A 57,671-nucleotide genomic window follows, 5' to 3' on the forward strand; every position below is an offset into this window, starting at 1 on the left:
TGAGATTTCAATTAATTCTCTAACTTCTTTGCTTTACACACCTCTAGCAGATGTTAATGGTAATGGTGGTAATTTTGTTTATACTGTGAGTGATGGTAAAGGAGGTAGTAGTAGCCAAAAAATTAGTTTTGTCATTAATCCTAGTAACTTAATTGTTTCTGCTGTTCCCTCGAATAATGCTCCTGAATTTACGACTAATCCTGAGTTAGAGATTATTGTCGGGAATGATTATAGTTATAATGCAAATGCCGTTGATGCGGATAATGATACCTTATTCTACTCCCTCTCCCTTGCCCCTGATGGTTTAACCATTGACAATAAGACTGGTGTTTTGAGTTGGAAAGCCCCAACAATCGGCAATTATAACATCTCTATTTCAGTGGAAGATGGTAAAGGGGGAAGGGATACCCAAACTTATAATTTAGGGGTAGTAACCAACGTTATTGATTCTCAACCAAATCGTCCTCCAGTATTCGTTTCCAATCCCGTCGTTTCTGGTAATCTCAACAATGAATATCGTTACGATGCTAATGCGACTGATGCTGATAATGACAATTTAACCTATTCTGTCATCAATGCCCCTAATGGTTTGGTAATCAATCAAAATACAGGTCTTGTTACATTCACTCCCACCGTCTCAGGAGAAATCGAGATAACCTTACAAGTTGATGATGGTAAGGGGGGTATTGCGACTCAGGTTTATGCTTTATTGGTATTAGAAGAAGAAACGGATAATTATGCACCTGTCATCATCTCTGAACCTATTCTTAAAGCTAGTACCAGTCAAAATTATGTTTATGATGTTAATGCGATTGATCCTGATGAGGATAATTTAACCTATTCTTTAGTTGATGCTCCTCAAGGAATGAGCATTGATAATTTAACAGGAGAAATTCTCTGGAATACAGCAGGTAAAACTGTTGGTAACTATGATATTTCTGTTAAGGTTACGGATAATCGTGGGGGTGTGGATACCCAAGAGTTTGTTATTGCTTTAAATAATGCTTTATTAGGAACAATTGAAGGGGTTAAATGGGAAGATACCAACGGTAATGGTTTTCGTGATACATCTTTAGTTCAAGGTGCCAGTCCTGATGTGGTTTTTGTCTTAGATGTTTCTGGTAGTGCGGATGATCCTTTTGTCGGGACATCAGTAGGGGATTTAAACGGCGATAATAGAAGTAATACTATTTTAGATGCAGAAATAGCTAGTTTTATTGCTCTCAATAAACAGTTAATTACTCAAGGATTAGGTGATAGAGCCAGAGTTAGTATTGTAACTTTTACCAGTTATGCCATGCAAGCCGACATGAATTCATCCATGTCTGGTGTTCAGTTATTTACCAGTCCAACTGCGGACAATAATAATAATGGTATATTAGATGTAGAAGATGTTTTGCGAACATTTCGATCTATTCTAGGAACTAACTTTGAAGCGGCTTTACAGACAGTTGAAAATACTTTTAATACTATTCAAACCCAACAAGGAAATGGAAATATGATCTTTCTTTCGGATGGTTTTGGTAGTGGTCAGTTTAACGATGAAGTTGATCGCTTAAAGGCTAAAAAATTTAATTTATCTGCTTTTGGAGTAGGAAAGGGCGCATCGTTAACTCAACTAAAAATTATTGATCCCGATACTCGAATTTTTACCTCGACCGATGAATTGTTAGGGTTTTTTGATAATTTAGAAGGAGACAAAGGGTTTATCGAATCAGGATTGGCGGGTATCACCGTTTATCTTGACTTAAATAATAACGGCATTCTTGATATCAACGAGCCTTCTCAAATAACAGCCACTAATGATCCCAAAACTCCTAATGTAGATGAAAACGGAAAATATCAATTCACTGGGTTAGAAGCAGGTACTTATATTGTCAGGGAAATTATACCCACAGATTATAAACAAACTTATCCTGGTGGACAACCTACAGATTCTCTAGGAGATGGTTTTGCTGATGTTATTCTTGACTACTTTAACAGTGGAGCAGGAACGTTTAATGAACCTTATGGAGCAGATAATGATGGCAATGGCCCTGTTTTAGTCAGTGTTGATATTATTTTAGGAAGTGATACTTTAGGAGCATTATCACTTCCTACAGGCTCTTATGTAACTGTTGGTTTTACTGACGAAATTATTATTGATAAACCGGGTAACGATATTTTTATTCCAGAAATCGGATTTGCTGGAGAACAAGCAGAAGTTTACGTTAGTTCTAACTTAGAAGATTTTGTCTTACTTGGAATTGGAGATGGCGGAACAACTTCAATTTTTGATCTTGCTTCAATCAATTTTAACCAACCAGTCCGAGCTATAAAAATTGTTGGACTTGACAATAATGGACTAAGCCCAGGTTTTGATGTTATTAATGTACAAGGATTACCGGATAGTATTGCTAGTCCAGATTTTTATACTGTAAAACTCAAAGCAGGAGAAACTGTTAGTAACATCAACTTTGGCAACCAAAAAATTGATCAACCTATCCCCAATCAAGCTCCCGTATTCACTAGCACAGCGCCTAAAACTGCCCAAATAGGACAATTATTAACCTATCGAGCCACTGCTACCGATGCCAATAATGACAGGTTAACCTATAGCTTACTCAATCAACCTGAAGGCATGGCAGTTGATGCAGAAACTGGTAGCTTAATTTGGCAACCGAAACAAAATCAAATCGGTAATAATCGAGTAGTTTTGCGAGTGTCTGACGGTAAAGGAGGCATTGCTACTCAAGAATTTTTCCTCAATACTAAAGGTATTAACACCCCACCGCAAATCATCTCCTCTCCTAACACCGTTACCCTGATTAATAATACCTACAGCTATGAAGTAAGAGCCACTGATTTTGATAATGATACCCTAACCTATAGCCTAATTAATCCCCCGGAAGGGATGACCATTAATGCCAATACTGGCTTAATAGCCTATACCCCTACTAAGTTAGGAAAACAAACCGTTGAAATCAAAGTTAGCGATGGTTTTGGTGGGACTAATACCCAATCCTATCAATTACAAGTTTTAGCTACATTAGACAACAACTTACCTAGTATTACCAGCACACCTAAAATCATCATTGGTGCTGGGGGATTATATCAATATGATGTCGAGGCTAATGATCCCGAAAATACCGCTATTAGCTACAATTTAACGGTTAAACCCAATGGGATGACTATTGATACAAATACAGGTTTAATTACTTGGCAAACTCAAAACACCACTAACGGTGATTTTCAAGTTACAGTCACAGCGACGGATGCAGATGGTGGGATTGCCTATCAAAATTACTATATCCGAGTTACTCCTAATCAGGCACCGATTATTAATTCTCAGCCGTTAGAATTAGCTCAATTAGGCGTTACTTACAAATATGATGTTATTGCCAAAGATGCAGATAACGACACTTTAACCTATAATCTTTTACAAGCGCCTCAAGGTTTAACAATTGATCAATTTGGCCGTATTCGTTGGCAATCTGCATCCCAAAATCAAGGTATTTATCCTGTGAAGATTCAAGTCAGCGATGGACGCGGGGGAATCACCACTCAAACCTATAATTTAACCCTTAGCAATGATGATATTACTAATCCGGTAGTGGAATTAGGCTTTAATAGTAATTTGATTAATATTGGTCAAAGTATTAATTTCCAAGTTCGAGCAACGGATAATATCGAAGTTAAAACCCTCACTTTGACGGCTAATACAACTCCGCTAACTCTTAATCCTAATAGTCCCAATGGACAAATTAATACTGCTACTTTTGTCGGTCAAAAAGCAGGAGTTTATCAAATTATTGCTACTGCTACCGATGCAGCCGGTAATCAGGATACAGAAACAATTGAAGTGCGGGTACTTGATCCCAGTGATACCAAAGCACCTGTTGTTGAAATTAACAAGACTAACTTAGAAGCCACCCAAGGCATTATCAAGTCACCTACAGATATTATTGCTACCATCACAGATGATAACCTCGAATTTTATCGAGTGGAAATTGCCCCGATTGAAGCAGTTGATTTAAGCAATATCGGGGAAAATGATCCAGATTATACTTTATTGACAAAAGGCACTCAAAATGTTACTAATCAGCAGGTAGCTAATCTAGATCCTCGTTTGTTGGCAAATGGAAGTTATCTAATAAAAATTACCGCTTTTGATTTTAGTGGTAATGGTAATGTTCAAGGCGTTATTTTAAATGTGACAGGACAAAATAAACCGGGTGACTTTTCTTTAGAATATACCGACCTATCTATTCCTTTAACTGGTATTCCCATTGAAATTGTCCGTCGTTATAATAGCTTAGAAAGTGCAAGCCAAGGAGATTTTGGCTATGGTTGGGATTTAGGTTTACAAGATGCCAAAATTGTCGAGTCTTCCCCTGATGGACGAGATTTAAGTGAGGCTAATTCCGATTTATTTGGAACTTCTAATACCTTCTCCGTCGGGACACGAGTAACTTTAAATACTCCCGATGGCCGCCGCGTTGGATTTACTTTTAATCCTGTACCAGTCTCTGCTAGTTTCTTCGGTGCAATTTATGCTCCTAAATTTACTCCCGATGCTGGTGTATTTGATAAATTGGAAGTAGAAAACACTCCGTTAACTATTCGTAGTAATGGTACAGTAGGAGCCTTTCTCTTTAGTTTCTTGGGTTATAATCCCTCGCAATATAAATTAACCACCAAAGACGGCACGGTTTATAACTATGATCAAAAATTTGGTTTAATTGATGTCACCGACAGAAATGGTAATAAATTAACCTTCTCCGATGAGGGTATTACTAGCTCAACGGGTGCTGAAATTGACTTTGTTCGAGATGGTCAAGGTCGCATTACTGAAATTATTGATCCGGATGGTAAGTCTATTAAATACAGCTATGATGCTAAAGGGGATTTAGTAGCAGTGGCTGATCGCACAAACAACATCACTAAGTTAGCATATAATGACCCCAATCGTCAACACTTATTAACAGAAATTATCGATCCCTTGGGACGCAGTGCAACTCGTACTGAATATGACGAAAAGGGCCAGATTAGCAAAATTATTGACGCTAATGGCAATGAATTAAATATCACCTTTGATAATGCTACTAATAGCCAAACTGTCAAAGATCCTTTTGGCAATAAAATTACCCGGGTTTTTGATGCTCAAGGTAACGTTATTCAAGAAGTCGATCAATTAGGGGGTATTACACTCAGAACTTATGATGTCAATAATAACTTAATTAGCGAAACCGATCCCGAAGGCAATATTACCAGTTATACCTATGATAGTCGAGGTAATAAACTGAGTGAGACTGATGGCGAAGGTAACACAAAAACCTTTACTTACAATGCGAATAATGATATTTTGCTGGAAACCGACGCTTTAGGGAATCAAACCGTTTATACCTACGATGGGAAGGGAAATCTGACAAAGCGGGAAGACGCTGAGGACAATATTACCACTTATAACTACAGTCTCAATGGTTTATTAACCTCTGTCACCGATGCTAATGGTAAAATTAGTAACTTTAAGTATGATAATCGTGGTAACTTAACTGAATTAACCGATCCTACGGGAGCAAAAACCACCTTTACCTATGATAGTAATGGACGAGTAGCGAGTGTTACTGATGCTTTGGGTGCTATTACTAATTATATCTATGATGCTCAAGGACGCTTGATTGAAAAAGCTGATCCTGAAGGGAGTAGTTGTGGTTGTGCAAGGGGTATTACGAAAACCGAATATAACGCCGCTGGGGAGAAAATCGCCGAAATTGACGCATTAGGAAGACGTACAGAATACCGTTATAATGATCGTGGTTTATTGATTGAAACCATCTTACCTGATAGCACTCCTGATAATTTAAGCAATAACCCTCGTACCCAAAATCAATACGACGATTTAGATCGTTTAACGGGTTTTATTGATGAATTAGGACGTAAAACTATCTATATTTATGACGCATTAGGGCGAGAAATCGAAGTAATTTATCCTGATAGTACCCCTGACAATTTAACAGATAATCCCCGCACGAAAAAAGAATACGATAAAGCTGGGCGAAAAATTGCCGAAATTGACGAATTGGGTAATCGTACCGAATATGACTATGATAAGAGCGATCGCCTCTTAACCGTTACTAATGCCCTGAATCAAGTTACTAGCTATACTTATGATAAAGAGGGGCGACGAATTGCCATGACAGATGCGTTAGGGCGCATCACTGGGTATGATTATGACGCGCTTGATCGTCTTCTTACCACAACTTACGCTAATAAAACTGTAATGACTACCACTTATGATCCTTTAGGACGAGTGATAGCAGAAACAGATTTAGCAGGAAATACCACTAATTATGAATATGACGCTTTAGGAAGACTAACGGCGGTAATTGATGCTTTAAATCAACGTACTGAGTATAAATATGACTTAGTGGGTAATTTAATCGAGCAAAAAGACGCAAATGGTAATATAACTAAGTTTGAATATGACAGTTTACGCCGTCTAAAAGCTACCATCTTACCTGGTGGACAACGTAACGAGACAATTCACGATAAAATCGGTAATTTAATCAAAGTAACTGACTTTAATGGAGCAGTCACCACCTATAAATATAATGAGCGTAATTGGTTAACCGAAAAATCCTTCTCTGATGGTACAGCTACGGAAACCTTTACCTATACCTTGACGGGGGAATTAGCTACCGTTATCGATAACCGAGGGATGACAAATTATGTTTATGATGAGCGTGACAGATTAATTAGTCGTACCGAACCCGATAACCGTACTATTAGCTATACTTACGACAAGGCTAGTAATATTCTTACCTTAACCGTACCTTCAGGCACAACTACTTATACTTATGATGTGTTGAATCGCCTTGATACTGTTAAAGATGCCGATAATGGAGTAACAGACTACGATTATGATACGGTGGGTAATTTGATTAAAACAGTCTTCCCCAATGGGGTGATTGAAAATCAACAATATGACTTATTAAATCGCTTAACCTATCTCGAAAACCGCAACTCTACGGGTATTATTTCTAGTTATGCTTATACCCTAGATGCAATGGGTAATCGGGTGAAAGTGGTAGAAAATGATGGTCGTACAGTGGAGTACAATTATGACAATCTCTATCGTTTAACTCAAGAGAAAATTACTGACAGTGTAGCAGGTAACAAAACGATTACTTATAGTTTTGATGCAGTAGGAAATCGTTTAGAAAAAGTCGATTCAGTGGCAGGTAAAACCACCTATAACTATGATAAAAACGACAGATTATTAAAAGAAATCCTTGGCGGAAATATTACCCAATATCAATACGATGATGAAGGTAATCTCCTTGCTAAGGTAGAAAATGGCGCAACTACCACTAATTATGAGTGGAATGCTAAGGGTGAATTAACCGCAGTAGAAGTCACGGAAAACGGCGAAACCGGACGCATTGAGTTTGAATATGACCACAATGGTATCCGAGTGGCGATTGATGTGGATGGTGAGGTGACTCGCTTCTTAATCGACAATAATCAACAGCAATACGCCCAAGTGATTGAGGAATATCAAACTAATGGTACAGTTAATAATACCTATACTCACGGTTGGGATTTAATCTCTCAAGAGGACGGTGCAAATCGGATTTACTATCAAGTGGATGGTTTAGGTAGCACTCGTTTGATGACGGGTAATAATGGTTCTGGCATTGTAGAATATGATTATGATGCTTATGGTAATTTAACCCGTAAAGTAGGGGATGCGGATAATAATTATCTGTTTGCGGGTGAGCAGTTTGATGATGCGGTAGATGGTTATTATTTACGAGCAAGGTATTATGATCCTAATACAGGGCGTTTTGCTTCCGTTGATCCCTTTGAGGGTTACAATAATCAGCCGATAACCTTGCATGATTATTTATACGCTGGGGTTAATCCGGTAAATGCGATCGATCCTAGTGGGGAAGTGGCTTTAATTGAGTATGTTAAAATATTTACTTTGACAAGAGTAATTCCATTTTTATTACGTCCATCAAGTCCTTTTAGTCCATTGTATTTACCTTATTTCCCTGTAAGATTAGAAAAGCTTGGAGCAATTTTGAATGGACTAAATTTGCTTGAGTTTTTAAGTATGTTGTTTTAGTGCGATCGCCTGATCTTGTAGGGTGCGTTAGGCGGCGATAATCTCTGATAAAAAACCTAAATTAACAATCCGCCGTAACGCACCAACTTTATTATTAAATTGGTGCGTTACGCTTTCGCTGTAGAATTGCGATCATTTGTTAACCCAAATTAGAGATCATCGGGAGTTAATCCTGTTAATTTAGCAATTCTTGCTAACATTTTAGGTCCAATTTCATCGCCATCATGGAAAGCAAAAACGACATCATTCCAGCCAGATATTTCTAAAGTTTTATGAGAGCCTGTCTGTCGTTTAATTTTCCAACCTATGCTTTTTAATGCTTTTAAAACTTGTTTAGCTTTCGTTGCTGACCATTGACTCATAGAGCAACAAATGATAAATTTAGGTGATTTTCTGGAAGTTCTCCCTGTTCAAGTTGATCGGCTAAGACACGCAAAGCAAGGGCTTGAACTTTAGAAATAGCTTCCTGTTGACTATTGCCATAAACTAAAACTCCCGGAAGTTCGACGATTTCAGCAATATATCGTCCATCTTCTTCTTGTTCTATTTCAATCTTATAATTCATTTGATAATTACCTATTTGATGAACTTCTGTCTTGATTATGGTATTATAGTAAGTAGCTGGTTATAATTAAATTAAAAATGGATTTTAGGTTCGATCCCCCCTGCCCCCCTTGATAAGGGGGGTGCCGATCCCCCCTTAGTCCCCCCTTTAATCCCCCCTTAATAAGGGGGGCATCTGACAACTTTTAACGCCTACCTACTTATCGAATAATTCATAAATTATCAAAGGAGATTGTCATGAAAGGAGAATTCACCGCCATCATTGAAGCAGCAACAGAAGGGGGATACTGGGCGATTTGTCCTGAAGTCCTAGGTGCAAATGGTCAAGGAGAAACCATTGAAGAAGCCAAAGAAAGCTTAAAAAGTGCTATTCAACTAATTTTTGAAGATCGTTTAGCTGATATTCGTCGAGGACTACCGAAAGAGGCGATCGAGGAGACAATTTCCATTCCATGAAACGTCAAGAATTAGAAAAAAAGTTGCGGAAAGCTGGTTGTTATCTTAAGCGAGAGGGTGCATCTCATTCTCTTTGGATTAACCCTCAAACTGGGGTGATTGAAGCTGTACCACGACATACAGAAATCAAAGAATTTTTAGCACAAAAAATTCTCAGAAACCTGAATGCCCAATAGTGCGATGCCGAAGGTACTGCCTAGCAGTACGCCGATCTTGTAGGGTGAGTGTTTGTGGCGATAATCTCTGTTAAAAAAACAAAATCAACAATCCGCGCCCCGCGCACCAACTTTATTATTCTGTGTTACCGAATAAGATATAATTGGGAAGGTGAAAATAGCGCAATCACCGATCTGGTAGGGTGCGTTCCCTGAAACCTTTGCGACTGCGACATGATTTGATATTGGGGAACGCACCACCCTTAAGGTTATGGTTACGGTGTTGGGGGTTTGGGAAGGAGAATTTAGATTAAAATAGATAACAGATAATTAGCAAAGTCTGCTCATAATGCCGAATATTATCTGGTCGGATTACTTACAATATCGAGCCAAACTGAGAGGATTTGAACTTGCTAAAATAGAAGAGATTCTCAAATACTCTGGAGAAAGGTACTACGATACTGAAACGGGTCGTCTTATTGCCGTAGGTAAGCATGATAATCGTTTAGTAATTATTCCTTATGAATACGATGATAATTTTATAACTCCTGTCACGATTCATGCGACAACACGCCAACAAATTTGATTTCGCCTAACAACTGGGAGATCTACTATCCATGAGTAACCCTAAAATGAGATACTTTGAACAAGAAGACATTCTTTATTTAACTATTTCTGATGAACCAGAAGCTAACAGTGTAGAAATTAATCCAAATATTACGGCTGAACTTAATGATTTAGGAGAATTAATTGGCCTAGAGATTACCAATGCTAGTTCTTTTATCCGAGATTCAATTTTAGAGTCAACCCAAGGAAAAATATTAAATTTGTCCGCCCAATGACTTATTGAGTGAGATCACCGATCTTTTAGGGTGCGTTAGACGGCGATAATCTTTGATAAAAAACTCAAATTAACAATCCGCCGTAACACATCAACTTCATTATTAAATTGGTGCGTTACGCTATCGAATGGCGCACCCTACGATTTATGTTTTTGTTTGAGCGTGATCGTTTATAATCAAAATATCATTATTTTAGAGTAAAAGAAAAATGCGTAAACAGACCATTCAATATACATCATCTTTAGATGCTTTGATTGCTGTTGCCAAGCGACTTAGCGTCTATGAGAACCAACATAAAATGGATTCTGAAGATTTTTATAACGAATACAATCAGGGAATATTGTCAGATGATATAATATTTATAGAATGGGCAAACGATTATCGTCATTACCTTGCTTTGCGTCAAGAATTAGAACAAAGATTAAATCATGCTGCTTAAACTTTTATCTGATTACCTCAATCAAGTAGAGCAAGCAATTGTGCAGTGTGAAAATGCTTATGTAGAACGTTATCAAGAAGAAATACTGACATCACAAAGAGCTAATTTAAGAATTAGGCTGCGTTTCAAGCAGACCCATTTATTAGAAATAAACGAAGCTATAGTAATCACAGACAATTACTTAGAATTCCTAGATTATCGTTACCATTTCCAAGATGAAAAAAACAACCTAGTTTTTCGCTATGATAGTACCCCTCACTTTCCCAATATTTCTACTTTTCCCCATCACAAGCATTTACCAAACGATGTAATTAGTTGTCACAAACCTGAAATTACTCAAGTCTTAAAAGAAGCAACAGAGTTATTGAGGTAAATAAAACGTATTTAATGCGATCGCTGATCGGGTAGATTGCGTTAGGCGGCAATCCCAAAAGTAGGGGCGCAAAGAACTTGCACCCTCTGGATATCACGGTAATTCCCCTGACGGTGGCTTCTAGCGGAACATTGCCCGCAGGGAACTAGAGAGTTGATTGGCTACCCGTGCGGCCACCAATCCCGAAAGGGCAGCAACCACCACTGTAGCAAGGCAGGTTAGCTGCGCTGCCCCCGGCCCCCCCACCCCCAGCACCATCGCCACGGCGGTCAGAGGTAGGCGATAGCCGCCAGCAATACCGGCCGCTGCCCCCGCCGCACCGGCCAGATCCCCCGAAATCTCAAAGGTGGTGGCGAACACCCGGCCACTGAGGTCGCCGATCGCCAGAAAAGGGACAAACACGCCGCCACAGCCCCCGGCTAAAACCGCAGCGGTGGTAGCCGCAGCCCGGAGCAGAGCCACTGCCAACAGGTGATAAGGAGTTGTTTCAATGTTTTCGGCCCAGACGATAGCGGCTCCCCCTGGTCCAAAAGCCGCTGCGGGGGTCGCCACCTGTCCGATCACGATCGCCAAGAACAGCATCATCAGGCTACCAATGAGGAGACGAGTGGCGGGCCTGTCCCGCAAGCCTCTGGCCCAGTAGATCGCCTCACCGGTGAGGGCTGTAATCGTGCCAGCGATCGCTCCGATCAACAAAGTGGCAGCCACCGCATCCCCGAAGTCAGTCGGGGCAACCTGCGGCACCACCAGCCGGATCAGTTGCAGCTTAAAGGCAGCGTTGACTCCCCATCCCACCAGTCCCCCGGCTAACATCGCCGCCACTCGCTCCGGGGTGATCGGAACCTGGCGTCGCTGACTCAACTCAAACATAAAGAAGCTGCCCACCAGAGGGATTCCCATCAGGGCAGAAACACTTGCCGCACCGCCACCGATGGCCAGGGGCCGCACCAGTTGACGCAGGGCTGGATTTATGCTACCCAACCAGGTTCCCGTTGCCACGCCAATATGAGCCGCCGGTGATTCCGTTCCCATGGGCGCACCCAGTCCAACAGTGGAGAGGATGGCTAGGGCCCGCAACGGTGCTAGATTCCAGGGGAACCGCTCTTCGGTCCCAGATGCGTTCACCACGTCACCGGTCAGATCGGCCCGAGCAATGTCATGGGGGAAGGAGTACCAGGCCATGAGAGAACCCCAGCGGCCAGAGGCAGTGGCCTCGCGGGGAGCTAAGGTCTGCACGGGTTGGCCTCTACCCAGTCCAAACAGGACTAGCACTGCTAAGGTAACGCCCACCAGAGGCAGCAGCAGTAGCCAGACGTTGCCTAGGCCAGAGGCAATCCTGAGGGTTTGCTTAATTGCTTCAGTCAGCAGTACCGCGGCCAGAGAACCGATCAAACCGCCGAGCAGACCAGCAACGGCCCATGGGCCTACCCTGGTTAAGAGAAGTTGTAGTTTGTTATTTAGCATCGCGCAAGGAAAGTTAAGTTTTTATTGTTCTGATAGCCAGTCCATTTGAGTAGTCATGCAAAACACCCTGAAAGTTTTTACTATATACTAGGTCGTTTCGATGCGGCGGTTCTCTCTCGGCAGACTCCCACTCCCCCTCAACAGGAGAATTAATTGCCGGATTCTCTTGTCTCGTGCCAAGGTTCCATCTTGCAATGAGAAAAGTGAGCGCCTCCCTTCCTTCCCCGCGTTACAAGGGAAATCCTTGCAACGCAGTACACTACCTCTTGCCTCTTGCCTTTTGCCTATTGCCTATCCCAACCAAGAAATTAATTTTACACGACTACTTAATAGTGACGTGGAGTATAAACCCATTGCTTGGTTTTACCTTGCTCAATCAGGCGAGTTTTGCTCGATCCGATCAAAATTATGGTTCGCATATCCGCATCGTTAATAGTCATATCCTCTAGGAATTTCACCGTCACTGTTTCTCCTTTTCGCCCTAAATTACGCGCTAATACCACGGGAGTTTGCGGCGATCGCCATTGTAATAAAATCTCTTTTGCCTTCTCCAATTGCCAAGTGCGCTCTTGAGACACAGGATTATAAAATGCGATCGCTAAATCAGCTCGGGCCGCTAACTCAATGCGCTGAGAAATCACCTGCCAAGATTTGAGAATATCCGATAGGGAAATCGCACAAAAATCATGGCCTAAAGGTGCGCCAACCCTGGCGGCCGCCGCTTGCATGGCCGAAATCCCCGGACAGATCTGAATGGCGATCGCATCCCATGCCGGTTTTGCTTTTTTTTCTAATACCTCAAACACGGCCGCGGCCATGGCATAAATTCCCGGATCTCCAGAGGAAACTAAGACAACCGATCGCCCCTTAGCCGCTAAATCTAAGGCCATTTCTGCGCGATCGAGTTCCACCCGATTATCCGATTCATGGCGGACAATTTCTGGTGTTCGCAGGGATTCTACCAAATCCAAATAGGTTTTATAACCCAGCCAATCCGTGGCTTTTTCCAACACTTCTCGAACTTCCGGCGACATCCAATTTAGCGCCCCCGGTCCAGTTCCAACTATGGCTAATTTACCTTGACTTTCCTGGTCCAAATCCCCCAGAGGTAAACTGGATTTTTCCTTAATTTGCTGGCTTTCCTCCCACAGATAAACTAAACAGTCACTGCTAGGTTTTGCCAAGTTTAAGTTATTTTTATCGGTAATCTCAATGCTCAATTTTGCATCTGATGAAATTGGTAAATTACTATTTTTTAACCAGTCCGCTTCACCGATTAATTTTACTTTTTCACCCGCCAATAAATCGGCAAGAAACTTCTTAGCATCATCGGGATTAACTAACTGATAACCCGGTGGTGGCGATAATAAGGTCGTTTTAAATCTAATATCACCAGTCGTAGTAATTGCGGGGGAAATTTGCCAAACCGAGGCAATTTGACGAGCGAGATCATTAACCCCTTGTAAACCCCCCAACAAAGGCACTACGGCGCTACCATCTTCTGCGATTGCTAATACAGGCGGTTCTTGCCATTTATTAGTTAATAAAGGTGCTAAGGTGCGAATTAAAATACCCGCCGCACAAATGCCAATAATTGGCGTTCCCATCTGGAAAAATTCTCGCACCGTTTCACCAAAATTAGTATAGGTAAAATCAGCCGAATGGGTACGATCTATTAACCCATAAACCACTGCTTCCGGTAGGGCTATTTGCACTTGACGAGCCACGGGGATACTGGTTTCTCCTAAAATCAGAATAGCTGGAGGTTTCATTTAGCTTCCCCCGACTGCGCTGCAGTTAACTTTTGGACAAATTCTTGATGTTCTACCGAGTTAATTCCAGCTTTTAAGATGTCTAACACCCGTGACATATTGCCGTTGAGCATGGCTGAAATATCTAACCACAAACCCGGAAATACTAGAGAGCAAATCACTCCTTCTTGGTTGGGTAACAAAGAAATATAATCGCCATTTTCTAAATTAAACCAATCAATTTTTTGGTCAAATACTTGCCAAACAAGGTATTCTTGAATACCACTGCGTCGATAAGCACGTTTTTTATCCCCTAAATCTATGGCGGCACTACTAGCGGCAATTTCTACCACTAATTCCGGCGCTCCTTCTAGGTATCCCTCTACAGTTAGGGTTGATTTTCCCCCGCTTTCTTGACTAATTAATAACACCCCATCCGGCTGTAGTTCGTTGTCGATATCCAAGCGAACGGTTGGCTCAATACCCATTTGTACTTGGGGGGTAGCAGCTTGATAAACTCCCAACCAAGTGATTAAACGTCCGTGGGGTTCAGCATGAAATTTAAACCTTAATGGGGATGCCATATACACAACTCCTTCGATCAGTTCGGCTTTTTTTAATCCTGGCATAGCTTGATAACGGCGCTCGAATTCGGGACGAATTAAGCGATCCCCATTTTCTAACGGGGGTAAATGTTGAGTGGTTACAGCCTGAGAATTTAAGGATTTAGCCAGGGAAGAAGTCATGGTGGCAGTCTTTGGGAACAAAACAGCATTGATTTTATTATAGATTGTTTTATTGGACTTCTTGAGGGATTTAATTTTTAACTGAAATTTTCCCAGAAGTCCTGCGCTTTTAGCAATGGTATGAATGGCGACCAACAGATAGACAATTACCCAAAACTATAGCATTTATCTTAGTGGTGAGGTACAAAATTTTCCTTTTGGGAAGTCGGTAGTCGATACCAAATTAGGTTACACTTCATCTAGTTATGAGAAACGCTGTCATAACTGATATAGCGCACCTAAATGAAATGTAAACGTCCTCTTCTAGAGCCTACCCATTCACGAATAACCGATAACTGATAATGTTGGTTCCCCTTACCCGTCAATCGATCGAGCAAATTGTCCCGATTATCGCCACCGGCCCCCAGTACGCTCACTATTGGGGTAAATGGTCTGATTTTCTGCGCCGTTTATTCATTTCTATCATCGCTCTCACCGCAGCTTGGTTAATCGGTAATTTATTCGGCCCTGGTGGATTAACGATTAAACTGATTTTCGACATTATCGCCGGTTTATATTGGCTCTGGGGTCCGGTTTATTGGGCCAGTGTTCGCAATAATACCTATCGTCGTCTTCCCTACGGGGGGTTTTGGCGCGGTCGCGTTTTCGATGCTTTTGTTACCGAGGAATTAATCGGGGAAGAAGAAAGGGTCAATAAACGCGGGGAATTAGAGATTATCGAAAATCGCCAACGCTGTATTAATCTAGAAATCGGTGATCAAACTGGCTTTTCGGCGATCGTTCGCGCTCCCCTCAAACGCATCCATAAATCGATCCGTCCCGGGATGGTGGCCGAAGCTTTGTTAATGTCTCGAGAACCCGATTTAGGGGATATCAATCAGCTTTCTGATGTCCATCTTCCCCAACTCGACCAGTGGATAGGGGAATATCCTGTGCTGCGACGGGATATTTTTCAGCAAGTTAGTCGAGAATTAGGAGGAGGAAAAGAACCCCGGCCAAAACCTTCTCGTTATTCTAATAATGTCATCCGAAGACGCAAAACCCGTTAATTTGTCGGCGATCTTTGAAAAGATACCAGTTTCTCAGTCATCAATGAATCATAATTTACAGATTTTGGCTAATTTAATCCTTGTTTTTGCTGTTTTTGAACCATCAAAAATTAATTATGCAAGAGGTTTAATATAATGTTAATTGAGCTTAGAAGGAGATAAATTGATGACGGCATCCTATGAGCAAGACTTTGGACTTTGGGCCGAACAAATGGCCGATTTATTAGCTTCCGGTCGGTTTTCCGAGTTGGATATTGAGAATTTAGTCGAAGAGGTGCGGGATTTGTCGAAACGGGAGCGCGATCGCTTACTCGCTAGTCTCAGATTAATTTTGCATCATTTATTAAAGTGGGACTATCAACCTCAACGGCGATCCAGGGGTTGGTTGGGAACTATTCAGGGAGAAAGAGCTAATATTAGGCTTTATTTGGACGATAGCCCCAGTTTAAAGCGATATTTAACCGATGAAAGCCTATTTAAACTCTATGCTGTTGCTTGTTCCGATGCCTTTAGAGAGACGGGATTAGAGTTTCCCCCCGTTTGTCCCTACGGTATTGAGGATATTTTAAATCGTTCTCTTCATTTGTCGGAACGATAGACGAATCCCCTCACCTAACGACTGTATCTTAGAATACATTTTGCCTACCAAAACCAGCCGAAACCCCTAGTGATTTTCTTCTTCTCTATTTTCAATATTTATTGCTGACATTTCTGAAGGCAAAGGAGTTGCTAACGAATATTGACATCAATCATCAATTGATTTTTTTCAATCTTTATATTCGCTCTTTTCACAACAATGAAAGCAGAAATAGAATCACTGGCATCGTATTCAAGAGAAAAATCTCTTTTATAACTAGCGTCCTCTAACCATTCAGCAATATTACGCCAATTCTCTACCTTGCCATTATTATTACCCACCAGTTCTTTAACGTATTGATAGAGTGTAGTACATAAATCTACCTCAACTCCTTTACGACTCTTCTTGAGTTTTTCAGCAATTTCTGTGGGACTATAACCGCAGAGTAATCCTTGTAAATGTTTTTTTTCAGTAGGAGTCAGTCGCTTTCCCTTAACAGAAGCAAGATCAAGATAAAGAGTTTCTAAGTCCCATTGACTCATAGCTCGGAAAAAAGGGTCATTATTGGTATCCATAAATTTTTGCCTAAAAATTTCCTAGTCAGATTCTAGCATAATTCCTAGTGTTGACTAATTGAATGATGTAGAACTATAACTTATTGTAAATGATTAGTAAACAACCACTTTTTAATTGAGGTAATTAAATATGTTTAGTTATACTCCTCCTACCAGTTATACTGGTACTAAAAATGGCGATATAATCTACGGATCTGCTCAAAATGATTATATTTTTGGGGCTGATGGGGGTGATCATTTATATGGCGGTCGTGGAAATGATACTCTTGCGGGAGGTGAAGGAAATGACTATCTTGATGGAGGCGATGGTGACGATATTTTGCAAGGATCGGACACTCTTAATTATTACTACGGCATCCCCGGTCTAACTGTCCCAGAATATGATACTTTAGTTGGAGGTGCGGGTCGTGATACATTTGTAATTGGGAATAATCGAGGTAATCTTAATATGGGGCCTGGTTATGCAGTAATAGCTGATTTTACCTCTTTTGTTGATCGCATTCAAGTTAAAGTAAGTGGAGTATCTGCAGTAACTGGTATTACTCTTAAAAAACAAAATATGGTTGGAGGAGGTGCTTCAGATACACTTATTTATAATGGTACAGATTTGATAGCAGTTGTTCAAGATAATAGTAGTTTACAATTAAATAGTAGTTATTTTAACTTTGTTTAATGCAACTATCAGATTTTGTAGGGTGCGTGTTTGCGGCTACCAATTCTGATCAAAAACCAAAATCAATAATCCGCGCCCGACGCAGCAAATTTATTATTAAATTGGTGCGTTACGCTTTCGCACTTCACACCCTAAGAGTGGTACGAAGTTGAAGGGTGATCGTTCTTGTCGGTGGGACGGAGTGCGATCTCTGTCATCGAATAAGATATAATTGGGAAGGTAAAAATAGTTAAAGCATTATGAGTTACCAAAACATTATTACCATTGAACCTGGAAAACGCAGCGGAAAACCCTGCATTCGAGGAATGCGTATAACTGTGTACGATATTCTAGAATATTTAGCAGCAGGAATGACAGAAGCAGAAATTCTTGAGGATTTTTCAGAATTAACTTCCGAGGATATCAAAGCTTGTTTGGCTTTTGCTGCTGATCGAGAGAAAAAATTATTTATCACCTCCTTATGAAACTGTTATTAGATGAAAATTTGTCAGATCGTATTATTGATAAAATAATTGATTTATATTCTAATTCTCAGCACGTCAAGACTTTAGGACTGATCAATACTGATGATGCACTTATCTGGGAATTTGCCAAATTCAACGATTTTGTAATTGTCTCTAAAGATGCCGATTTTCATCAGCGCAGTCTATTATATGGTCATCCACCCAAATTTATCTATCTTCGTATTGGTAATAGTCCCACTGCAAAAATTATCGAAATTTTAAGGGATAATTTTTTAATCGTTATTAAATTTTACAATAGTGAAACAGAAAGTATGCTGATATTAAGTTGAGTGTGATCGCTGATCTGGTAGGCTGCGTGTTTGCGGCTACCAATTCTGTTAAAAAATCAAAATCAATAATCTGCACCCCACGCACCAACTTTGTCATTAAATTGGTGCGTTACTACGATTAATTTTCTCACTGGATTGACCGAAGGAAACGCAACACACATTAGATAGGGTTTGCCGAAAAAGCTTTTCGTGGGGTTAGGAGTCAGTCCCAACGAAAAAATTTTCACCACCACAGATGAAAGAGGTTTCTTTCCCTACACCCCACACCCTACACCCCACACCCTCTTTCCAGTCAGTCCCAACGAAAAAATTTTCACCACCACAGATGAAAGAGGTTTCTTTCCCTACACCCCACACCCGTTCTGACCTCGGCCATCTATATATATAGGGTTTGCCGAAAAAGCTTGTTGGTGGGGTTAGGAGTCGGTCTTCAGTATTCAGTGATCAGATGCGGGTTTTCAGTTCACTGTTTACTGTTCACAGCCAAAAACTCCCTACTCCCCAATTCATAATTCATAATTTCCTATCCCTTTTAAACAGGATTTAGTATTAGCCTGTATCAGTATTTCTGATTCTATAGTTAAGTTTGGCTAATAACAGCTTATTTTTAGTTCTTTATCAAGCCCCTATTATAATTTTTAATCTCTGACCCTTAGTCCCATTTAACATTGATATTAAAAATCTGGTTTTTTGTAGCGAAGAAAACAGATTTATTAACCATTATCTGCTGCTATAGAGGGAAATCGGGGAGGGCTGATAATCCTTGAAAGCCTTGTCAATACTAGCATTATTACCTCTCAAAATTTCACTAATTCCCTAAGTTTTCCTAACCTTGATCCCCTCTAGGAGACAAAAAATTAAAAATCTTTCATCTTAACTTGGTTTTTGGTGCAGGTCAACCCTTTATTTAAATTTTTGATTCTCTTGCCCGATAACGATATAAATTCTCGTAATGACCAACCAATTTTCCGTGATACGGTTGAACAGAACGCAACCAAGTTAGCTCTGCAAACACAAAGGAATGTTAGCAAATTCCTTCAGCTTTGCATTGGGAACTTGCTAACGCACAATTAAGAAAGTCTATGAATAAACAACTGATCAACAAACTACAAGCTGTAACCGCCCTCACCGTAGTGGGGACTACAGCCTCGATAATTTGTTCCCAGACAGCAGGGCACAGCAACAGCCTGACGGACATTACCCTAGATCGTCAAACTGTGGTCGAGTCAACTACTCAAACCGTTCTGTCCGCTTTTTCTAAAAGTCGAACAACTGATTCAAGTATTAAGATATCACGTTCGGTTCAAGACAATGCTAACGAAATTCTGAAAACTTTGGAGTCCCTAGTGGACAAAGAAAATACCGTCCCTGCAAGCGTTACACCCCGAACCCAAGAGGCCATTCCTTCGACGGTACAACCTCAATCACAACCCAATCAAGTCAAGCCGGCTTCGGCTAATGCCCCAGCTACCAATCCTGCCTCAGTGACACCAGCAGAGAAGCCGAAAACAAGCCAAGCGGTAAAAACCAGCAGTCGCCCCCGTAAAAAGGGAATGGCCTCTTGGTATGGTCCTGGTTTCCACGGTCGTCGCACCGCTAGTGGTGAGACTTTTAACTCTAGTAGTTTAACCGCAGCCCATCGCTATCTACCTTTCGGCACCAAGGTTAGGGTAACTAATCTGCGTAACGGGCGCTCGGTGGTGGTGCGAATTAACGATCGCGGTCCGTTTAGCGGTGGTCGCCTCATCGATCTCTCCAGAGGTGCGGCAGCGATTATCGGTGTCTTCCAATCGGGAGTTGCCCCAGTTGTCTTGGAAGTTTTAGGCAGATAATCAGTAAACAGTTATCAGTAAACAGTTATCAGTAAACAGTAAGCAGTGAAAAGACAGCACTGTTAATGCTACTCAATACCCCTCACTCAATAATGCGTCTTGGAAAATTTAGTACAAATGCTCGGAATTCCTGCTTATCCCTGACTAAAAACTCACATCTGATCAGTGATCACTGGTAACTGGTAACTGATCACTGATAACTGATAACTGATAACTGATAACTGATAACTGATAACTGCTATAGTGATCCTATTGGGATTTGACGGGGTTTATGTTAGAAATTAACGATTTATCGGTTAATTATGGCGGAATAAAGGCATTACAGCAGGTTAGTTTAAGGGTAGAAACGGGGGAAATTGTCACCCTGATTGGAGCGAACGGAGCAGGAAAAACGACGACTCTAAAGACTATATCTCGGCTTTTAACAGCAAAGACGGGGCGAATAATCTATCAGGGTCAAGATATTACTCATTTACCGCCCCATGAAATCGTTAAACGCGGAATTGCCCATAGTCCGGAAGGTAGAAGAATCTTAGCTCGTCAAACAGTCTTGACAAATTTGCAGTTAGGTGCTTATACGAGAAGCGATCGCCTAGGAGTAAAAAGCGATATCGAAGAGCAGTGGCAAATGTTTCCCCGACTATCGGAGCGCCGAGAGCAGTTAGCGGGAACCCTAAGCGGTGGGGAACAGCAGATGCTGGCGATTGCCAGAGCTTTAATGAGTCGTCCCAAGTTATTGTTACTAGACGAACCTAGTTTAGGACTAGCGCCGCAGATAGTGCGAGAAATCTTCAGTATTATCCGTCAATTAAACGAATCGGGAGTAACTATCCTGTTAGTGGAACAAAACGCCCATTTAGCCCTAGAAACTGCCAATCGCGGCTATGTTTTGGCAGCGGGACGCTTGACTATCGCAGGAGAAGCCGGGGATTTACTCAGGGATGAGCGGGTCAAACAAGCTTATTTGGGTTAATCGATGATGATGCGCCAATTATAGATAAAAGCCTATGGTAAAGGTAGGCCAAAAAATATTCACAAAATTTTACAAAGTCGCATAAAATGAACACATAACGAAATAGGTATTTTTTCTTACTGCCATGCTAACGGCTAACTTCCCCTGGCTCACTGCCATCATTTTGCTCCCCTTGCTTGCCTCCTTCCTAATCCCTGTAATCCCCGACAAGGAAGGAAAAACCGTTCGTTGGTTTGCTCTTGGAGTCGGACTAGCAGACTTTATATTAATGTGCTACGTCTTTTTACAAAAATATGATTTAAGCAACCCCAACCTACAATTAGTAGAAAAAATCGATTGGGTTCCCCAAATTGGTTTAAGTTGGGCGGTGTCGGTGGATGGTATCTCGGCACCGTTAGTTTTATTAGCAGGATTGGTGACAACCCTTTCTATCCTGGCCGCGTGGCAAGTAGACCGCAAACCCCGTTTATTCTACTTCCTGATGCTGTTGCTCTACGCCGCTCAGATTGGTGTTTTCGTCGCCCAAGATTTATTATTATTCTTTTTAATGTGGGAAATCGAGTTAATTCCCGTTTATCTACTCGTTTCCATCTGGGGTGGTCAAAAACGTCGTTATGCCGCCACTAAATTCTTACTCTACACCGCCGCCGCTTCTATCTTCATCCTCGTTGCCGGTCTAGCCATGGCCCTTTACGGTGGTGGCGCGATGACCTTTGATATGGCGGAATTAGGATTTAAAGATTATCCCCTCGCTTTAGAATTAGTCCTTTACGCCGGTTTATTAGTCGCTTTCGGAGTCAAACTCGCCATCTTCCCCCTCCATACTTGGCTCCCCGATGCTCACGGTGAAGCTTCTGCACCTGTATCGATGATTCTCGCTGGTGTTCTCCTTAAAATGGGTGGTTACGGTTTAATCCGTCTTAATATGGGTCTTCTACCCGATGCACACATCTACTTTGCCCCGATTCTAGCGATTCTCGGTGTCGTTAATATTATCTACGGTGCTTTCGCTTCCTTCGGTCAACAAAACATGAAACGCCGTCTCGCTTATTCCTCGGTTTCACACATGGGATTCGTCCTTTTAGGGATTGCTTCCTTTACCGATGTGGGTATTAGCGGCGCTATGTTACAAATGCTCTCCCACGGTTTAATTGCCGCCGTCTTATTCTTCCTTGCCGGTGTCACCTATGACCGCACCCATACCTTAGCTTTAAACGAGATGGGTGGGATTGCTCAAGCGATGCCGAAAGTCTTCGCTCTCTTTACTGCCGGCGCCATGGCTTCCCTAGCTTTACCCGGAATGAGCGGTTTTGCCAGTGAAATTACTGTATTCATCGGTGTCACTAGCAGTGACGTTTATAGCCAAACCTTCCGGGTTGTGACTGTCTTCCTCGCTTCCGTTGGTTTAATCCTCACCCCGATTTATCTACTCTCCATGCTTCGTCAAGTTTTCTACGGAGATAGTTCTTCCTGCGATATTACTAACATTCTCCCCAACAAAAGCAACGAACAAGCAGTTTGTTTCGGTACTAGCTGTGTCCTTCCTCACGAATCAGAATATATTGACGCTAAACCCAGAGAAATCTTTATCGCTGTCTCTTTCCTCGCTTTGATTGTCGCTATCGGTTTTTATCCCCAACTGGCTACCCGTATCTACGATGTGAAAACGGTAGCAGTTAACTCGGAAGTGCGTCAAGCTTACACAGAAATCGCCGCTACTCGTCAAAATATCTACGCTGAAACTCAAGCGGATGTAAGCGCCAAGGTTGCCAGTATATTCCAATAAATTGGCAAGTCTAAAGTTCATAGCTTATCGGGAGTGGAAATTCTGCTCCCGATTTTTTTTGGCGAGGAGAAAGATGCGAGCATTTATACTAAAATCTAGGATAGCCGGTTTAATATCGTCTCTGGGATCAAAACTGAAGCTTAGAATAGATGAAATATGTGGACTTTTATTGATTTATTTGCCGGTATAGGAGGATTTAGAATCGCCCTAGAAAATCTCGGTTGTCAATGCGTTTTTTCCTCGGAAATCGATCCTCACTCCCAAAAGGTTTACTTAGCTAACTATGGTCATTTACCCGATAATCAAGACATCAGAAACTTAGAGGCAAAAACTGTCCCCGATCATGATATACTCTGTGGCGGTTTTCCCTGTCAAGCGTTTAGTATCGCCGGCAGAAAACACGGTTTTGAAGATGCACGCGGAACCTTATTTTTTGAAGTTGCCCGGATCCTGCACGAAAAGAAACCGAAAGCTTTTATCTTAGAAAATGTCCAGGGTTTAGTTCATCATGATCGAGGTAAAACTTTAAAAACTATTTTAGATATCCTAGAAAAGGATTTGCATTATTTTGTCCCTAGTCCCCAGATTTTAAATGCCAGATATTTTGGGGTTCCTCAAAACCGTCCCCGAATTTTTATTGTCGGTTTTCGAGAAGATTTAAATATTTACCATTTTTCCTATCCTCAACCAACCCATCAAGAAACTTGTCTCAAAGATATTCTAGAAGAAAAGGAAGTCAGCGTTAAATATTATCTCTCTAATCAGTATTTAGAAACCTTGTTTAAACACAGGGCCAGACACGAAAATAAAGGTAATGGGTTCGGTTATGAGATTATTTCTCCCGATGGTATCGCTAATGCTATTGTGGTGGGAGGTATGGGAAAAGAAAGAAATTTAGTTATCGATCAAAGACTGACTAATTTTACTCCCGTTACTCGCATTAAGGGAGAGGTAAATAAATTATTCGTCCGCAGAATGACCCCCAGAGAATGGGCAAGATTACAGGGATTTCCCGATAGTTTTCAGATTGTTGTTAGCGATGTCCAAGCTTATAAACAGTTCGGCAATTCTGTGGCTATTCCCGTGGTAAAAGCGGTGGCAAAAGAGGTGATTAAAGCTTTAGATTTATCGAAGAAATCAAATGTAAACGTTAAATTTACAGACTGGCAAGGAAAACAATTAGAGTTATTCACATAATTGAAAAAACACCATGAATTATCGCAGCTATAATAGGGGAGAATGGACTGAAGTTTATGTATTATTTTACTTGTTGGGGCAAAAAAAACTTTATAAAGGTGATGCGAGTTTTCAAAAACTCTCAGATTTCTTTTATATAAGCAGAGTTTTTCACTATGAAAACCTAGAAAAAGTAGAATTTCAATTAGAAAATAATCTCTCTGAAATCGTCATTAAAAGAAGTGGTTGCATCAATCAAAGAATTTCTGTTCAGGATTTCATTAATAAAGCAAATGACATATTTGAAGCTATTATAAATAGTCAAGGAAGGAGTTTTTCTATTCCAGCCATCGAAGATTTTCTCAAAAGTATCAATTGTCAAACTATTAAACAAGATTCAAGAAATGTTAAAGATATAGAAATTGGAATTATTGATACAAAAAGAGATAGGCATGACAATTTAAGTTTCTCAATCAAATCTAAATTAGGTCAATCACCAACAATTTTTAATGCTGGTAAAAAAACGGTTTTTATTTATAGGATTGAAAGCAATAATAATCTTGATATTCCAAAGTTGAAAGAGTTGGAATCAGCAACAAAAATTTTAAGAACAATTAGGGGTCAGTGTCAAATAGTATTTGACGAGTTAAAAACCAGAGAGTTTACTAACACTTTTTATAGAAATCTCATCCTGATAGATGATAGTATGCCAATTATTGTGGCGAACTTACTGCTAAATGCTTATAGTGGTGAAAATAATAAAAGTATAATAGAATTGCACAAAAAAATGACAATGGATAATCCCTGTGGCTATGAACTGCAAAATGTCGGAGAAATTTATGAGAGAAAGATAAAAAACTTTTTAACTGATATAACATTAGGATTAAAAGCTTCGGAAGATTGGAAAAAAGATAATACACCTAATGGATTTTTAGTGGTCACAAGGAATGGTGAAGTTCTTTCCTATTATTTGTTAGATAGGAAAACTTTTGAAGATTGTCTTTTTACTCAAACTAAGCTGGATGTACCTAGTAGAACAAGACATGATTATGGAACTGTATATCAGGAAGAAGGAAATTATTATATTAAGTTATGCCTTCAGGTAAGATTCAGATAGCAATCACGTTTCAGAGTTAAGCAATGTTTTTTTTAGCACCAAAATAGGATTCTGACGAGATGCGGTTTCTCCTTAGAGGTAACAATAAAAGAGCAGCAGAGGTGATGGTTTCGCCGGTTGTGCTTGTTAAAGGTATCTTGCTTATACTACACTTGTAACACCAATAGGTTTAGTATTCGGGAGAAAAAATTATGCGGACAATCACACGCACCACCACTACCGATATGGAAGTCACCAGCATTCGTCTGGAAAGAGTTCTCAAGGACAAGCTGAAAGAGATTTCCGGCAATCAAGGTTATCAAGCACTCATTCGCGATGTCTTATGGAATTTCGTTCAGCAGAAATCAGGAGATTATCGACCTCAGTTTTGTGCTGGTGATATAAGGGCAGTATTTAACGCTACAGCTAGAAAAAATGAGATTTGCGCTCTCACAGGCAAGTTAATCCCCGCTAATGAAACAATGTTGTTAGGTTTGACTATCTATGGCGATTTAGTTCCGTTGAGTATGGATAGTTATGCCAATTTAAAATAAGTTTGACTAGGGTGGGGCAGAATCCGGTATAGTTAGTCCTCACCCAAGGGAAGTGGGAATTATAAATTATGAATTATCAATTGAGAGGTGGGGAGTTTTTTGCTGTGAACAGTGAACTGATAACCGATAACTGATAACTGATGACTGAAGCAATTTTACGAGTGGTTTTAATCAATCCGCAAATTCCGCCAAATACGGGGAATATTGCCCGTACTTGCGCCGCAACGAGGACAGAATTGCATTTAGTTGGTCCCTTGGGTTTTGAAATTAGCGATCGCTATCTGAAGCGGGCCGGCTTAGATTATTGGCCCTATGTAAAACTTATGTACCACTTGACAATTAATGACTTCTGTGCATATCAACAAAAGAGCGGCGGACGAGCGATCGGGTTTACAGTGCGCGGCAGCAGTAGTTATGTGCAGTACACTTATCAAAGCGGAGATTGGCTACTTTTTGGCAGCGAAACCGACGGTATTCCGGCAGATTTATTAAATAAGTGCGATGATACAGTTTATATTCCCATGGCAGAACCGGGGGTGAGAAGTTTAAATCTTTCCGTTAGTGTGGCGATCGGATTATTCGAGGCCAGACGACAACTGGGATTTATTCGTTAGCGGGACATTTGGCTATATAAACAGGGCAAATAAACTGAATTGAGCAAAAAATTAGAAAATTGCTTTTATGTAGCTGATTTTTGCCCATATCAGAAAAAATAGTGATCGCAGTCAATCTTGTCCGTAATAACAGCAAGAAATTATGTGGATTATCCTAGCGCAAGTTAATTGTTGCTCCTTTGTAATTACATAATTTATTGAAAATAAAAAGGCAAGATGATGCTCATGAATATCTTCGACCTTTCTCCCAATACTTTTCGCAATTTACAGCTTTTTAATCGGCAAAAATCCACCTCTGGCTTAACTCAAGTCGAGATGTTAGTTACCCTAATTTTATTAGCAATTCTTTTAACCATTGCCCTTTCTGTTTATCAGCGTTTAATGGCTTGGATTCGCTTAAATATCGCCACCTTTGAAATATCACAACATTGGAAAAATACCCGTTATCAAGCCACAGGAGGAGGTTCTCACCCTATATCTTTGTGCATGGCAGCAAGTGAAACCGAACAGATTAAAGTTGCCAAAGTGCAGGGGGACGAGTGTGAAAATGTCACCGATTGGACTCCCATCACTCGCGGTGTTAGCATCGATACTAATAATTCTACCCTACGCCGAGTTAGTGGACCGGCGGGTAATGAAGGTACAATTTATCGCGCTAGTTGGGCCGATACAAGGGGGGGTTTAGGAGGTTCTTGGGGACAGTTAGGCAGAATTACTTTAGTTGCTGCCGGTACACCCGACAAACGCTGTTTATTTTTATTTCGTGTTGATGGTAGTTGGGATATTCGCCAAGATAATAGATGTGTGCCTTAAACCGGAAAAAGTTATCGATATGATATCGAGAGAGCCACGCTCAAAAATCTAGAATCCCGACTGATAGCCTTTCTGGGGGGAAACTTAAACGGTTTTCAGTCCGTCTGGGAGTACACTAGAAAATACTCACTTATTCGATCGAGCCGTTCATGATTATTTCCGTCGTAGCACTAAAGGGAGGGGTCGGGAAAACCACCACATCGATTCATTTGGCCGCCTATTTTCAAGAAAAAGCACCCACCTTATTGATCGATGCGGATAAAAATCGTTCGGCTCTCCATTGGTCCCGGGAAGATACCCTTCCTTTTATGGTAGCGTCCCAAGCTGGAGCGACGGGACTGGTGAAACAATACACTCATATTATCGTCGATACCCAGGCCCGGCCAGAACCAGACGAGTTAAAAGATTTAGCTCAGGGCAGCGATTTATTAATTTTACCCACCACTCCCAATCATCTCGATATCGATGTCACGATTAAAGCGGTAGAATTGCTGTCCACGATGACCGATAATTATCGAGTTCTTTTAACCCAAGTGGATTCACGGACAAAAACAGGACGAGAAGCTCGGAAAGCTCTAGAAGAAGCAAAATTACCCGTATTTAAGCGAGAAATTCCCCGTTTAGTTGCTTTTGAACGAGCGGCCGAAAAGGGAGTCATCGTCAAAGATTATCCCGACCCCCGGTCGAATTTTGGCTGGCTTTGTTACCAAGCGGTCGGTAAAGAAATTTTTGCCCTAATGACATAAATTGTTAAAAAAGTTAACATTAATATTTGTGTCATTTTTCCCCGAAAAGATACTTAATCTGCATGGGGACTTTTTGTAATCTTCCGTTAAGCGTTCACTCCTAAATCCGTAAAGTCTGAGACAATCAAAAAAGTCTGACTGTAGGAGAACCCTCTATGAAATTGGCCTATTGGATGTATGCGGGTCCCGCTCATATTGGCACTTTAAGGATCGCCAGTTCCTTTAAAAATGTTCATGCTATCATGCACGCTCCTCTGGGAGACGATTATTTTAACGTCATGCGCTCGATGCTGGAAAGGGAGCGTAATTTTACCCCCGTCACTGCTAGTATTGTCGATCGTAATGTTTTAGCCCGGGGTTCCCAAGAAAAAGTCGTCGATAATATTGTTCGCAAAGATCGCGAAGAAAGTCCCGATTTAATCGTTTTAACCCCTACTTGCACCTCCAGCATTCTCCAAGAGGATTTACAAAACTTTGTCGAAAGAGCGCGACAGGATGCCCAAGGAGATGTGCTGCTGGCCGATGTCAACCACTATCGCTATAATGAACTACAAGCGGCCGATAAAACCCTCTATCAAATTATCAAATATTATCTCGATAAAGCCCAGAGAAAAGGGGAAATTATCTCCCAGAAAACCCCTAAACCTTCGGTTAATATTATCGGTATTACCACCCTCGGTTTCCATAACCAACATGATCGCACAGAATTAAAGCGGTTAATGGCAGATTTGGACATTGAAGTTAACGAAATTATCCCCGAAGCTGCCTCGGTGGAAAACTTAAAAAATCTGCCCCGCGCTTGGTTTAATCTGGTTCCCTATCGAGAAGTGGGATTAATGACAGCCAAATATCTCGAAAGTGAATTCGCCATGCCCTACGTTGATATTACCCCCATGGGAGTAGTGGAAACAGCCCGCTGTATTCGCAAAATTCAAGAGGTAATTAATCCCCAAGGTGCGGCAGTAGATTACGAAGATTTTATCAATGAACAAACTCTGCATATCTCCCAGGCTGCTTGGTTTTCTCGTTCCATCGACTGTCAGAATTTAACCGGGAAAAAAGCGGTGGTTTTTGGTGATAATACCCACGCAGCCGCTATGACAAAAATTCTCGCCAGGGAGATGGGAATTCATGTGGTTTTAGCGGGGACTTATTGCAAGTATGATGCCGATTGGTTCCGGGAACAAGTGAGTGAATATTGCGATGAAGTGTTAATTAGTGATGATAATGGGGCGATAGGGGATGCTATTGCTCGATTAGAACCAGCGGCGATATTTGGTACTCAAATGGAACGTCATGTGGGCAAACGTTTAGATATTCCCTGTGGAGTAATTGCCGCACCTATTCATATCCAAAATTTCCCCCTCGGTTATAAACCTTTCTTAGGTTACGAAGGCACTAATCAGATCGCCGATTTGGTCTATAATTCCTTTACTTTGGGTATGGAAGATCACCTATTAGAGATATTCGGTGGTCATGATACCAAAGAGGTAATTACTAAAGGTATTTCGGCAGATTCTGACCTAAATTGGAATAAGGAAGCTACGGTAGAATTGCAGAAAATCCCCGGTTTTGTGCGCGGGAAAGTCAAACGAAATACCGAAAAATTTGCCCGCGATCGAGGGATTGGTGAAATAACTTTAGAGGTAATGTATGCCGCTAAAGAATCCGTAGGAGCTTAATTATTTCTTGGGGCTGAAAGTTAACAGCATTCAGCCCTATTTTTTTAGTTATTTGCTTAATCCCTGAAGTATTCTTTCCTCTACTCCTTTCCCCTGAATTAACACTCCAAATCCTCCTAAACCAGTGGGATTGATTAATTGATGCAAGGCATCTCGACGCTGAAATATAGTTAATATATCGATTTTTCCTTGGGAAAGTTCATTTAATCTATCTCCTAATCCCAAAGCCATTAAAAATAATCCTTGCTGAGTAAAACCGAGATTTTTTAAGCCTAATTTCTCCCCTTGACGTTGTAAAGCAGTAAAATCCACATGAGTGGTAATATCTTGTTCTCCCACCCACAAATAAGGATGATCATGACGCTGATGTTGTCGATAACATTGTAGGGTTCCTTGACTTCTTTGGGGATGATAATATTTTTCGGCAGTGTAACCGTAATCTATGGTTAAGATATAACCTCGATCGAGTTTCCGATTAACTGTTTCTAACCAGTCTAAAGCTAATAAGTTGACCTCGGTTTGATAACCCTCCGGATAAAGTGGGGAGGGAATATTTATCCCCACTAAATCAAAATAGTCTTTGATTCTGTCGGTGGATAAATCTGCGATAATCTCCTGAAAAGGTTCCCCCAATCCCAGATAAATTTCTCGTAATTCTCCCGACTCGATCACAACTCGATGGACAGGAAAAGCATCGATTAACTCATTACTAAACACACAACCCACAAGGGAATTATCGGCTAAATCCTGCCAACTTCGCCAAGATACCGGGGAATATCCCGCTAAAGTTGCCCGTTGTCTTTGCCTGAGTTTCTGAGATTGTTCGATAATTATATAACTGAGATTTTGATAAAAATCAGCATAGTTATGACTTAAATAATCAAGGATATCCTTCGCTAAAATTCCCGAACCTGCTCCCACTTCCACTAAAGTAAATCCAGGCGAATTGCCCAAAAATTCCGCCATCTCGACAAATTGCTCTGCCAACAATTGGCCAAAATCTGCCCCTAGGGACGAGGAAGTAAAAAAATCTCCTTTTGAGCCAATTTCTACTTTTCCAGAGGTGTAATAGCCATAATCAGGGTTATAGAGAGCTAAATCCATCCAGCGCTCGAAGCTAATTCGACCCGCTACTGATTGTTTAATTTCCTCTAGGATGATTGCTTCTAAATTCATCTTGATCGGGGAAGTGGGTAAGATTTTTCAGTGATCAGTAAACAGTAATCAGTAAACAGGTATAAAGATAAAGATAAAGATAACTAACTAATTAACTTAAAACTTACATCTGATAACTGATAACTGATAACTGATCACTGATAACTGATTTCCTCTCCGGCATGATAGGAACTGCGGACTAGGGGGCCGGATCTAACTTGGGAAAAACCCATTTTTTGGGCAATTTCTCCCAACTCGCTAAATTCTGCGGGAGTCCAATATTTCCGTACGAGCAAATGTTCCAGAGAAGGACGCATATATTGACCAATAGTAACGCGATCGCAGTTGATCGCGCGTAAATCTGCCAAAGTCTCGATAATTTCCTCTTTTGTCTCACCGTGACCGACCATTAAGCCGGATTTCGTCGGAATTGATCGATCGATTTCCTTAACATAACGCAAAACCGCCAAAGAGCGATCGTATTTAGCCCCGCGTCTAACCGGCCCTTGCAAACGGCGCACCGTCTCGATATTGTGATTGTAACAGGCAGGTTTTGCCCCCACCACCGTCGCCACCCGTTCCTGTTGACTTCCCTTACCTCCAGCAAAATCCGGGGTTAACACCTCAATTAAAGTGTGGGGATTGAGTTCGCGAATGGCCGTCATCGTCCGCACAAACCAACTGGCTCCGCCGTCTTCGAGGTCATCTCTGGCTACAGAAGTCAAGACAACGTAACTTAAATTTAACAATTGCACCGCTTCCGCCACTTTTTGCGGTTCCTCGACATCGAGAGGCATGGGTGCATGACCCTTATCCACTTGACAAAAAGCGCAGGACCGGGTACAGGTGGGACCCATCAACAAAAAAGTCGCCGTACCTTGGGCATAACATTCGCCGCGATTGGGACAGCGACCCTCCTCGCAGATAGTATGAATGTTCCTTTGTTTGATAATGCGCTGAACCGTGGAAATTTCGCTAGATTTGCCGAGTGAACGCCGTAACCAAGGAGGTAAAGAGGTTATTTCCTCGCGCCACTGTGGGGGTATATTGGACATGAGAAGTTAACTAATGTTGGGGATTGGGGACTTCAATTATCAGTAATCAGTGGGGAGAGGGGAGAAGGACGACCGACTCCCCAAAACGAAAACTTCTGATCTCACCATTAAGATAACTGTCATAAGCTGAGAAAGCGGGTAAAGATCATTGTTAATCAAAAAGGAAACTTGGGCAATGGGACGACGGCAACGGAGAAAAGTTTTCAATCTGGTCATTCAAGGATTGGCGGGTTGCCTCTTGGTTAGTATATTTGTTCTTAATTCCCTGCCATCCCTAGGCCAAAATTTTCTGGTTCCATTTGTATCTCCCACGGGGACAAGGATTTTTGTAGCCGGGGATATAGAATATGCTTCCGTGCATCTAGATGGATTTGCCTTATTTCAGATTGCCTCCCAAGATTTTACCGCTTCTGAGGCCCGGGAACTCTCCCCGGTAGAAAGACGGGCTAGCCGCATTGAAAGGGGCTTAAATAATATTATCAATCGGGGTTTCGATCCGACAACCCTGCAAGTAAGTACGGCGACTCTCAATAATTTAACCGTGATTGTGGCCAAGGATAACCAGAATTTACCGCAACAGGTAATTCTGACAGTGACAGAAGTTGATGCCCTGATCGATTCTTCTTCGGTTGGCGATTTAGCGGACAGATGGGTTAAAATCATCCAAACAGCTTTGATCCAAGCTTGGCAAGAACGTCAGCCCGCCCCTCGTCGGCAACAGGTAATGACTGCCACTATAATTATTTTGGGGCTAATTTTCTTAAGCTGGGTATCAATTTGGTGGCAGAAACGTTTAAGAAATCGCTTCAATCTCCTCAAAAAACAGGCTAAAAGTCAATCCGATCGAAATTTACCTATAAATTCCCCCCCCAGAAAAGATCGCTCCCAAGAACCGATTTTAGCCTCTCTAGAAGATTCCTCTAATTTCCGTCAACAGGCTGATATTCAGCAACAACTGACGCTAAATATTCTCTGGAAAAGACTGGCTCTTATTGGACTGATACTGCTTTGGTTTGGCGGAATAGCGGCGATTTTGTATGTATTTCCTGAAACTAGGCTAGAAGGACGCGGAATAATTCGTATTCCTTTACGGATTTTTATTATCTGGTTGCTGCTGACATCAGTGAGCAATATGATTAATCTCTACGTTAATTCTCGGCTACGCGAGTGGGTAGAGGAAGGAGCGGTTTTTTCCGAAAATTTGGAAAGGAGGATTCTGCGCGCTCCCACTTTATTAGAAGTTTGGCGACAAATTATCACATTTATCGCTATTTTTCTGGGAATTTTGGTTTTTTTGAGTTGGATGGGCCTTTCTTTCGCCTTTTTACTCACGGGAGCCGGTTTAGTGGGAGCATTGCTCACCTTTGCCTTTCAGGATCTTTTAAAAGATTGGATTAACGGTTTTCTAATTATCTTTGAAGACCAATACACTGTCGGTGATATGATCCAGTTTCAGGAGTTTATCGGTTTGGTGGAAAATATGAGTTTGCGAGCGACTCAATTGCGGGCCGCCGACGGACGTTTAATCACTATTGCCCATAACCAAATTATTACCGCACACAACCTCAGTAAAGATTGGGCGCGGGTCGATTTTACCATCGAAGTCGCCTATCAGACCGAGCCAGATCTGGCGATCGCTTTAATGGCAGCCATCGCTGAAAATATGGCTGTAGATCCACAATGGCAAGAAGATATCATCAATCCCGTGCAGGTTGCTGGTGTCAGTCGGGTTTCTCACACAGGAATGGAAATTATGCTCAGAATTGTCGTCAAAAGATTACGACAATGGGACATAGAAAGAGAGTATCGTCGTCGTCTAAAGATTGCTTTTGAGGAGAAGGGAATTCACATCGGTATCCCCCAACAAAGTTTCCTGATAGCACAAGATAGAGAACAATTCAAGGGACAGTTTTAAAGGGGAGTGATACTAAATCCTGTTTAAAAGGTATAGGAGAGTGGGGTGTGGGGATAAGGGAGAAACAATTCATAACTTGAGAGTTAATCACACTATTAAAAACGGATTTGTTATCAGTGCAGTTATCACTCCGCATCCTGTAGGGGCGAAGCATTCGGATAGAAAATCTACGGTTTCACCGATAGGTTATTGCCCGAATGCTTCGCCCGTACTTTTTGCCGCAAACCCTAAGTAGAAAATTGCCGTCTTTTCACTGATCACTGATCACTGATTACTGTTTGGTAGGTTTAAACTAGGTTAGGATAGCTAACCTAACCTAGAAAATTTTTAGGAAGCTAAGGCTACCTCGACTATTTGTTGTAGTTCCCCATTTTGATAGAGTTCGATCATAATGTCGGAACCGCCAATAAACTCACCGTTGATATAGACTTGAGGAATAGTTGGCCAATTGGAATACTCCTTAACTCCTTGTCTTAACTCCTGATCTTGGAGAATATCGACAGTTTCGTAGGAAACCCCCAGAATATTGAGAATTTGTATGACGTTATTCGAGAAACCACACTGAGGCATTAATTTATTGCCCTTCATGAACACAAGAACTTTGTTATTCTGGATTAATTGATCGATTCTGGCCTTAGTTTCGGGTGTCATAGGTCTAGTAGCTAGAATTTGAGCAAGAATAGCCAATCCTGAGACGTGGCATATCCTATCAGTTTAGCACAAGCCGTTGAGATAGCCTTAAAAAGGAAGGTCTTCGTCCTCCTCCAAACTCTCTAAAATTTCGTTAACATCAGGTCTCCCGCGCACGATAGTCATATTTTCCAGAGACTTATTAACTTTAGTTTCTACGGCCGAATTTTCTGGCACTGAATAACCCATATTGACCAGTTCACCATCAAAAGATTTCGCTAACTTTTGAGCGGCCGCCAAAATTTCACTAACATCTACATCTTGATCTAATGTCTCTAAAGATGAATCAAAATTTAAGATTTTTTGGGGCAGTTCTGTGCTAGGAGTTTTTGGGGTTCCCGACGTGGTGATCTTTGCTTCTTTTTTCTCGATAATTGCTTCTTTGACCGGGGGAATATCCACCACGGTCATAACTTTATTTTCGGGAGTTATTGGTGGAGTTGCTGCGGTTTCTGGTGGTGGTTGTATCCTGGCCGCCGGGGATGGGGAAACTTCTGCAGCCATGGCAGCAGTGGCGGAACCTACCTGTAAATGGACTTTAATCCGGCGCTGAAAAACTGCCTCGAAAGCTGACTCAATATTAGTCAATCGTAGCCGGGCCATTTTTAATAATTGTTCCGAAGATATGCTTAAATAAGCACTCGATTCTTCCATACTAAAAAGACTGCCGTGCTGACGCAAGAGAGTGCGAGTAGTGGGGGGTTCCATTACTTCTAAAACCCGCTGCCAAATTTGTTCATGATTGTCATCACTGGCAACAGTTTTAACCTCAGTTTTCGGCACTGCGACGCTAGTTGTCGGGGTGATAACCGCCGGTTTGATCGGTTGATTCACCGGCGCCGGTGCTGTGATCACTTCCGGGGGCCTCTCGACGCTGGTTTGGGGACGGGAAGGCGCTACCGTGGCAACTAGAGGAATCACCTGTGCTTGCGGTAACAGTCCTAAGAGAGTGACTTCTAACCAGAGACGGGGTTGAGTGGTGTTTTTTAGTTGCGTTTCGCTGTCTTTAAGAAGTTGTTGACCGCGGAGAATTTCCTCTAAAGACCAAGTACGCGCTTCCGTACACAATTCCTGCCAAGTGGGAGCAGTGACAGCCACCATTTCTGGACGATTAGGGGCGGTTTTGGCTAAAAGTAGGTTTAAATAGAATCCCGCTAGATTTTGCAAGACGATTAAAGGTTCCTTACCGCGATTCATCAGATGGCGACATTGTTCGATAACTTTATCGGGAATATTGCCATGAATGACTTTAAGTAGGGTTAAGAGGTCTCTTTCGGGGACTGCACCGACTAAATCCCAGACTCGCTCGGCCGTAATCGTTCCTGCGAGTAAACTTAATTGATCGAGGAGACTTTCCGCATCGCGTAAACCACCGTTAGCGATCTGAGCCACTAGGGTTAATGCTTCTAGGTTAATATCGATCGCTTCTATTTGGGCGATTTTTTGCAGGTGTGCCACCATCGCATCGAGAGCAATACGGCGATAATCAAAGCGTTGACAACGGGAGATGATGGTAGGCAAGACACGCTGAGGATCGGTGGTAGCAAGCACAAAAATCACTCGATCCGGCGGTTCTTCCAGAGTTTTCAGCAAAGCATTAAAGGCCGCCGTACTGAGCATATGGCATTCATCGATGACATAGACTTTATAACGACATTGGACGGGGGCAAATTGCGATCGCTCAATAATTTCCCGAATGTTATCTACACCGGTATTACTAGCGGCATCAATTTCGATCACGTCTAAAGCGGAACCATTGGCGATCGCTTGACAGATGGAACACTTACCGCAGGGAATCGGCGTCGGATGGTCACTAGACAGACAGTTGAGGGATTTGGCTAAAATTCGCGCCGAGGAGGTTTTCCCCGTGCCTCTGGGTCCAGTAAATAGGTATGCAGGAGCGATTCGCTCACTGATTAAGGCATTACTCAGGGTCGTGGCGATCGCTGATTGTCCCACCAAATCGGCAAAGGTTTGGGGACGATACTTATGATGTAGAGGTTCGTAGGTCATGACTGGCTGAAAACTTTTTCCCCACCCTAGAGACTACTATTATCCTATCCCGATTCTTTTTCAACACGAGAACAAGTGTATGCTTTTTAAGCTGTTAAGTATTGAAATTGCTTGTTGAGATCAGGGAACAGGCAAAAGGCAACAGGCAACAGGCAACAGTATAAAACCCCACACCCCACACCCATCAGCAAACCCTATCTAACCAGTTTTAATGCGCGATTTGCATCACGAAAATGGCAATTTAGCTAAGGCTTCTAATAAATTGTATTAATAACTACAATTTCGCCGAGAAAACCTGACGACTATCTTAGTATGCCTAAAGACAGCGCCACTAATCAGACCAACTGCTTATGACTGAATCTACAAAAACCCAATGTCCTTACTGTGGAGTAGGTTGTGGTTTGACAGTCACCCCCCCCGCGTCGGCCGGACAAGCATGGAAAGTCTTCGGGGACAAGTCCCACCCCTCCAGTCAAGGTATGGTCTGTGTTAAAGGGGCTACCGTAGCGGAATCAATCGATAAAAATCGCCTCAAAACCCCGATGATCCGCGATTCTCTCCAAGATCAATTCCGTCTTTGTACTTGGGAAGAGGCCTTTGATCGCATCGTTAACCGCATCCAAACTCTAATCGCTCAGGGGGAAAAGGAAAGTATCTGTTTATACGGTTCGGGACAATTTCATACCGAAGATTACTACATCGCCCAAAAACTGGTCAAAGGCTGTCTGGGAGTCAATAACTTTGATGCTAATTCCCGTCTCTGTATGTCTTCGGCCGTGGCCGCTTATCTGGACAGTTTCGGATCCGACGGTCCCCCCTGCTGTTACGATGACTTGGAATTAACCGATTGTGCCTTTTTGGTGGGGACAAATACGGCCGAATGTCACCCCATCATCTTTAACCGTCTGCACAAGTATCTCAAAGGTAACAAACAAGCGAAATTAATCGTCGTCGATCCCCGCAGCACCAAAACCGCCGAGGCCGCTAATCTCCACCTAGCCATTAACCCCGGGACTGATATTGACCTATTTAACGGTATTGCTCACCTGTTACTGAATTGGGGGGCGATCGATACCTATTTTATCGATAAATGTACCCGAGATTTCCACAAATACGCCGAAATTATCCGCCATTATCCCCCCGAAATAGTCGCCCCTAAATGCGGTATCCCCATTGAGGATTTAGAACAGGCTGCCCGCTACTGGGCCGAATCAAAAAGAGTGCTTTCTCTCTGGTCGATGGGTATTAATCAATCTAGCGAAGGCACGGCCAAAGCCCGCACTTTAATCAATTTACACCTAATGACGGCTAATATCGGTAAACCGGGGGCTGGTCCTTTTTCCCTAACCGGACAACCCAACGCCATGGGAGGAAGGGAAGCCGGCGGCCTCTGCCATCTTCTGCCCGGTTATCGTTCCGTCAAAAATCCCCAACACCGGGCCGAAGTGGAACAAGCTTGGGGTTTACCTGCTGGTCGGATTTCTCCCGTCCCCGGTCGCGATGCTTGGAGTATGATTACTGGTTTGGAGACGGGAGATGTCAAACTTCTCTGGATTGCCGCTACTAATCCGGCCGTTAGTATGCCTGATCTAGAACGCACCAAGGCGGCCCTGTTAAAATCACCTTTTACTGTCCATCAGGATGCCTACTATCCCACAGAAACCAGCGCCTACGCCCATTTATTACTGCCAGCGGCCCAATGGGGCGAAAAAACGGGAACAATGACCAATTCTGAGCGCGTGGTGACGTTAAATAAGGCTTTTCGCCCTCCGGTCGGTCAAGCTCAGGCCGACTGGCAAATTTTCGCCGAAGTCGGTCGCCGTTTGGGTTTTCAGGCACAATTTAATTTTAAGAATTCCGCCGAGGTACATTCCGAGTTTATTGGCTTGACATATAAACGTCCTTGTGATATGACGGCGATTAATTATGATCGCCTGGCCGAGACTCCCCGACCGTGGCCCGATTCCATCGATGAAATTTCCGCCCCTAAAACCGCTAATTCTGGGGAATTACTGGGTAATTTAGTTAAAGATGAAAATAAAAGCCAAAAAACAGCCGCAAAACGCCTTTATACCGATGGTAAATTTAATACTGCCGATGGTCGTGCTGTTTTCGCCGCCTACCACAGTAAAGGTCTAGCGGAACCCCCGGACGATGATTATCCCCTAGTGTTGACCGTGGGGCGCTTGTACGGTCACTGGCACACCCAAACCCGCACCGGCCGCATCGAGAAAATTGTCAAAATGCACCCCGCACCTTTTCTGGAAATTCATCCCCAAGATGCGGCAAAATTGGACATAGAAGCTGGGGAATGGGTGGAAGTGCGTTCTCGTCGGGGTTTTGCCCGTTTTCCCGCTTTAATTACCAAAGCAATTGCTCCTAATTGTGTCTTTGTGCCGATGCACTGGGGGGCTTTATGGGCAGAAAATGCTGAGGCTAATAGTCTCACCCATCCGGCCGCTTGTCCGATTTCCCTGCAACCAGAATTAAAAGCTTGTGCCGTCAAATTAATCCCGTTGAAGTTTTTAGTTAATGCCGAATTATCTCCCGGTCAATTTCTGGCAACTCCCTAATCAAATAAGGGTTTTGATCCTAAATCCTGTTTTGAAAAGTTGATAACAATCAGTCATAAGTTAGCCAATGATAGTTAGTCAAGTTTTTAATTTCATTAGTCATTGTTTCGAGATACTGACAACGAGTTATCAGAATTTCTGACCTTTCTTCAATCGTTTCAAAATACTCATTAACCAGAGGTTCATCTACTAGAGACCACAATCTCTCGGCTGGCTGTAGTTCTGGTGAATAAGCAAAGTAGAAAATCGAGCATGATTCCATCGGGAACTTCAAGTTTTTGACTTCTATGCCACCGGGCATTATCTTGTACTAATAGGACAATTTTTTCTGCCGATAACCCGACATCTTGTGCAAAAGATTGATAGACTAAACTTAACCATTGATGATTAACTCTTGGGATTAAATACCAGAGTGTTTTCCCTGTTTTCGGCTCAACAAATCCCTAAACATATAACCATTTATAACGATGGTGCACTAGGGCAGAATGCCTTTCTTCTATTGATGCCCAGACTTTTCTAATGATTGGTTTTAAGCCAACTCGATGTTCGTCAAAGAATCAGACTTCTCCCTGAGAATTGGGAAATTTATCTCTTAATTCTTGGACTTTTACTGTTAAATTTTGCTGAAATTTTTCTTGTTCAACTGGGTCTCCCTTTTTATGTTTTGGACTGGGTTTTTGACAAGAATATCTCGACTTTTTTAAGTAATCCCATCCCCTTTGATTCCAAACTTTTTCTCGTCCCGTTTCCTTTTCTATCCATCGGGCTACCTTCGGACCTGTCCAGATTCCTCCATCCGCAGGACGTTCTTTCAGTTCTTCTTTTAATTTTTGAAATTGTTCTTCCTTCAATAAAGGTTCTTTTCCTCTCCGATGTTCCGCACTTTTTTTCTTGAGATTTTTAACTCCTTCTTCTCCTAATTCATTATATCTTTTGAGAATTTTAAAACTATATTGATAATCTAACCCCACAGCTACTGCCGCATTTTTGATTGTCCATCCTAACGATATTTTCCACAATAAGTGCCATCTTCTTGTTTCCACTGAGTCTTGACTGCTTCTGTATCTATCTTTCAGTTCCTCGGAACTTAGATGTTCGGCTAAGTAAGCTTTCTTGGGCATTTTATCTCCTCGTCTTTACTCGTTTTATTATAACAGGATTTGGTATGAGTCCCTATTTCGATTTCTCAACGTTTGTTTCTGGCACTTTTCTTGAAAAAAAAGTCCCTAAACCGTTTTCTAGCAAGGCTTTCACTGATATTCAGCCAACCCTAACTACATATTCTCATTCCGAGATTGCGATCGAACTAACCGATCTTTGCCAACGTTTTTTCCAGTGGCTAGTCGGTTCTAAGTCACAGAGTGCCTGTTCGGTGCGACGACGTTGTATAATCACTTCGGCTGGGTCGGTTAAAGTCGCGTCTCGATAGGGAATAGCGGCCTTAGTTTGCAGATGTTCCCGTTCCTGTGCCGATAAAGATGGGGGTAAGGACAAAAAACTGGCTATTGTCCCTGGCGATCGCCGCCCGACGCTATCGGTGGCCCCAATCTGCAATCCTGCTAATTGTAAAGCCCTTCGCACCGAGGCAGCACAGGAATAGGTGACTAAATAACCCGTCGGACTCAGGCATTTCGCCACTAAAGCTAAAAACTCCACCGTCCACAGTTGCGGACATTTACCCGGGGAAAAGGGGTCGAGAAAAATTGCCTCCGCTTGAAAACCCGCGTCAATCACCTTGGTTATCGTCTGTCGCGCATCCCCGATTAACAGTTTAGCCGTGAGATTAGGCAGGTCTAGCCGGTGATTATGGGCAAAATCACTTAAATATTCGGGAATTGGTTGACTCCAACTATTTAAGAGATTTTCTCTAATAGCTGCTAGGGGAACCACTCGATCGCTTTCTAAGGCTAATAATTCTACCCGACAATCCCCCCTAACTTGCCAAATGGCCGCTAAGGCTGCGGCGGTATTATACCCTAAGCCGTAACAAATGTCAAGAACTTTCAGATTATTGCTCTGGTCTGCTTTTGCTGTCAGACGACTGGAGAGGATAAATTTTTTCTCGGCTTCTTCCCTTGCCCCGGAGGTAGAATGATAACATTCGCCGAATTCGGTCGAAAAAAAGGTATAAGAACCATCCTCAGTGACTTTTTGCGGGTAGGCTTCGGGGGAGACAAGCATGGTGATGGAGAATGTCTTTGAGATGAATATCGGTTTCCAGCAGGCAAGCGTGACCACTATGGGGCAGAATCGTTAATTTTGCCGCGGGTAACTGCTGAATTAGGCGTTTAGCCTCCGCTACCGATGGTAACAGTCGGTCGCCTTGACTGGCTATCACTAACACCCCCAATTGCAGACATTTTAACTCGCTGGCACTAACCTGAAACCGTTGTAACTGGGATAAACGCCAGCTAATCGTCTTCAGTGGGACGTATTGCATGGCTTTGAGGAGAGAGCGGCGATCTTCCCGAGATATTCGACCGAGAGCGGCCAGAAAGGGTAAAATAGTTAGTGCCGAGCTGCCTTGGATGAAATCGGGCATCATCTGGGTGATACCGATTCCCAAGCTTAAAAGAGGTCTTTGATTAAAAGAAGAAGCAGGGTTAATTAAAATCAGTTTTTTAATTAATTTTGCTGATTTTGTTGCTATTTTCAAGGCTAAACAGCCGCCAAAAGACTCACCGCAGAGATAGACTTTTCTCGATTGTCGCTTTAATTCCTGTTCCAATAAAGCGATCACGCAATCGCTTAACTCCTCCCAATTACCGAGATATTGCGGGGAAATCGCCAAACAACGCAGATCGAAGTAAGGAGCAAGGTTGTTAATCTGACGATGGTATAGTTGGCCGCTGCCATCCATTCCGGGTAAAAATACAAACAGGGGATAATCGGGACGGGGATGACGGGGAATAATCCAACTGACAGGTTGTTCCATGGTGCGAGAAGCGCGATCGATGTTAAAAAAGTTTTTTCTGGTTATCTATATTTAAGGATAATTAATATTAGAGAGATTTGCCAATTTTAAGAGTAGTATTAACACCTAACCTATGGATGGTTTCTCCCTGCTCCCCAACCCCTGATAGCTGATAACTGATAACTGATAACTGGATTAACTGAGCCAAATTTTTAGGCCGCCGCTAAATTAGCAGCCACGAAATCCCAATTAACCAACTTAGTTAAAAAGTCGCTGATGTAATCGGGACGACGATTTTGGTAGTCGAGATAATAAGCGTGTTCCCACACATCCATAGTTAAGAGGGGAACCTGTCCGGCGGTTAAAGGATTGTCAGCGTTGCCGGTTTTGGTAACTTTCAGAGTACCGTTATCGAGAACCAACCAAGCCCAACCACTACCGAATTGAGTAGCGCCCGCAGTTTTGAAAGCTTCGACAAATTTCTCGAAACTGCCGAAATCTGCCTGAATTTTATCGGCTAAAGCACCGGTAGGCGCACCGCCGCCACCCGGTTTCATGCAGTCCCAATAAAAACTATGATTCCATGCTTGGGCGGCATTGTTGAAAACCCCAGCTTTAGAGGCATCACCAGCAACCTTAACGATAACTTCTTCTAAAGAGAGAGCATCGAGTTCCGTATCTTTGACCAAACCGTTATAGTTATTGACATAAGCGGCGTGGTGCTTGTCGTGGTGGAATTCTAGGGTACTTTTGGTGATGCAAGGCTCTAAGGCAGTGTAATCGTAGGGTAAAGGGGGAAGTGTGTAAGCCATGTGTTCTCTGTATCCTCTCTTGAGAGCTTGTTTAAGGTAGTGTTGTTAACCTTTTGTCAGTATTCAGCTTAACCAAGACGAATACCTTTGCAATAAAACTTTACACCCTCAATCATAGCACCGAAGGAGACTTGATCAGTGATCACTGATCGACCAGCTTTTTTCTCCCATCTCCCTTCTCCCCCATCACCGCAACCCCAACCCCTCACTGATAACTGATAACTGATAACTGAAAAATCCTCCCATCCACCGTCTGCTAAATCCTGAGAAGATCACCAAACAATGTTAGAATAATTCCCGTACTGTAGGCGCTTGCAGATTCTTGTGGGCGTGGCAGGGCAGGCGAAAAAACGATTCCGTTCGGAATTAGACCAAAAAAGCTCCACTGGCAACAGCAGTAGATTTTATCTCACTGGGTTGATCGGTTGGCACTTCGTCAAATTACGGATCAATACAAAATTATCATTTACAGATCTTTCTTGGTAACTTATGGCACAGCGTACACGCTTAGGTGAAATCCTTCGTCCCCTCAACTCAGAATATGGTAAAGTTTCTCCCGGTTGGGGAACTACCTTGCTGATGGGAGTTTTTATGGCTCTGTTTTTAGTCTTTTTGCTGATTATTTTACAGATCTACAACTCCTCCCTAATTTTAGAAGGATTTAATGTAGATTGGGGTCAGTAAGCAGATTCCAACAATCTCGTCGCCATTTTTGGCGGCAGAATTATCCCTCGGACTTTGGCAGGTGGGTTATTGCCCACCGCGAGTTTTTTATTAGGAGCAAAAACATGAATATTTTTGGGATTGGATTACCGGAAATGGGGTTAATTCTCTTGATTGCCCTGCTAGTTTTCGGACCGAAAAAATTACCAGAAATCGGTCGCAGTTTAGGCAAAACGATTCGAGGATTTCAAGAAGCATCCAAGGAATTTGAAAGTGAATTTAAGCGAGAGGCCGAGCAGATTGAAGACTCGGTAAAAATCAAAGCTGAATTAGAAGAAAGTCAATCTCCTAGCGATCAAACTCGTTCCAGTTAAGAACTGTGTAGAGATGAAATGAAAGAAGATTGAGCGATAAATTTGTAGATCAAATTCGAGGCTATCCGCTAGATTAACATCGAGAATGACCAAATCGAGATTAAATTGGCAGTTTTACCATCGGCCGCCATTTCTACTTGTTAGTTTTTTTGACCGAGAAAAGGGGAAATCAGGTTTCGGAGCGCAAAATCGTCTTTAATGACGGGAATTTTGGCAGCAGTCACAGCCATAGTTGAATGAGTAGGCAGAATATATCATTAGTTTGAGAATTCCCAGAAGGCAAGGAAAAAATGACTATTTCCTTGCTATAAGTATTGTAGATGTCAAGAGTGGTAAATGAATGTCTATAGTGGTATCCCCCGAACAAGTCCATCAAATCGTCAACAACCTCCATCACGATCCCTTTGAGGTTTTGGGGGCCCATCCCCTAGAAGAAGAAGGAAAAGTAAATAAATGGGTTGTCAGAGCCTATTTACCGAAAACCACGGCCGCTTGGGTTATTTTACCGTCCCAAAGACAAGAATATCCCATGACGACCGCTTATCACCCCCATTTTTTCGAGTGCGTCATCGATATCGGTGAACTGAACAATTATCAATTACGCATCCACGAGGGAGAACAGGAACGGGTAATCTATGATTCCTATGCCTTCCGTTCTGCCAAACTCAGCGATTTTGATTTACATCTGTTTGGGGAAGGCAACCATCACCGCATTTATGAAAAATTAGGGGCGCATTTAGCTGAAATCGAGGGTATTAAAGGGGTTTATTTCGCCGTTTGGGCTCCTAATGCCCGCAACGTCTCGATTATTGGTGATTTTAATAGCTGGGATGGTCGTGATCACCAAATGCGGAAACGTAATAATATGGTCTGGGAATTGTTTATCCCAGAAATCGGTGTTGGCACTAAATATAAATACGAGATCAAAAATTGGGAAGGTCATATTTACGAAAAATCTGATCCCTACGGTTTTGCCCAAGAAGTACGCCCGAAAACCGCCTCGATCGTGGCTAATTTAGATAGCTATACTTGGGATGATAGCGATTGGATGGAAAAACGCCGTCATAGCGATCCTTTAACTCAACCGGTTTCCGTTTACGAATTACACCTCGGTTCTTGGCTGCACGCTTCTAGTGCCGAACCCCCCCGTTTACTTTCTGGGTCCGGGGAAGCGGTTCCCGTGTCGGAATGGAACACTGGGGCGCGCTTTTTGAGTTACTACGAGTTAGCCGCAAAACTGATTCCCTACGTTAAAGAATTAGGTTACACCCATATCGAATTATTACCGATCGCCGAGCATCCTTTTGATGGTTCTTGGGGTTATCAAGTGACGGGTTATTTTGCTCCCACCAGTCGCTACGGCAATCCTGAAGATTTTATGTATTTTGTCGATCAATGTCACCAAAATGGCCTTGGTGTGCTAGTGGATTGGGTCCCCGGTCACTTTCCCAAAGATGGTCACGGGTTAGCTTTCTTTGATGGTACTCATCTTTACGAACACGGCGACCCGCGCAAAGGGGAACACAAGGAATGGGGAACCTTAATTTTTAACTACGGTCGCAACGAAGTCAGAAATTTCCTCGTCGCTAATGCTCTTTTTTGGTTCGATAAGTACCATATTGACGGCATTCGCGTGGATGCGGTGGCTTCTATGCTCTATCTCGATTATTGTCGTAAAGATGGGGAATGGGTGGCTAACGAGTACGGTGGCCGGGAAAATTTAGAAGCTGCGGAATTCCTGCGTCAAGTTAATCATGTAATTTTTAGCTATTTCCCCGGAATTCTCTCTATTGCCGAAGAATCCACCGCTTGGCCGATGGTGTCCTGGCCCACCTATATGGGCGGTTTAGGCTTTAATTTGAAGTGGAATATGGGCTGGATGCACGATATGCTTGATTATTTCGGCATGGATCCCTGGTTCCGTCAATTCCATCAAAATAATGTCACTTTTAGTATGTGGTATAACCACAGCGAGAATTATATGCTGGCTTTGTCCCACGATGAAGTGGTTCACGGCAAAAGTAATATGATTGGCAAAATGCCAGGGGATGAGTGGCAAAAATTTGCCAATGTCCGGGCATTATTTAGTTATATGTTTACCCACCCCGGCAAGAAAACCATGTTTATGAGCATGGAATTTGGTCAGTGGAGTGAGTGGAATGTTTGGGGTGATTTGGAGTGGGGTCTTTTGCAGCATGAACCCCATCAACAGCTAAAACGCTTTTTCTCGGATTTGAACGCCACCTATAAGAGTGAACCTGCTTTATATACCCAGGATTTTGGTCAGGATGGCTTTGAGTGGATCGACTGTAGTGATAATAGTCATAGCGTCGTTTCTTTCCTGCGCTGGAGCAAAAATTGGCAGGAGTTTCTGGTGGTGGTCTGTAATTTTACTCCCCAACCCCACAGCCATTATCGCGTTGGTGTACCCCATCCCGGTTTTTATCAGGAAATCTTTAACAGCGATGCGGGTAAATATGGCGGTAGTAATATGGGCAACCTCGGTGGTAAATGGTCGGAGGAATGGTCCTATCATAGCCGTCCCTACTCGATCGATCTTTGTTTACCACCTTTAGGGGTTTTAGTTCTCAAAATCAGTCCTAATGCTTCTGGGGAATAGGGAAGCTTTTTTCAGTGATCAGTAAACAGTTATCAGTAATCAGTTCACTGATTACTGTTTGCTGGTAAGCAGCTAGACACAATTAATTATACAGACCTAACTACCTGGCTCTCCCAGGTTTGGTGGGTAAAATGTATTCTAAGATACAGTCTTGCGGGCGAGGGAGTGGAACGAACCACAGAGACACAAAGGACACAGAGATCGATCACTACTATATAAGTTAAACTTATCACACAGAGAATAAGAGAGCCACTACCCCTTGCATGAGTGCCTATCCTAACCAAGAAGTTAATTTTGTCTTAAGTAGTCGTGCAAAATAAATTTCCTGGTGAAGATAGGCAAAAGGCAAAAGGCAAGAGGCAAAAGCTTTATCGAAATGTGTAATTAATTTTGCTTAGGTACTTATTACTTAACTGGTAACTGATAACTGATAACTGATAACTGAATTGACCGACGTGGTTGGCTTCGATCTGCTGACGATCAATCCAGAATCCCCATCCTTGCGGTGCGGCATTCAGTTCCGAGAGAAATTCTAAGGTCTTCATTGGCGTACTCCTTAGCGGGAATTATCTTCTTTATCCCTTTATAACCGGCATTCTAAGGCGAAAATTAATCAGGGGGAGAAACTGGTTAACCATTTTTCATCTCCCTTAATATTTCCTTACTTTTTCGTTAATATTTATGATAGCAAAGCCATTTGATGGTCTGAACAGGTGCAGACAAGAAAGTGCAGAAAGTGGGCATTTTCCTCCGTCGAGCATCGAAGCCATAAACAAGCAAAAGTATCTGTATATTTAGTTACTAAATTAAGACAGATTTGCCCTTGGATGCGGCCCGGGGAAAAGCCGGTCAAAAACTAACCCATCAGGATCACCGTATCGATGACGTGGATCACACCATTATCCGCCTCGATATTACCCGCGACAACCGTGGCATTTTTCACCTCAAAACCTTCGCTACAATCGACGGGAATCGGTGAACCCTCTAGAGAAGTCACTACAGCCAATTTCGCCAAATCTTCCTGCATATATTTGCCCGCAACGACGTGATAGGTGAGAATTCGGGTTAATTGGGGGATATTCTGCACTAGGGTTGTAATCGTCCCAGGGGGCAATTTGGCAAAAGCTTCATCGGTGGGGGCAAAAACCGTGAACGGGCCGGGACTTTTTAGGGCATCCACAAGATTAGCCGCTTGTACCGCCGTTACTAGAGTTTTAAAATTATCGGCACTGACCGCAATATCGACAATATCTGCCATAAACTTGACTCGATCCTGAAAAAAATCATCTATTTCAGATTTTAAACTTAATCTTGTCCCAAAGATCGTTCTAGGGAAGTAATGTGGGGTGTGGGGTGTGGGGTGTGGGGTGTAGGGTGTGGGGTGTGGGAAGAACAAATAAAAATAATCTCCTGTCTCCTGACTCCTGACTCCTGACTCCTGACTCCTGACTCCTGACTCCTGACTCCTGACTCCTGAATACTGACTCCTGACTCCTGAATACTGACTCCTGACTCCTGACTTCTAACCCAATTTTGGACAAAGATAAGCAAAAATTATTTATTGACTCCACAAACTTGAGAATATTTAAATTAACATTTCGCAATATTTACAAATTCTTAAGAATTAATTGAGAAAGATTTTTATTTAACAACGATGTTATAATGGTTACAGCGATTTTACTGAATTTCATAATGGGTTATTTTGTGCTTTTTTGGGCAGCAATGGTTAAAACCCTTGCCACACCTACAAGGTGATCCTAATTAAGACGGGTAAATCAGTCAATTTCACCCACAACGATGATCTTTTTTTTGTGTAGTTTTATTGCAAAAAAAAAGTTTTTTTGACAAAAAGCACAAAGTATGATAAGGACGCTGGTGTATTTCTGGCTGCGAGTAATTATTGCAGAGTTAGGTCAAAATCAGGGGATTTCCTGTTTCCAAGTGATCAAATACAGAAAAGCAGCAATTTGATCGAGAAATCGATAAAAACAGCCTAGACTAGAAAAAGAATCCTCTATCCCGACAGCTATCCTGTGGAGATTACTTTTTTAGGAACCAGTTCTGGGGTTCCCACTCGTTCCCGTAATGTCTCTAGTATCGCCCTTCGTTTGCCGCAACGGGCGGAAATATGGCTGTTTGACTGTGGAGAAGGAACTCAACACCAGTTACTGCGTAGCGACCTAAAAAGTTCCCAAATCCGACGCATTTTTATCACCCACATGCACGGAGATCATATCTTTGGTTTAATGGGACTGTTAGCCAGTATCGGATTAGCCGGTTCTGCTCAGGATATTGATATCTACGGACCCCCCGGACTAGCGGAATATCTGCGTGCTTGTGCTAAGTATTCCTATACTAATTTAGCCAATCGGGTGCGTGTCCATGCCGTTTCCCCCGGCATACTCTACGAAGATGAAGAATTTACCGTCTCCTGTCAGCTACTAAAACATCGTATTCCCGCCCACGGTTATCGTATCGCCGAAAAAGACCGTCCAGGACGTTTTGATGTGGAAAAAGCCAACGCTTTAGGTATTCCCCCCGGACCGATTTACGGCAAGCTGAAAAAAGGGGAAACTGTCACCCTTCCCGATGGCAGAAAAATTCGCGGTCAGTCCCTCTGCGGAGAAACGGAAATCGGCCGTAAAATTGCCTATTGTACCGATACTATTTTCTGTGAAGGCTCGATCGAATTGGCACGCGATGCAGATGTGCTAATTCATGAGGCGACTTTTGCACACCAAGATGCCGGGTTAGCTTTTGAAAGTGTTCACTCCACTTCGACGATGGCAGCCCAGGTGGCCTTGGCAGCCCAAGTAAAATTGTTATTAATGACCCATTTTAGTCCCCGTTATCTACCGGGGAATTCTCTGGATATTTCCAATCTGTTAGAGGAAGCGCGGGCGATTTTTCCTAACACTAAATTAGCCTACGATTTCCTCACCTACGAAGTCCCTCGCAACCGTCAAGAAATGGCCTTAGGAGTTAAATAATTATGCCAGCAGCAGTAGAAGAAAAAAGCATGGTTCCCACGGTTTTAGTGGGTATAGGTGGCACTGGTAACGAAATTTTATCACGCTTGCGTCGTTTAATCGAGGAAAGTTATGGCAGTTTGAGCAATTTTCCGATTGTCAGTTTTTTGGTGGTTGACACGGATAAGGATTATAAAATCAGTAATCCTGAAGCTGCTGGCAGTGCTTTTAAAGATAACGAAAAACACTGGGCCCGGGTGAGTGGAAAACAGGTACAGGAGATGGTATCTGACATGGATAGATATCCCTGGATTAATAGTTGGTTTCCCCCGGAATTAGAGAGAAATATTACTTCCCTGGAAGCGGGAGCGGGACAAATTCGCGCCTGTGGCCGTTTTGCTTTATTTTGCAATTATCATGAGATCCAAAGAAAATTTCTGGACGCAGTGAGACGGGTAAAAGGACAAGAAAACTTTATGCTCGATCGCTATGGAATTAAAGTTAATAATACTGCTATTAATGTCTTTACTACGGGGTCTTTAAACGGTGGTACAGGTAGCGGAATGTTAATCGATCTAGGCTACTGTATTCGTAATTGGTTACGCGGGGAAAGTAGTCCTTTGAGTACGGCAATTGTTCCCACTCCTGAAGCATTTGCGGGGATTAGTGTCGGCGATCGAGTTTTGGCTAATGGTTACGCTGCCCTGATGGAATTAAATTACTTTTCTGACTACAGAACCGAATATCATCAACAGTTTAGCAGCGGTTTAGTCGATGAAGTTGTTAGTAAGCTACCCCCCTTTGATTTTACCTATTTAGTGGGGACAAAAAACGGCGAAGGTGATTTTAAACTCGGTCAAATTCGGGAAATGATCGCCCAAAATATCTTCCTAGATATGACCTCTGATTTTGCCCCCCATAAGCGTTCCATTAGAGATAATATTAAGGGTTCTTGGGCGCAAGCTGACCCTGGGGGTCGCGGTTATCCTAAGCAATTTATGAGTTTTGGGCTATCAACTATTGAAATTCCTATTGCCCAAATTCGGGCCTCTTTATCGGAACGTTTAGCCAAAGATTTAATTAATTGGTGGCTGAATGATGCCGTGATTTTACCCGCTCAAATGTTGGACTTAGTAAGAGGTGATATCCTCAAAAGAATGCGCTTGAGCGAAGGAGAATTAATTATGGATTTATGTGCAGACAAGGATCGCTCTTTAATTGCCATAATCTCCCAATGGATTAACGAAACTCGTCAGGAAATCAATCAAGATAATTGGCTATCTTGTACCAAACAGGGTGTTAATATTTTAGGTAATGAACAGGGAAAAATCCTGCAATTTATTAATGATTATTTAACGCCAAGAGTCGAGGAATTTAAACGCAATCATTTACTAGAATTGAGTCCCGATGAACGGCTGCACGGCGATTACCTGAAAAAGATTTATAGTAACCGGGATGAAATTATTCAACGGGGTAAAAAGTCCCTAGAAGTGGAGTTTTATAATATCCTTGAAGATCGGAACCGTGGGGTAAAATTTGCCGAGAGTTTTATTGTTTCAGTACGACAAATCTTCACCGACATAGCCGAAAAATTCCGTCGCGATCAAGAACAGGTTTGGAGTCAAAACGAAAGTAAACGTCAACGGGAATATGATACAGCCTTGGCAGAAATTAATGATCTGAAAGATAAACTTCATATCTCGAAAAAAGATAAAATGGAAGAATATTGTGAACAAGCTTTAACGGGATTGGAAGGCTATTTAATGGCCAATATTCAACGAAAAACCAGAGGTGCAGGAGTAGAGGTTATTAATCGTTTACTGGAACATCTTAATCAATTAGAAAGCCGTTTTAATCGCTTTCGTCAGAAATTAATTCAAAGTCGCGATCTATTTAATCTCCAAGCTAATCAACAGATCGATAGTGCCGATGCTTTGTTAATTAATGGGATTAAATTATTTGACAGACAAGAATTAAATAGTCTTTATCAAGACTTTATCGAACAATTTGCCTCGGGGATTGTCGGCAGCAAAAATGCCTACGATACAGGTATGGATAACCTTTGTTTACCCCTCTCAGAAGAGATTTTAAAGCAATCTAGCCCCCTCTGGAAAGAAACGCGCCGCGCTGATGAAAATATGCGTTTATTTGACATCACCGAGATTGCCGATATTCGTCAAGGAGATTTTCAACAAGTTATCCTAAATCAAGCTAATCAACTACTACAAAATGCTCCCGCTAGTAGTCGCATTCAGCAGGAATTAGCCGCTTGTGATCGCTTGTTAAAAATCTATAACAACGATACCGATATTATCAATAATCTTCGCATTGCCTACCAAAAATCGCGACCACTAATTATGCTTAATCCTGCGGTTTTGCGGGGAAAAGATGCGGGTTTTACGCCCCAATTAAATCAAAATGTTGCCCTGATTGGAGGAAGAAATACCAGTAACCCAGCAGCCCAAAAAATTATTCCGAAACTGCGGGAATTTATCCCCAACGAAGACGATATTAAACCCTTGGGAGAAGTGGAAAAACATCGTCTTGTCTTCGTGCAGGAAATTGGCGGTTTTTCCCTACGCTGTCTCGATGGAATGCGAGAACTGCGGCAATCCTATCAGGACTGGAAAGGAGAATTTATTCTCGCTAAACGCGCCCAACAAATGGGAGAAAATCGCGATTTACCCATCCCCGTGCATATCCAAAAGGAACCTCCTTTCTGGGATGTTTTTCCCGAAGATCCGAGTATTTATCAATTGGTGGTGACGGCCCGGGCTTTAAAAGTGCTTTTTCCAGAAGTCAATCGAGTCACTAATGAGAAAACAATTCGCTATGAAATTAAAACCGCAACGGGATTAAAAAAAGTCGATATCGCCACCAGTTGGGAAGATGCGGTACAGGTGTTAGAAGTAAAAGCTTGTCGCGAAGATAAGGAAAAAATTCAAAGTCAGGTGACAGCTAAGTTACAGGATTCAGCCACTCCCGAGAAAAAACAAGCTTTGTATCGGACTTTTATCGAATATTTACAACAACGTTCCGAGGAGTTGACAGGAGGAAAAGATAATACAGAATATAAACGGGAAGATGCAATTATTTTGCAGTTAATCCATAACTATAAGTTGGATAGCGGTGGAGAAATTCCTCTTTCTACGGTGACGGAAGTGGCTAACCCAGCTTTAATTATCTGCGGTATTTGTGGACACAAAAACCCGCCCTCGTCTAATTTTTGTTCTAAGTGTGGGGCAAAATTAGTTAAGTAGAAATATAGATTTTGGGTTTGATCCCCCCTGCCCCCCTTGATAAGGGGGGTGCCGATAGGCGGGGGGATCTACCTTGATAAGGGGGGTGCCGATAGGCGGGGGGATCTACCTTGATAAGGGGGGTGCCGATAGGCGGGGGGAGCCCCCTTGATAAGGGGGGAATCTGACAATTTTTAACACCTACCTAATTTAACAGATAATTTGGGGGTGTTAGCTGGACTAACATCCCCCAAAATGAAAATTTTCGGGAAAAATTGCCTAATAGCGAAAAAACTGGATTATAATAGGGTCTTTACTCAAGATTTTTGCTAATCGCTAACTGCCATAAAACCCAATCAAGACCCCTGTTTATCGAGAGAAAAACCAATGGTAGCCACTTTAAAAGGACGAGATGTTTTAAGAATAACCGACATGAGTAGCGAAGAAATCAGCGCCCTACTCAATCTATCGGCACAGCTTAAAGCTGGCACTCTTAACCCTAGCTGCAACAAAGTCTTAGGATTGCTATTTTATAAAGCTTCCACTCGGACCCGGGTTTCCTTTACCGTCGCCATGTACCAGTTAGGGGGACAGGTGATCGATCTTAATCCCAGTGTAACCCAAGTGGGGCGAGGGGAACCCTTAGCCGATACAGCCCGGGTACTCGATCGCTATCTCGATATTCTCGCAGTTCGCACCTTTAAACAAGAGGATTTAGAAGCTTTTGCCAATTACTCGCGCATCCCGATTATCAACGCTTTAACGGATTTAGAACATCCCTGTCAGATATTAGCCGATTTACAGACTATCCAAGAGACTTTTCAGACTTTACGGGGAATTAACCTCACCTATGTGGGGGATGGTAATAATGTCGCTAATTCTCTCCTCCTAGGTGGCGCTTTGATGGGGTTAAATGTGCGGGTTGCCTCCCCCGCAAACTATCAACCCGATGGGGAAATTGTCGCCAGCGCCCAGGCTATTGGCGAGAAAACCGGTAGTAAAATCCTAATTACCGACGATCCCGTTACGGCAGTAAAAGACTCTCAGGTGGTTTATACTGATGTCTGGGCGAGTATGGGACAGGAAAGCCTCGCTGATGCCCGAATTCCCGTTTTTCAGCCCTACCAAGTCAATGAACAGCTAATGAGTCACGCTGACAAAGACGCGATTATTCTCCATTGTTTACCTGCTCACCGGGGTGAAGAAATTACCGACGGGGCGATCGAGGGTGTACAATCAAAAGTCTGGGAACAAGCGGAAAATCGGATGCACGCCCAAAAAGCTTTAATGGTGAGTTTATTGGGATTAATCTAGCTCCAGATGCTCAGTTACCTAAAATAATTATTAAACTCGATCATCAATCATCCTAAGACCTGTCCGACACCAGAAGTTAACGCTAGGATTGATGGTAAGAGCAATAATCAGGGCAGCCTCCACACCTAAACTATATGTCAGACACCTCCGCAGTTAAAAAATATCTCGCCCATTGGTTTCAATTGGGAAAAAAAGTTATTTGTCCCAAAAACCAAGCTATGCTATTTCCGCTGCCAATTTTCAATGCTGATCGCTATTCGTCGGAGTTTGAAGATTGTTGGCAAAAAATGCTTGATCCTCAAAGTGGCGATTGTTACCTAGAAGGTACTCAACAAACTATCCAAGACTTACTTTCCCCTCAATGGGAATTTCATCCCTGCGCTCGTTGTACTATACCTGTACCAATTGAAGTGATGGGACAATCGGGTTTATCCTGTCCCTGCCATGATTTGAGTAATTGGCCCAATTTAGAATTACCCCTACCCCATTTACCCGTCAATAGTCGAGAAAATCTCGATCGCATCCGGCAAAGATTGCTAAAAAATTCTCCCTCACATTAACCGGACAAAAAGAGACGTTAGGGGTAACGTCTCGAAAAAAGGATTGGGATTTAACGATTTCTGCCAAAAAGATTGACTAAATCTCGCAATCTCTCGCTATATTCTCCGGTTAAAGCTTCCTGACGATAGCGCCATGACCAATTCCCTTCTGGGACACTGGGGGTATTCATACGCGCATCGGATCCTAAACTTAACACATCCTGTAACGGTACGATCGCCTGATTAGCCACGGAACTATAGGCCAGTCGAATCAGATCCCAAGCCACTCCCTGACCACTGGGAGCGCCAAGATATTGATAAAGTCGCGCTTTTTCGTAGTCGTTGGCGTTATCCTGAAACCAGCCCACAGTGGTATTATTATCGTGAGTGCCGGTATAAATCACACAGTTGCGTTCGACGTTGAAAGGAAGATAGGGATTACCCGCGTCACCGCCAAAAGCAAAGTGGAGAATCTTCATCCCGGGGAAGGCAAAGTGATCGCGAAAATCTAAGACTGCTTGGTCAATATCGCCCAAATCTTCGGCAATAATCGGCAATTTACCTAAACGAGCGCCAATAGTATTAAAGAGATCATAACCTGGGGCCTTCAGCCAATGACCATTAATAGCGTTTTCCTGGCCAAAAGCCACCGCCCAATAGGCTTCTAATCCGCGAAAATGATCGATACGGATGATATCGACTAGGGAAAGAACCGCTTTTAAACGGCGTACCCACCAGTCAAAGCCCGTATTTTTGAGATAATCCCAGTTATAAAGAGGATTTCCCCATAATTGCCCCGTTTCTGAGAAATAATCCGGGGGAACCCCCGCCACTTCCAAGGGATTACCGGTTTGGGGATCTAGTCGGAAAACCTGCGGATTTGCCCAAACATCGGCACTATTATGGGAGACATAAATGGGGATATCACCGATAATCTCGATACCGAGGGAGTTAGCATAGCGTTTTAGGGCTAACCACTGCTCAAAAAACTCAAATTGCAGGAATTTGTGCAGAAAAATCTCCTCTTGTAACTCCTGTTTCGGTGTTTCCAATGCTCCCCAATGACGTTCGCGAATTTCTGTCGGCCATTCCATCCATGCTTTACCCTGGTAAGCGTGGGATAGGGCCATAAATAGGGCGTAATCCTCTAACCAATCGGCATTGCCAGCACAAAAGCCAGCAAACTGTTTGTAAAGAATTGTGTCAGAACCCTTGACAAAATTGCTCGCCGCCTTTCTAAGTAGGGGAATTTTCCAAGCGATCAATTTATCAAAATCCACTTGATCGAGGGGAAAATCGGGAATATCCTCGAAATCTGCGTCACTAAGCAGGTTTTTCTCCCGAAGAATGTCGAGACTAATCAGGAGATGATTGCCGGCAATGGCACTAAAACTCATGTAGGGAGAGTTACCGTACCCTGTCGGGCCTAAAGGGAGAATTTGCCAGAGTTTTTGACCACTTTGAGCCAAAAAATCGATAAATTGATAGGCTTCCCTACCTAGTTCTCCAATCCCGTAACGACCGGGGTGACTGGTGGGATGAAGCAAAATACCGCTAGAACGGCTAAAAGCCATGAAAAAACCCCCTTATCAGTGATTAGGTTAGCAGTTATTAAGTGTTTAAAGCTGAATGCTCACTGCTATCTCCAAGCTAACCCGATGTCGATCGATAACGGCAATACTTAACAACTTTATTAGACCTATAGGACACAATCAGGCATTACAGCCGTACATTAACAGATCGTCTTTCCAGTTAAAAAGATTCCTTCGGATCACGTTCCACGTTACCCGGGTAGGTGAAACTGGCACTCGTTGCCGTCGGTTTGACGCGGCTCGATAGTTGGCTGATGGCCGCTCTTTCCTCTTGGGTGAGGGGGCGATCGATAGCTTGGAATTCGTAATATTGGTATTCGCTCATGGCGTGCAACCTATCTCAAGGTTTATGATCGATATGCTAATAATTGTACGGGGATAGTTAGGGTTTAAAGATAAATTCGACAGGACGGGCGCTCTCGGATGTATTAGGAATGGCAAGAATATGCACATCTCCCGATCTTTACCGATAAGGAAAAAGTTCGGGTGATTACTCGGTAATTTACTCTCATCGGTCTTTTCAAGAAATCTAATCTATTCCTTTGGATAGTGGCACGGTCAAAATCGATAAGATTATAATTTCTTTTGTTAAGCACTTTAGTTGTGCCATCGGCTATCGGCGATTCATTGTCGGCTAATCATTAAATTTTATGAAAACAGCCTCATTCGTTGAGATTATTGGGGATAGAGTAGGGATAGATAAGAGGGAAATAATTAGAGCCTTTTGGCATTGTTCAGCTTAGAGCGTAGAGTAGAAAGGAGGTGTCTTAAGATGACTAACGGAGACGATGATCAACACTTGCCTCTTGCGTGGGAAAAGGGGAAAGTTGTCGCACAATTTTTGGGAGTTATTGCTAACACAGCAATAGCTTTGGTTATTTTCTGGGTTGGCAGTGCTTATAATGCACAAATTGAAAATCAAAAGCTGACACAAGATTTAAGGATCAGATACATTAATTTAGCTCTGGAGATCATCAAAAGCTCTGGAAGTAGTGATGAAATTCGCACTTGGGCGGCTGACGTAATACAGAATAGTTCAAAGTATGTTACTGAAATTCAAATGGATGAAAAGACCAAGGAAAAACTTAAATTGTGGGGGTTAGAAGAAAAACAAGCTAAATCAAAAGACACAAATGTTGGCACACAACAAACCATAGCTGATGGTATTACTTTAGATCAAGCTTTACAGGAAGCCTTGACTAGGAATCCTCCTTACACAAGACAGGGTGATCCCTCCAAATATACTGACTTTAACCTTTTCATCTGCAATGAAAATAGTTCCGTAGCTACTCCATTAGCCAACTTAATTGCATATAAGCTTGCCCAACAAAATCATGGCGAAATGCAGGTAAAGGTTCTTAGTGATGAGGAAGAGAAAAATGAGTTTAAAAC

51 protein-coding genes (1 of these 51 running past the window's edge) are annotated in these 57,671 nt (G+C 42.4%); 32 read left to right on the top strand and 19 right to left on the bottom strand.

The genetic code is table 11. From position 1 onward, the window contains the following. Nucleotides 1-28 precede the first annotated feature (28 nt). Nucleotides 29-8,113, top strand: coding sequence for a putative Ig domain-containing protein (locus tag IM475_RS00485; protein WP_287726274.1), 8,085 nt, complete (start codon nt 29-31; stop codon nt 8,111-8,113). A gap of 149 nt (nt 8,114-8,262) precedes the next feature. Here the strand turns inward: IM475_RS00485 and IM475_RS00490 are convergent, their stop codons facing one another. Together IM475_RS00490 and IM475_RS00495 are read right to left on the bottom strand one after the other, a co-directional pair. After that, on the bottom strand, nt 8,263-8,475 hold the full coding sequence (locus tag IM475_RS00490) for a type II toxin-antitoxin system HicA family toxin (protein WP_287726276.1): 213 nt from the start codon (nt 8,473-8,475) through the stop codon (nt 8,263-8,265). Next, entirely contained in the window at nt 8,472-8,678 is a 207-nt protein-coding gene (locus IM475_RS00495) for a type II toxin-antitoxin system HicB family antitoxin (protein ID WP_008207114.1), read from the bottom strand. The genes IM475_RS00490 and IM475_RS00495 overlap by 4 nt, the downstream gene beginning before the upstream one ends. A gap of 236 nt (nt 8,679-8,914) precedes the next feature. Between IM475_RS00495 and IM475_RS00500 the strand changes: the two genes are divergently transcribed. The 6 genes from IM475_RS00500 to tumE all read left to right on the top strand — a co-directional run bounded on the left by IM475_RS00500 (nt 8,915) and on the right by tumE (nt 10,942). Further along, a complete protein-coding gene (locus IM475_RS00500; protein ID WP_004163690.1) occupies nt 8,915-9,133 on the top strand; it encodes a type II toxin-antitoxin system HicB family antitoxin in 219 nt (72 codons plus the stop codon). Next, nucleotides 9,130-9,309: a type II toxin-antitoxin system HicA family toxin gene (locus IM475_RS00505; RefSeq protein ID WP_002782277.1), complete on the top strand. Its 180-nt coding sequence runs from the start codon at nt 9,130-9,132 to the stop codon at nt 9,307-9,309. Before IM475_RS00500 ends, IM475_RS00505 begins: the two co-directional genes overlap by 4 nt. Nucleotides 9,310-9,637: 328 nt before the next feature. Then, on the top strand, nt 9,638-9,874 hold the full coding sequence (locus tag IM475_RS00510; protein WP_287660368.1) for a hypothetical protein: 237 nt from the start codon (nt 9,638-9,640) through the stop codon (nt 9,872-9,874). A 46-nt stretch (nt 9,875-9,920) separates the two neighbouring features. After that, nucleotides 9,921-10,130 carry a DUF2283 domain-containing protein gene (locus IM475_RS00515; protein WP_287726278.1) on the top strand — a complete coding sequence of 70 codons (210 nt, stop codon included), beginning with the start codon at nt 9,921-9,923 and terminating at the stop codon, nt 10,128-10,130. 208 nt (nt 10,131-10,338) lie between these two features. After that, nucleotides 10,339-10,569, top strand: coding sequence for an antitoxin TumA (gene tumA, locus IM475_RS00520; protein ID WP_002804003.1), 231 nt, complete (start codon nt 10,339-10,341; stop codon nt 10,567-10,569). Then, nucleotides 10,559-10,942, top strand: coding sequence for a toxin TumE (tumE, locus tag IM475_RS00525; RefSeq protein ID WP_287726280.1), 384 nt, complete (start codon nt 10,559-10,561; stop codon nt 10,940-10,942). Before tumA ends, tumE begins: the two co-directional genes overlap by 11 nt. Nucleotides 10,943-11,062: 120 nt before the next feature. Here the strand turns inward: tumE and IM475_RS00530 are convergent, their stop codons facing one another. The 3 genes from IM475_RS00530 to IM475_RS00540 all read right to left on the bottom strand — a co-directional run bounded on the left by IM475_RS00530 (nt 11,063) and on the right by IM475_RS00540 (nt 14,903). Then, nucleotides 11,063-12,406 (bottom strand): chloride channel protein, encoded by a 1,344-nt coding sequence (locus IM475_RS00530; protein WP_287726282.1) that lies wholly within the window; start codon nt 12,404-12,406, stop codon nt 11,063-11,065. A 326-nt stretch (nt 12,407-12,732) separates the two neighbouring features. Beyond that, complete coding sequence (cobJ, locus tag IM475_RS00535; protein WP_287726283.1) at nt 12,733-14,178, bottom strand: precorrin-3B C(17)-methyltransferase; 1,446 nt, start codon at nt 14,176-14,178, stop codon at nt 12,733-12,735. After that, nucleotides 14,175-14,903, bottom strand: a complete 729-nt coding sequence (locus tag IM475_RS00540) for a Uma2 family endonuclease (protein WP_287726285.1) — start codon at nt 14,901-14,903, stop codon at nt 14,175-14,177. The genes cobJ and IM475_RS00540 overlap by 4 nt, the downstream gene beginning before the upstream one ends. A 341-nt stretch (nt 14,904-15,244) precedes the next feature. Between IM475_RS00540 and IM475_RS00545 the strand changes: the two genes are divergently transcribed. Continuing rightward, nucleotides 15,245-15,952, top strand: a complete 708-nt coding sequence (locus IM475_RS00545) for a DUF8619 family protein (RefSeq protein ID WP_024970548.1) — start codon at nt 15,245-15,247, stop codon at nt 15,950-15,952. Between the two features lie 166 nt (nt 15,953-16,118). Beyond that, entirely contained in the window at nt 16,119-16,550 is a 432-nt protein-coding gene (locus IM475_RS00550) for a DUF29 domain-containing protein (RefSeq protein WP_287726286.1), read from the top strand. 131 nt (nt 16,551-16,681) lie between these two features. Here IM475_RS00550 and IM475_RS00555 read toward each other — a convergent pair whose 3' ends face one another. Then, on the bottom strand, nt 16,682-17,104 hold the full coding sequence (locus tag IM475_RS00555; protein WP_287726288.1) for a helix-turn-helix transcriptional regulator: 423 nt from the start codon (nt 17,102-17,104) through the stop codon (nt 16,682-16,684). 130 nt (nt 17,105-17,234) lie between these two features. Between IM475_RS00555 and IM475_RS00560 the strand changes: the two genes are divergently transcribed. From IM475_RS00560 to bchB, 13 genes are all read left to right on the top strand, one after another. Beyond that, nucleotides 17,235-17,777, top strand: coding sequence for a hemolysin (locus IM475_RS00560; RefSeq protein ID WP_287726289.1), 543 nt, complete (start codon nt 17,235-17,237; stop codon nt 17,775-17,777). A gap of 239 nt (nt 17,778-18,016) precedes the next feature. After that, nucleotides 18,017-18,241, top strand: coding sequence for a DUF433 domain-containing protein (locus IM475_RS00565; RefSeq protein ID WP_002745983.1), 225 nt, complete (start codon nt 18,017-18,019; stop codon nt 18,239-18,241). Beyond that, nucleotides 18,238-18,570, top strand: a complete 333-nt coding sequence (locus tag IM475_RS00570) for a DUF5615 family PIN-like protein (RefSeq protein ID WP_046662550.1) — start codon at nt 18,238-18,240, stop codon at nt 18,568-18,570. Before IM475_RS00565 ends, IM475_RS00570 begins: the two co-directional genes overlap by 4 nt. Before the next feature lie 1,082 nt (nt 18,571-19,652). After that, on the top strand, nt 19,653-20,402 hold the full coding sequence (locus tag IM475_RS00575) for a septal ring lytic transglycosylase RlpA family protein (RefSeq protein ID WP_287726291.1): 750 nt from the start codon (nt 19,653-19,655) through the stop codon (nt 20,400-20,402). A 271-nt stretch (nt 20,403-20,673) separates the two neighbouring features. Further along, nucleotides 20,674-21,375 (top strand): ABC transporter ATP-binding protein, encoded by a 702-nt coding sequence (locus IM475_RS00580; RefSeq protein ID WP_287726292.1) that lies wholly within the window; start codon nt 20,674-20,676, stop codon nt 21,373-21,375. 124 nt (nt 21,376-21,499) lie between these two features. Next, complete coding sequence (locus IM475_RS00585) at nt 21,500-23,161, top strand: NAD(P)H-quinone oxidoreductase subunit 4 (protein ID WP_287726294.1); 1,662 nt, start codon at nt 21,500-21,502, stop codon at nt 23,159-23,161. Nucleotides 23,162-23,317: 156 nt separating this feature from the next. Further along, nucleotides 23,318-24,358: a DNA cytosine methyltransferase gene (locus tag IM475_RS00590; RefSeq protein ID WP_287726295.1), complete on the top strand. Its 1,041-nt coding sequence runs from the start codon at nt 23,318-23,320 to the stop codon at nt 24,356-24,358. A 13-nt stretch (nt 24,359-24,371) separates the two neighbouring features. Beyond that, the gene (locus tag IM475_RS00595; protein WP_287726296.1) at nt 24,372-25,454 is read left to right on the top strand and encodes an HpaII family restriction endonuclease; all 1,083 of its coding nucleotides are present in this window, start codon (nt 24,372-24,374) and stop codon (nt 25,452-25,454) included. A gap of 191 nt (nt 25,455-25,645) precedes the next feature. Beyond that, nucleotides 25,646-25,987, top strand: a complete 342-nt coding sequence (locus tag IM475_RS00600; RefSeq protein WP_104397735.1) for a hypothetical protein — start codon at nt 25,646-25,648, stop codon at nt 25,985-25,987. 140 nt (nt 25,988-26,127) lie between these two features. After that, a complete protein-coding gene (locus IM475_RS00605; RefSeq protein ID WP_287659314.1) occupies nt 26,128-26,601 on the top strand; it encodes a tRNA (cytidine(34)-2'-O)-methyltransferase in 474 nt (157 codons plus the stop codon). Nucleotides 26,602-26,826: 225 nt separating this feature from the next. After that, nucleotides 26,827-27,414 (top strand): prepilin-type cleavage/methylation domain-containing protein, encoded by a 588-nt coding sequence (locus tag IM475_RS00610; protein WP_287726297.1) that lies wholly within the window; start codon nt 26,827-26,829, stop codon nt 27,412-27,414. A 149-nt stretch (nt 27,415-27,563) separates the two neighbouring features. Then, nucleotides 27,564-28,160, top strand: coding sequence for a nucleotide-binding protein (locus IM475_RS00615; RefSeq protein WP_147069211.1), 597 nt, complete (start codon nt 27,564-27,566; stop codon nt 28,158-28,160). 155 nt (nt 28,161-28,315) lie between these two features. Beyond that, the gene (gene bchB / locus IM475_RS00620) at nt 28,316-29,842 is read left to right on the top strand and encodes a ferredoxin:protochlorophyllide reductase (ATP-dependent) subunit B (RefSeq protein WP_287726298.1); all 1,527 of its coding nucleotides are present in this window, start codon (nt 28,316-28,318) and stop codon (nt 29,840-29,842) included. 48 nt (nt 29,843-29,890) lie between these two features. Here bchB and IM475_RS00625 read toward each other — a convergent pair whose 3' ends face one another. Together IM475_RS00625 and lipA are read right to left on the bottom strand one after the other, a co-directional pair. Beyond that, on the bottom strand, nt 29,891-31,018 hold the full coding sequence (locus IM475_RS00625; RefSeq protein WP_287726299.1) for a class I SAM-dependent methyltransferase: 1,128 nt from the start codon (nt 31,016-31,018) through the stop codon (nt 29,891-29,893). A gap of 134 nt (nt 31,019-31,152) precedes the next feature. Beyond that, nucleotides 31,153-32,052, bottom strand: coding sequence for a lipoyl synthase (gene lipA / locus IM475_RS00630; RefSeq protein ID WP_287726301.1), 900 nt, complete (start codon nt 32,050-32,052; stop codon nt 31,153-31,155). A gap of 175 nt (nt 32,053-32,227) precedes the next feature. On the opposite strand from lipA, the gene IM475_RS00635 reads away from it, so the two are divergent. Beyond that, nucleotides 32,228-33,967 (top strand): mechanosensitive ion channel family protein, encoded by a 1,740-nt coding sequence (locus IM475_RS00635; RefSeq protein WP_287726352.1) that lies wholly within the window; start codon nt 32,228-32,230, stop codon nt 33,965-33,967. 327 nt (nt 33,968-34,294) lie between these two features. On the opposite strand, the gene grxD is transcribed toward IM475_RS00635, so the two are convergent. Then, nucleotides 34,295-34,618 (bottom strand): Grx4 family monothiol glutaredoxin, encoded by a 324-nt coding sequence (grxD, locus tag IM475_RS00640; RefSeq protein ID WP_002796167.1) that lies wholly within the window; start codon nt 34,616-34,618, stop codon nt 34,295-34,297. A gap of 87 nt (nt 34,619-34,705) precedes the next feature. After that, nucleotides 34,706-36,670: a DNA polymerase III subunit gamma/tau gene (locus IM475_RS00645; RefSeq protein ID WP_287726303.1), complete on the bottom strand. Its 1,965-nt coding sequence runs from the start codon at nt 36,668-36,670 to the stop codon at nt 34,706-34,708. 350 nt (nt 36,671-37,020) lie between these two features. On the opposite strand from IM475_RS00645, the gene IM475_RS00650 reads away from it, so the two are divergent. After that, nucleotides 37,021-39,243 (top strand): molybdopterin oxidoreductase family protein, encoded by a 2,223-nt coding sequence (locus IM475_RS00650; protein WP_287726305.1) that lies wholly within the window; start codon nt 37,021-37,023, stop codon nt 39,241-39,243. Nucleotides 39,244-39,292: 49 nt separating this feature from the next. On the opposite strand, the gene IM475_RS00655 is transcribed toward IM475_RS00650, so the two are convergent. The 5 genes from IM475_RS00655 to IM475_RS00675 all read right to left on the bottom strand — a co-directional run bounded on the left by IM475_RS00655 (nt 39,293) and on the right by IM475_RS00675 (nt 42,969). Then, the gene (locus IM475_RS00655; protein WP_287726307.1) at nt 39,293-39,505 is read right to left on the bottom strand and encodes a hypothetical protein; all 213 of its coding nucleotides are present in this window, start codon (nt 39,503-39,505) and stop codon (nt 39,293-39,295) included. 295 nt (nt 39,506-39,800) lie between these two features. Beyond that, entirely contained in the window at nt 39,801-40,364 is a 564-nt protein-coding gene (locus IM475_RS00660; protein WP_287726309.1) for a helix-turn-helix domain-containing protein, read from the bottom strand. Between the two features lie 163 nt (nt 40,365-40,527). After that, nucleotides 40,528-41,424, bottom strand: a complete 897-nt coding sequence (locus IM475_RS00665; RefSeq protein ID WP_287726314.1) for a tRNA (5-methylaminomethyl-2-thiouridine)(34)-methyltransferase MnmD — start codon at nt 41,422-41,424, stop codon at nt 40,528-40,530. After that, complete coding sequence (locus IM475_RS00670) at nt 41,384-42,178, bottom strand: alpha/beta fold hydrolase (RefSeq protein ID WP_287726315.1); 795 nt, start codon at nt 42,176-42,178, stop codon at nt 41,384-41,386. Before IM475_RS00670 ends, IM475_RS00665 begins: the two co-directional genes overlap by 41 nt. A gap of 191 nt (nt 42,179-42,369) precedes the next feature. After that, the gene (locus tag IM475_RS00675) at nt 42,370-42,969 is read right to left on the bottom strand and encodes a superoxide dismutase (protein ID WP_012267735.1); all 600 of its coding nucleotides are present in this window, start codon (nt 42,967-42,969) and stop codon (nt 42,370-42,372) included. Between the two features lie 489 nt (nt 42,970-43,458). On the opposite strand from IM475_RS00675, the gene psbH reads away from it, so the two are divergent. From psbH to glgB, 3 genes are all read left to right on the top strand, one after another. Beyond that, nucleotides 43,459-43,653 carry a photosystem II reaction center phosphoprotein PsbH gene (gene psbH / locus IM475_RS00680; RefSeq protein WP_002736544.1) on the top strand — a complete coding sequence of 65 codons (195 nt, stop codon included), beginning with the start codon at nt 43,459-43,461 and terminating at the stop codon, nt 43,651-43,653. Between the two features lie 104 nt (nt 43,654-43,757). After that, entirely contained in the window at nt 43,758-44,006 is a 249-nt protein-coding gene (locus IM475_RS00685) for a TatA/E family twin arginine-targeting protein translocase (protein WP_012267736.1), read from the top strand. 340 nt (nt 44,007-44,346) lie between these two features. Then, on the top strand, nt 44,347-46,626 hold the full coding sequence (gene glgB, locus IM475_RS00690) for a 1,4-alpha-glucan branching enzyme (protein ID WP_287726318.1): 2,280 nt from the start codon (nt 44,347-44,349) through the stop codon (nt 46,624-46,626). A gap of 368 nt (nt 46,627-46,994) precedes the next feature. On the opposite strand, the gene IM475_RS00695 is transcribed toward glgB, so the two are convergent. Further along, entirely contained in the window at nt 46,995-47,171 is a 177-nt protein-coding gene (locus IM475_RS00695) for a hypothetical protein (RefSeq protein WP_287726320.1), read from the bottom strand. Between the two features lie 311 nt (nt 47,172-47,482). Then, nucleotides 47,483-47,884, bottom strand: coding sequence for a fasciclin domain-containing protein (locus tag IM475_RS00700; protein ID WP_002762406.1), 402 nt, complete (start codon nt 47,882-47,884; stop codon nt 47,483-47,485). A 775-nt stretch (nt 47,885-48,659) separates the two neighbouring features. On the opposite strand from IM475_RS00700, the gene IM475_RS00705 reads away from it, so the two are divergent. The 4 genes from IM475_RS00705 to IM475_RS00720 all read left to right on the top strand — a co-directional run bounded on the left by IM475_RS00705 (nt 48,660) and on the right by IM475_RS00720 (nt 54,708). Continuing rightward, nucleotides 48,660-49,616, top strand: a complete 957-nt coding sequence (locus IM475_RS00705; protein WP_287726322.1) for a ribonuclease Z — start codon at nt 48,660-48,662, stop codon at nt 49,614-49,616. 2 nt (nt 49,617-49,618) lie between these two features. Continuing rightward, complete coding sequence (locus tag IM475_RS00710; protein ID WP_287726324.1) at nt 49,619-52,855, top strand: tubulin-like doman-containing protein; 3,237 nt, start codon at nt 49,619-49,621, stop codon at nt 52,853-52,855. Between the two features lie 366 nt (nt 52,856-53,221). After that, a complete protein-coding gene (gene argF, locus IM475_RS00715) occupies nt 53,222-54,148 on the top strand; it encodes an ornithine carbamoyltransferase (protein ID WP_002803956.1) in 927 nt (308 codons plus the stop codon). Between the two features lie 134 nt (nt 54,149-54,282). Beyond that, nucleotides 54,283-54,708 (top strand): hypothetical protein, encoded by a 426-nt coding sequence (locus IM475_RS00720; RefSeq protein WP_287726325.1) that lies wholly within the window; start codon nt 54,283-54,285, stop codon nt 54,706-54,708. A gap of 50 nt (nt 54,709-54,758) precedes the next feature. Here IM475_RS00720 and malQ read toward each other — a convergent pair whose 3' ends face one another. Together malQ and IM475_RS00730 are read right to left on the bottom strand one after the other, a co-directional pair. Further along, nucleotides 54,759-56,261, bottom strand: a complete 1,503-nt coding sequence (gene malQ, locus IM475_RS00725; RefSeq protein WP_287726327.1) for a 4-alpha-glucanotransferase — start codon at nt 56,259-56,261, stop codon at nt 54,759-54,761. A 178-nt stretch (nt 56,262-56,439) separates the two neighbouring features. Then, on the bottom strand, nt 56,440-56,604 hold the full coding sequence (locus IM475_RS00730) for a hypothetical protein (RefSeq protein ID WP_170915522.1): 165 nt from the start codon (nt 56,602-56,604) through the stop codon (nt 56,440-56,442). Between the two features lie 447 nt (nt 56,605-57,051). On the opposite strand from IM475_RS00730, the gene IM475_RS00735 reads away from it, so the two are divergent. Next, on the top strand, nt 57,052-57,671 hold the 5' portion of the coding sequence (locus IM475_RS00735) for a hypothetical protein (RefSeq protein ID WP_287168784.1). Its footprint extends 292 nt past the window's final position; only the first 620 of its 912 coding nucleotides appear in the window; the start codon lies at nt 57,052-57,054; the stop codon falls past the right edge of the window.

Origin of the sequence: Microcystis sp. M061S2, assembly GCF_020245605.1 — a bacterium.
Lineage (GTDB): Bacteria > Cyanobacteriota > Cyanobacteriia > Cyanobacteriales > Microcystaceae > Microcystis.

Coding starts and splice junctions, on each gene's coding strand:
- IM475_RS00490 (WP_287726276.1), bottom strand. CDS start 8,475: ATGAGTCAATGGTCAGCAACGAAAGCTAAACAAGTTTTAAAAGCATTA.
- IM475_RS00495 (WP_008207114.1), bottom strand. CDS start 8,678: ATGAATTATAAGATTGAAATAGAACAAGAAGAAGATGGACGATATATT.
- IM475_RS00500 (WP_004163690.1), top strand. CDS start 8,915: ATGAAAGGAGAATTCACCGCCATCATTGAAGCAGCAACAGAAGGGGGA.
- IM475_RS00505 (WP_002782277.1), top strand. CDS start 9,130: ATGAAACGTCAAGAATTAGAAAAAAAGTTGCGGAAAGCTGGTTGTTAT.
- IM475_RS00510 (WP_287660368.1), top strand. CDS start 9,638: ATGCCGAATATTATCTGGTCGGATTACTTACAATATCGAGCCAAACTG.
- IM475_RS00515 (WP_287726278.1), top strand. CDS start 9,921: ATGAGATACTTTGAACAAGAAGACATTCTTTATTTAACTATTTCTGAT.
- tumA (WP_002804003.1), top strand. CDS start 10,339: ATGCGTAAACAGACCATTCAATATACATCATCTTTAGATGCTTTGATT.
- tumE (WP_287726280.1), top strand. CDS start 10,559: ATGCTGCTTAAACTTTTATCTGATTACCTCAATCAAGTAGAGCAAGCA.
- IM475_RS00530 (WP_287726282.1), bottom strand. CDS start 12,406: ATGCTAAATAACAAACTACAACTTCTCTTAACCAGGGTAGGCCCATGG.
- cobJ (WP_287726283.1), bottom strand. CDS start 14,178: ATGAAACCTCCAGCTATTCTGATTTTAGGAGAAACCAGTATCCCCGTG.
- IM475_RS00540 (WP_287726285.1), bottom strand. CDS start 14,903: ATGACTTCTTCCCTGGCTAAATCCTTAAATTCTCAGGCTGTAACCACT.
- IM475_RS00545 (WP_024970548.1), top strand. CDS start 15,245: ATGTTGGTTCCCCTTACCCGTCAATCGATCGAGCAAATTGTCCCGATT.
- IM475_RS00550 (WP_287726286.1), top strand. CDS start 16,119: ATGACGGCATCCTATGAGCAAGACTTTGGACTTTGGGCCGAACAAATG.
- IM475_RS00555 (WP_287726288.1), bottom strand. CDS start 17,104: ATGGATACCAATAATGACCCTTTTTTCCGAGCTATGAGTCAATGGGAC.
- IM475_RS00560 (WP_287726289.1), top strand. CDS start 17,235: ATGTTTAGTTATACTCCTCCTACCAGTTATACTGGTACTAAAAATGGC.
- IM475_RS00565 (WP_002745983.1), top strand. CDS start 18,017: ATGAGTTACCAAAACATTATTACCATTGAACCTGGAAAACGCAGCGGA.
- IM475_RS00570 (WP_046662550.1), top strand. CDS start 18,238: ATGAAACTGTTATTAGATGAAAATTTGTCAGATCGTATTATTGATAAA.
- IM475_RS00575 (WP_287726291.1), top strand. CDS start 19,653: ATGAATAAACAACTGATCAACAAACTACAAGCTGTAACCGCCCTCACC.
- IM475_RS00580 (WP_287726292.1), top strand. CDS start 20,674: ATGTTAGAAATTAACGATTTATCGGTTAATTATGGCGGAATAAAGGCA.
- IM475_RS00585 (WP_287726294.1), top strand. CDS start 21,500: ATGCTAACGGCTAACTTCCCCTGGCTCACTGCCATCATTTTGCTCCCC.
- IM475_RS00590 (WP_287726295.1), top strand. CDS start 23,318: ATGTGGACTTTTATTGATTTATTTGCCGGTATAGGAGGATTTAGAATC.
- IM475_RS00595 (WP_287726296.1), top strand. CDS start 24,372: ATGAATTATCGCAGCTATAATAGGGGAGAATGGACTGAAGTTTATGTA.
- IM475_RS00600 (WP_104397735.1), top strand. CDS start 25,646: ATGCGGACAATCACACGCACCACCACTACCGATATGGAAGTCACCAGC.
- IM475_RS00605 (WP_287659314.1), top strand. CDS start 26,128: ATGACTGAAGCAATTTTACGAGTGGTTTTAATCAATCCGCAAATTCCG.
- IM475_RS00610 (WP_287726297.1), top strand. CDS start 26,827: ATGAATATCTTCGACCTTTCTCCCAATACTTTTCGCAATTTACAGCTT.
- IM475_RS00615 (WP_147069211.1), top strand. CDS start 27,564: ATGATTATTTCCGTCGTAGCACTAAAGGGAGGGGTCGGGAAAACCACC.
- bchB (WP_287726298.1), top strand. CDS start 28,316: ATGAAATTGGCCTATTGGATGTATGCGGGTCCCGCTCATATTGGCACT.
- IM475_RS00625 (WP_287726299.1), bottom strand. CDS start 31,018: ATGAATTTAGAAGCAATCATCCTAGAGGAAATTAAACAATCAGTAGCG.
- lipA (WP_287726301.1), bottom strand. CDS start 32,052: ATGTCCAATATACCCCCACAGTGGCGCGAGGAAATAACCTCTTTACCT.
- IM475_RS00635 (WP_287726352.1), top strand. CDS start 32,228: ATGGGACGACGGCAACGGAGAAAAGTTTTCAATCTGGTCATTCAAGGA.
- grxD (WP_002796167.1), bottom strand. CDS start 34,618: ATGACACCCGAAACTAAGGCCAGAATCGATCAATTAATCCAGAATAAC.
- IM475_RS00645 (WP_287726303.1), bottom strand. CDS start 36,670: ATGACCTACGAACCTCTACATCATAAGTATCGTCCCCAAACCTTTGCC.
- IM475_RS00650 (WP_287726305.1), top strand. CDS start 37,021: ATGACTGAATCTACAAAAACCCAATGTCCTTACTGTGGAGTAGGTTGT.
- IM475_RS00655 (WP_287726307.1), bottom strand. CDS start 39,505: ATGGAATCATGCTCGATTTTCTACTTTGCTTATTCACCAGAACTACAG.
- IM475_RS00660 (WP_287726309.1), bottom strand. CDS start 40,364: ATGCCCAAGAAAGCTTACTTAGCCGAACATCTAAGTTCCGAGGAACTG.
- IM475_RS00665 (WP_287726314.1), bottom strand. CDS start 41,424: ATGCTTGTCTCCCCCGAAGCCTACCCGCAAAAAGTCACTGAGGATGGT.
- IM475_RS00670 (WP_287726315.1), bottom strand. CDS start 42,178: ATGGAACAACCTGTCAGTTGGATTATTCCCCGTCATCCCCGTCCCGAT.
- IM475_RS00675 (WP_012267735.1), bottom strand. CDS start 42,969: ATGGCTTACACACTTCCCCCTTTACCCTACGATTACACTGCCTTAGAG.
- psbH (WP_002736544.1), top strand. CDS start 43,459: ATGGCACAGCGTACACGCTTAGGTGAAATCCTTCGTCCCCTCAACTCA.
- IM475_RS00685 (WP_012267736.1), top strand. CDS start 43,758: ATGAATATTTTTGGGATTGGATTACCGGAAATGGGGTTAATTCTCTTG.
- glgB (WP_287726318.1), top strand. CDS start 44,347: ATGTCTATAGTGGTATCCCCCGAACAAGTCCATCAAATCGTCAACAAC.
- IM475_RS00695 (WP_287726320.1), bottom strand. CDS start 47,171: ATGAAGACCTTAGAATTTCTCTCGGAACTGAATGCCGCACCGCAAGGA.
- IM475_RS00700 (WP_002762406.1), bottom strand. CDS start 47,884: ATGGCAGATATTGTCGATATTGCGGTCAGTGCCGATAATTTTAAAACT.
- IM475_RS00710 (WP_287726324.1), top strand. CDS start 49,619: ATGCCAGCAGCAGTAGAAGAAAAAAGCATGGTTCCCACGGTTTTAGTG.
- argF (WP_002803956.1), top strand. CDS start 53,222: ATGGTAGCCACTTTAAAAGGACGAGATGTTTTAAGAATAACCGACATG.
- IM475_RS00720 (WP_287726325.1), top strand. CDS start 54,283: ATGTCAGACACCTCCGCAGTTAAAAAATATCTCGCCCATTGGTTTCAA.
- malQ (WP_287726327.1), bottom strand. CDS start 56,261: ATGGCTTTTAGCCGTTCTAGCGGTATTTTGCTTCATCCCACCAGTCAC.
- IM475_RS00730 (WP_170915522.1), bottom strand. CDS start 56,604: ATGAGCGAATACCAATATTACGAATTCCAAGCTATCGATCGCCCCCTC.